Source organism: Streptomyces sp. NPDC020845, from assembly GCF_044334165.1.
GTDB lineage: Bacteria > Actinomycetota > Actinomycetes > Streptomycetales > Streptomycetaceae > Streptomyces.
The window spans coordinates 1-55,265 of record NZ_JBIRSJ010000021.1; the positions used below are offsets into that span (position 1 = coordinate 1).

Consider the following 55,265-nt stretch of genomic DNA (forward strand, 5'->3'; position numbering starts at 1 on the left):
CCCTGGAGGGCTCGCTCGCCACCATGAAATCGAAGCATCACCGCACGCCCGCCGCCAACGGCGGCCGCGGCGGCGCGTCCTGATTCCCGGCCCCCCCCCCCCCCCCCCCCCCCCCCCCCCCCCCCCCCCCCCCCAACCCCCCCCCCCCCCCCCCCCACGCCGCGTTCCGGGGCAGCACGAGACTGCGCAGCACGAGACTGCCGCGGCCGCCGGCGATCCGGCAGCGGGGCACCCGGACCGCCCGGAGCAGCCGGGCGAATCCGATCCCGAGCACTTACCCGACGGGCCCGAGCCCGCCCCGTTATCCGAGCAGCCCCCCACGCGGCCACCCGCACGGACGGGACATGATCCCCGGGGGCGCGAGCCGACGCCCTCGGACCAGGAGCTCACCCGGCGGCTCCAGGAGGCGTACCGCCTGGGCACCGCGAGCCCGACGGCCGGGGAAATCCTCTACCGCCGCCACCGCGACGCGGCGCTCGCCTACGCCCGCACCTGTTGCCGGGCCCTCCACGACGCCGAAGACCTGGTGTCCGAGGCGTTCATCCGTACGTTCCAGGCCGTCCGGTCGGGCGGGGGCCCGCGTGGCCCCTGGCGCCCGTATCTGCTGACCGTCATCCGCCACACCGCGATCGAGTGGAGCGCCGGTGCGCGTCAGGTGCTGCTCACCGCGGACTTCGAGTCGTGGCAGCAGCGGTCGACCGAGGCGGACCCCCAGCAGCGCCTGCTGGCGGACGAGGACCGCACACTTCTGATCCGCAGTTTCCAGGCCCTCCCCGCGCGGTGGCGGACCGTGCTGTGGCACACGCTGGTGGAGGACGCCTCCCCGCAGCGCGTGGCCGCGCTGATGGGCCTGTCCCCCAGCGGTCTCACCTCGCTGGCCTTCCGGGCCCGCGAGGGGCTGCGCGAGGCGTATCTGCGCGCTCATGTGCGATCCGCGGCGGCGGACGACGACCGCTGCCGCCACTTCGGCTCCATGATCGGCGCTTCGGTGCGGCGTGGCGCCGTACGTGGCCGTGCCCTCGCGCGCCATCTGGCCGAGTGTCGCTTCTGCGCGCACGCGTACACCGAGTTGCTTGCCCTCAACGCGGCCATGCCCGACGCCACCCGCGCCACGGATTCCACACCGACTACGGAGTGCGCGGAGTCTGCGGAGTCCGCAGGGGCTTCGGGGGCTTCGGGGTGCCGGGGCTGAGCGCCTGGACGATGAGCGCACACATGGAACTGCCGGCCGCGGATCGCGGCCGGCAGTTCCATGTGGTGGGGCTCATGCGGCCCCTGGCTCACAGTCCGTTGACGCGCGCCTCCCTCGCGATGCCGCCCACCGGCCGCAGGCCGGTCGGCGCTCCGCGGCCCCTGCGGGTGACCGCCCGGGAGTAGTGGCGCCGGATCCGGTCCATCTGCGCCATCAGGCGTCGGCCGCGCAGCGCCATCTCCAGCTCAAAGCGTATCCGCGGGTCCCGCAGGCCCGGCCCGAAGAGCTTCTCGATCTGCCGCAGCCGGTAACGCACGGTCTGCGGGTGCACTTTGAGCGCCTTGGCCGCCTCGGGCGCGCCACCGCCCTCGAGCCAGGCGAGCAGGGTCATCTGCAGCCGCTCGCTCTGCCGGGGGGTCAGCCCGGCCAGCGGCTTGAGCCAGCGCGAGGCCAAGGCCCGTACCAGCGACTCGTCCTGGAGCAGCAGCAGCGTGGAGAGGTGGTCGTCCACGAAGAGTATCCGGGCCTCGGGGCCGCTGCGCGCATGGGTCATGGTCAGCAGCCGGCGGGCCCACCGCACCGAGGAGGCCGCGTCGTTCAGCGGAACGACATGGCCGACGGCGGCGGTACGGCCCCGCAGCGCGGCCTCCAGCGCGCCACGCGCGGAGCCGGGCTCGGTGCCGGTGTCCCGGTCGGGATCCGGCTCGCCGGTCGCTCCCTCGGTCAGGGGAGTGTCCGGGCCGGTGCCGGTGCCGACGGCTGTGCCGGTGTCGGTGCCTGTGTCCGGGTCAGGGATCAGCAGGCAGAGCTCGTCTCCGACGGCGCCGATCAGGGTGTCGCCGAACACCGCGGCCAACTGCGGCGCTTCGCCCGGGGTGGGCAGGGCGATGGCCTGGATCGTTTCAGGCAGGGGCCAGCGGGCGGCCCGGGACAGCTCGGCCAGGCCACGCTCGGATACGGGTACCTCGCCGACCAGGGCGTCGAAGAGATCGCGCCTGGCCCGCTCGGGCGGTACCTCGGTCAGGGGGCCACGGCCCCGGGCGCCATCGGCCGCCACATGCTCGGTGGCCTCGTCACCTGGGGTCCGGTAGCCGAGTGCGGTCAGCAGAGCCTGTTCGACCGTCCATCGCACCTTGTCACGCTCAGTGTCCTCCAAGAGGTTGGCGAATCCCGGAATTCTGCGCCGAAGGGTCTCAATCACCTCTTCGGCCAGGGACGGGAGTTCATTGCGCAGGACGCGGGTCCGCTCGCCACGGGTGGGACGGGGGGACCAGATGCGGTTCGCGAGTTCGCCCATCATTACCTCGTTCTTGCCGGGGGGAGGCCTGGCCGTTGGGGGGTCGGTCAGGCCCGTGGAGGTTGCCTCCGTCGCCGGTCGTCCACTCCGGAAAAGGGAGTCGAGGGTCCTCCGATGAATCTTGGAGGAACCCCTCCCCTACCGGTCCCGGCGCTTTGCCGGGTCTTTGCCATCGAAATGACAGTGGAGCAGCCCAAGACGGTGTGGGCAGTGGTCGTCCACAAGAAGTTGTCACATTACGACAAATCTTATGGAGATCACGTGTAGTTCGGAGATGCTGCCGTACCCAAAGACGACTTGACGTACTCGTCACTCGCGCGATCAGGCGCGATCGGGAGGCTTTCGATGCCCATGCCCCAGCCGCCGACTCCCCCGATTCCGGGGCCGCGCCGCAGGGCTCGCCACGGCGGATCAACCATGCCACAAGGACCCGGAGGACCCGGCGGGCGACGAGCCGACCGACGCGCCCGCCCGGTCCGGGCCGGCATCGGCTGGCCGCGCCACTCCGCGCTGTACGCCTCTGTCGCGGCGGTCATACTCTCACTCATCGTGGCCGGCAACGCCGGTGCGTTCACGAAAACTTGGGCCTTCCTGGACTTCGGGGCCGGTGTCCTCGCACTGGTCTCGCTGAGCAGCGCCGTGCTGTGGGGCCTGGCGGCCACCGACCGGCTGATCCTCCACTCGAAGCACCGGCTGCTCGCCCAGGGCGTCCACCGCGCCGCCGCGGTGGCCGGCCTGCTCTTTCTCGCGCTCCATGTGTGGGTGAAGGTGGCAGAGAGTCACACGCCCGCCGCGGCCATCGTGATACCGTTCGCTGACGCAAATAAACCTGTGCTGATCGGACTTGGCACCTTGGCCGGATACCTGTTCATCATGGCGGCGGTGACGGGAGCGGTACGCAGCTCCTTCGCCTCCGCCGGCAAGTCCCGCTGGCGCTACCGCTGGTGGCGGGCGCTGCACGTGTCCGCCTACGTCGCGTGGTGCGCCGCGCTGATCCACGGCCTGAAGGCGGGTCGCGTGGCGAAGGAGTGGGCGACCGCCTCCTATGCCGTCGCGCTGGTCGCCGTGGCCATCACGCTGTGGATCCGGCTCGCCAGCCGCCGGGCCGAGCGCAGCGAGCGCGATGCCATCGTCACCGGCCAGATCCCCGTGGTCCCCAGTGCCCGGGGCGGCGGGCCGCGCAAGCCCACGACGGCCGGCGGGGCCTCCTCCCGTGACGGCGAACCCCTCGGCGCCTCGCGCGGGTGGGGCGCGTGATCTCGACCAAACCCAGACTGGCCTGTATCGATCCGCCTCGGCTGCTGGCCGGGTTGGACGAGACATACCGGCTCGACCGCGTCGGTCATCTGACCGTCCACGGCTCGATGCCCGCGCTGCGCGCGGACGAGCTCGTGGCCCTCGCGGAGAACATCGACCTGCGCGGACGAGGCGGCGCGGGTTTTCCGTTCGCCAAGAAGGTGACGGCCGTCATCGAGTCGGCCGGCCGCCGGGACGGCCGCTGCGCGGTGGTCGTCAACGGCAGTGAGGGCGAGCCCAGTTGCCTCAAGGACACCGCGCTGCTGCTGCACACCCCGCATCTGGTCATCGACGGGGCCGTGCTGGCCGCCACCGCGATGGGTGCCGACGATGTGGCCATCGCGGTCCACCGGCCGGATGTCGAGGAGTCGCTGAGCGCCGCCATCGCCGAACGTGGCCCGAGCGGGCCGCGGGTGCAGGTGAGCGTGACGGACGACCGCTTCGTGGCCGGCGAGGGCGGCGCGGTCATCAACGGCATCAGCGGCGCCCCGGCCATCCCCAACGGCCGCAAGATCCGCACCAGCGACAGCGGCCTGGCCGGGCTGCCGACCCTGCTGTCCAACACCGAGACATTCGCCCAGCTCGCGGTGGCCGCCCGGATGGGCGCCCTGCCGTTCCGCTCGGTGGGGCTGCCCACCGAGCCCGGCACCACCCTGCTGACGGTGGGCGGGAAGTTCGTCATGGAGACCCCGTTCGGGGTGCCGCTCAGCTACGTCCTGGAGCTGTGCGGCCTCACCCCGGGCCAGGGGGTCCTGGTGGGCGGCTACCACGGCAAGTGGCTGCTGCCCGACAGCCTGGCGTCGGTGAACATCTCCCGGGAGTCCATGGAGAAGTACAACGCCCGGCTCGGGGCCGGAGCGGTGCTGCCGATCCCGGAGAACACCTGCCCGGTCGGCGAGACCGCCCGGGTGGCACGCTGGCTGGCGGGCGAGACCGCCAACCAGTGCGGGCCCTGCTTCATCGGGCTGCCCGCACTGGCGGACGCCATCGGCCAGGTCGAACGGGGTGGTGGCCAGGCGGCGTTGGACACCGTGAGCGCGTACATCGAGTCGGTGAAGCGCCGTGGCGCCTGCAGCCACCCCGATGGCACGGCCGGCTTTGTGACCACCGCGCTGGAGGCGTTTCCGGACGAGTTCCGGGAACACGCACTGGGCCCCGGATGCGGCCGTCCCACGCTCGGGGTGCTGCCGCTGACCGACGGCGCCCCCTCCGGGCCGCTGGCCCTGCCCCCGGGCCCCTCCGCCGCCCGGCGAGACGAGCGGGACGAGTCGGAGCAGCTGCTCGTGGACTGGACGCTGTGCCAGGGCCATGGGCTGTGCGCGGACATCCTCCCCGAGGTGATCGAGCTCGGCATCGACGGCTACCCGAACCGGGCCAAGTACGGTGTGCCGCGCCAGCTGCGCGGGCAGGCCGTCCGCGCGGTACGGCGCTGCCCCGCGCTCGCGCTGCGCATGGAGGCGTAGCCCGGCTCCCATCCCTCACCCTCCCTCTTCTCTCTCATCTCGACGGCCGTCATGGAACGGCCGTCGATTCGTTTGGGCTCAGCGAACGCCGAACTTTTGCGTCTGATGACAAATTCCGAAGGCCATGAACGCCCGCCGAGACGCCCTCCGTATGCAAGTGACGTCGGCGCAAAACAGCCGCCGGACCGCAAGCTTGAAGGAGTGGGCATGAAGAAGCGGCAGATCGCGTTCGCGGGGGCCTCCGTCGCGATGGTCCTGATGACCGCGGCGTGCGGCGCCAGTGAGAACAAGTCCGCGGGCAGCGCCAACGTCCAGCCCATCGGCGGCACCCAGACCGTGGGCGTGGGCGCCACGTCGGGGGCGTCGGGCTATGGCACCAGCGCCGGCACGGGCGCCGGGAACGAGGCCGGGGGCGACAGCGGCGACGCCACCTCCGGCAAGGACGCGCTGACCGGCCCGGCCAAGCAGCTGTCCGTACGGGACGTCCCCAAGCTGGGCTCGGTCGTCACCGACAGCAAGGGCTGGACCCTGTACCGGTTCGACGAGGACACCTCCGGCGCCTCCCCCAAGTCCAACTGCAACGACGCCTGCGCCACCAAGTGGCCGCCGGTGCCCGCGAGCGACGCCACCGTCAGCACCGGGATCGCCGAGAAGGAACTCGGCTCGGTCACCCGCGCCGACGGCACCAAGCAGCTGACGCTGGGCGGCTGGCCGGTGTACCGCTTCGCCGGGGACACCAAGGCCGGGGACACCAAGGGCCACGGCGTGGGCGGCACCTGGAACGCGCTGGCGCCCGACGGCAAGCCGGCCGGGAAGAAGGCCGCCCAGGACAACAGCCTCCAGCTCGCGGTCACCAGCAACGCCAAGCTCGGCAAGATCGTGGTGGACGGCCAGGGCATGACCGTCTACCGGTTCGACAAGGACAGCGCCTGGCCGATGAAGACCGGCTGCCTGAACGCCTGCCTGGAGACCTGGAAGCCCGTCAAGCCGGTCGACACCAGCAAGGTCGCCGGGGTCGACCCCAAGAAGCTCACCACGTTCACCCGGCCCGACGGATCCAAGCAGCTGGCCTTCGACTGCTGGCTGCTGTACACGTTCACCGGGGACACCAAGCCCGGCGACACCAACGGACAGGGCAAGCAGGGGCTGTGGTTCGCGGTCACCGACAAGGCCAAGAAGGCCGGCGCGGCCGCCTCGGAGTGATACACAGACAAGCGGTCCGTACGAAGCAAGCGGTCCACCGAGCGGGGGGCCCGAGGCCATGAGCGCACCGGGCCACCCCGCCGGACCACCACCGGGAGGTTGACGTGTCACACGTACTGCGTGCCACCGCGCTCTGCGCGGTGCTGCTGGTGAGCGGCTGCGCCGGGAGCGAGGGGCAGAGCCACGCCGGCCACGCACAGAAGAAGACCTCCCCGTCAGCCGAGAATTCCGGTGCGAAATCCGTTGCGGATTCCGCCGGCCCCGCGTCGCTGACGAAGATCGCCGATGCCATCGGCTGCAAGGCGAACGTCGTCACGGACGCCGAGGAGCTGCGCCAGGCGGCGTGCAAGGCCGGTAAGTCCCAGTACACCGTGGTCACCTTCGCCACCGACAAGGGCAAGCGCGCCTGGCTGTCGGAGTCCAAGGACTACGGCGGCACCTACCTGGTGGGTTACCGCTGGTCGGTGACGGCCCCGTCGGAGGACTCCCTGAAGCCGCTGCGCGTCAAGCTCGGCGGCACCATCGAGACCGGCACGTTCCACGGGGGCATGGAACACGGGGGCACAGAGGACAAGGGCACGGAGCACGACGGCATGGACATGGAGCCCGGGAAGGGCCACGCCACCCACGCGCAACACCACTGACCCACAGTCAGGGTCTGCGGGTGTCTGCCCACTTGACCAGCTCGGGATCCGCGAGGCTCGCGACCCACAGATCCACCGGTGGGATTTCGTCGCCGTCGGCGGCGTCATCGGCGTCGGCGGCGTTGTGCAGGGGCCTGCGCGGGCCCACCGCGAGGACCCTCAGCCCGGCCCGGGACGCGGACACGAAGCCGCAGTGGGAGTCCTCGACCGCCAGCGCGTCGCCGGGGGCCGCACCGCACAGCCGGGCGGCCTCCAGATAGACGTCCGGATACGGCTTGGGGCGCACCTCCCCCTCCGGGACCAGCACATGGCCGAAGTACCGCAGCAGCCCCGCGCGGGACAGTCCGGCCTCGACCACATCGCGCGGGCAGTTGCTGGCGACGGCCAGCGGGGCGAACGCGGCGGTCTTGCGGACGAGTTCGGTGGCGCCTGGCATGGTGACCGGGTCGTCGGCCACCAGTTGGCGGAAACTCGCGAGGAGTTGTTCGGTCATCTGCTCGGCGAGCGCGGGGGCGCCCGCGTACTCGGCCAGCATGCGGCCGCACTCGGTGTAGTGGAGACCCTTGGTGGCCTGCGCGAACTCCGGGTCGGGGGCGCTGCCGTGGTGGCCGAGCACCACTTCGCGGGCCTTTTCCCAGTGGCGTTCGGAGTCCATGAGGGTGCCGTCGCAGTCGAAGACGATGGCGGCGGGGGTCCAAGCGAGAAGCGTGTTGGCTGTCATCTGCCTGCCGTTCCATGGGGGTGGACGATCGGCGCAGGGCGTGCCTGTACCTGCTGAAGAGCAGCGCAGTGGGGTTCCTGGCGGCTCAGGCGTGGGGTTCCTGGCGGCTCAGGCGCGGATGCGCCAACCGCTGCCGCCGACGCGCGAGCGCCTGATCGCGTGCGCGACGCGGGAAGCCGTACAGGCGGAGAGTCGCCTGCCCGAAAGATAACGATCACTACGGTAGTTTGATGACCCGCAGTAAGCAAGAAATTACTATGTGTCGGCGTTTTGTTCGTCGTGCTTGTGCTCGTCGATGCTTTGCTCGACGGCGTTGTGCTCGACTGCGTTGTGCTCGACGGCGTCCCGTTCGTCGCTCAGGGGTACTGAAGTACGCCGACCACGCTCCACTCCCCCGCCTGCCTCAGCCGGAAGACACAGGTCCTGCCGTGCGGGACGCACTCCACCCGGGCGGGCGGGGCGAATTCGGTGAACCGCAGGGCGCGGAGCCGGCAGCCGACGGGGCGGGTGTGAACACCCTCCGTCGCCAACGCCGCGGCCTGGCGGGCGGCTTCCAGCAGCACCAGGCCCGGCACATGGTCGCTCCAGTGGTCGAAGAAGAAGGGGTGGCGCAGGTCCGCCGGGTCCAGGCGCAGAATGCCCGCCTTCCGCACCACCAGAACGTCGCGCGCCGCCGGCACCGCCACTGACCGCGGCGACGGCCGGGCGAGAACACCGGCCCGCGGCGGCGAGGCCGCGTCCGACGCCGCCCGACGGGCCGTCTCATACGCCTGTGGGTCCAGGAAGCGCGCGGTGCCACCGGCCCGCGCGAAGGGCGTCCCGTCCACGAGAAGCCCGATGTCGAGCCGCAGCCCGGTGACGAACCGGCCGCAGGGCGTGGTGCGCACATCGGTCACCGCGGCGCGGCAGACCACATCCGTGGCCCCGTGTTCGGCCCGCGGCTCGGCGGCCGGATCGAGCGTGAAGGACAGGTCCCGGATCACGAAGTGCGCCCCCGCGGGGGTGGCGAAGTGGCGGGAGGGCAGATAGATGCCCAGCTGGCGCAGGGTTTCGGCGACCATCAGGGGGTGGTGGCGGCCGTCCGGGCCATGCGGAAACGTGGGATGGGAGCGTGGCCACTGCACCGCGGCCACGAACCGGTCGCCGCCCAGCGCGCGGACGTCGGTGAGCAGCACTTCGGCCACCGAGGCGCGGTGCACCGCCTCGCGCGCCACGGTGCGGGACCAGCTCAGCCGCCGCGCCACGAGCTCCCACGGCTCCGGGACGCCACACGCCTCACCAATGATCGCCATAAAATACTAGTAATGGTGGACCTGTGGGTCTTCACCTCCATGACATGCGACAAGTCCGCTAAGTTCACCCCGACAACGCACCGCACGCGACGGAACGAGGACGGACACCACGTGCAAGAGCGGGCCGAGCAGACACGCCGAACCCTCCTGGAAGCGGCGGCTTCCCTCTTCGACGAACGGGGCTACGCCGGCACCAGCATCAGCGATATCGCCGCCCGGTCCGGCCACACCAGCGGCGCCATCTACTTCCACTACGCGAGCAAGGAGAAACTCGCGCTCGCCGTCGTCGAGGGACACTTCGCCACCTGGCCACCGCTGATCGAGCAGTACGCCAACACCGCCTCCGACGCCGCCACCGGCACCCCGGCCCTGGAGCGGCTGGTGCGGCTGAGCTTCGCGGTGGCCCGCGCCTTCCGCGACGACATCGTCGTACGGGCGGGGGCGCGGCTGTGGACGGAGCGCACCCTGATCGCGGCGCCGCTCCCGCCGCCCTTCGTCGGCTGGATCGACGCCGTGACCGAGATGCTGGAGCGGGCGCACGCCGAGGGCGACCTCGCCCCGCATATCGACCCCGAGCGCGCCGCCCGGACCGTCGTCTGCGCCTTCTTCGGCGTGCACACCGTCTCCGAGGCCCTGGACCGGCGCAGGTCCATCGAGGACCATCTGGCCGATCTATGGGCGCTGCTGCTGCCCTCGCTTCAGACCCGCCCCATCGCCGCGGAGCTGTTCCCGATGGCCCGGCAGGGCTGAGAACGGGGCTGCCGACAGGCTTGAGGGCGGGTCTGAGAGCGGATCTGAAGGCGCGTGGCTACCAGATCTCGTCGACCCACTCGGGGTGGTCGATGAACGGGTTGCGGTTGTGCTGGTAGTCGTCGTATATCACCTGGTTGCGCCGCTGCTCAAAGGCGTCCGGCGGGTCCTCGGCGCTCCACTTGCGCAGCACGGACAGCCGCCCCAGATACGGCTGACTGCCGTTGCCCGCCTTGTCGTTGACCTCGAGGTCGGCGAAGCCGTCGCCGCCCTCGTAGCGCACCGCCATGTAGAAGATCATGCGGGCCACATCGCCCTTGACGGCGTCGCGGGGCTCGAAGGAGTCGGAGTCGGTGTAGTTGCCGGGTGCCTCGGACACCTGGGAACCGCCCTCGTCGAAGTCCTTGTTGCCGCGCGTGCTGTTGACCGACACGTCCTCGGGGCGCAGATGGTGCAGATCGGTGCCCGGACCGGTCGCGGTGCCGAAGTCGCCGTGTGACTTGGCCCAGACGTGTTCCCGGTTCCAGTCGTTGGCGTTGCCGCCGTTGGAACTCTTGCTCTGCGAGCGGCCGGTGTAGAGCAGGATGACGTTGGCGGAGTTGCGGGGGTCCTCGTCGGTGTTCTTGAGGGCGTCCCACACCTGGCTGTACGAAATCTTGCTGTTGGTGCTGATGATCTTGTGCAGGGCGTCCTTGAGCGGCTGCCCCGTCTTGCCGATCGCGTCCTTGTAGTACGTGTCGTCATAGCCGGCGGCCCGCGTCGAGTCGGCGAAGGTGGTGCCGGCGGTGGCGGGGGTCTGCGCGGTGGCGGTCACGGCCACCGCGCAGACCAGCAGGGCCAGGGATTTCCAGCGGGTCACACGGGTGATGTGCACAGGCGGTCCTCTCCCCGATTCACGTTCGATCGCCGAAAGCGTGTCAGAGAGCCGATCTCCCAAAGGTGAACGGCAGGGAGAGGTTTTGTGACAGGGTCATGACTAAAGCCGTGCGCAGCGAGCGCTCCCCCGAGGGGTTACAACGACGCGCCCCCGCATATCACCAGCGTCTGACCGGTGGTCGAGCCGCCCTCCGGGCCGAGCAGAAACGACGTCAGCCCGGCCACCTCCTCGGGCCGTACGAGCCTGCCCAGCGGCGGCACGACCGGAGGGGTCGCGCTGCGGCCGGGGTCCCGCAGCATCGGGGTGTCCGTGGGGCCGGGGGCCACCACGTTCACGGTGATCGCGCGGGGCGCCAGCTCCGCGGCCCAGGACCGGGCCATGGCCGCCAACGCCGCCTTGGTGGCCGCGTACTGGCTCTTGCCCGGCACGCCGGTCATGGTGCGGCTGCCCACCAGCACCACCCGTCCCCCGTCCGCGATCCGGTCCGCCAAGGCGTCGACCAGAACCTCGGCCGCCTGCACATGGACCCGCCACATCAGTTCGCCGTCGGCCGCCGAAAGACCACCCAGCCGGGCGGAGCGCTGAACACCCGCCGCGTGCACGATCGCGTCCACCCCGGCCACCGGGGCGAGCGCGTCCCGCACCACCTCCGGGCGCGCCAGATCGACCGGCAGCCAGCTCATCCGCTCGGCGGAAGGCGGCTCCGTACGGCTGATCCCGGTGATCCGCCACCCCTCGTCCAGCAACCGGGCGGCGATGGCGGCGCCGATACCGGAGCTGGCGCCGGTGACCACCGCGTGGCGTGGCTCAGACATCTGCCGCCCAATCCGGCGCCACCCGTACGTACTTGATGGCCCGGCGGTGGTAGGTGTACGCGATGTGCAGCGCGCCGTCCGGCGACTGGGTCACGGAGGGGTAGGACAGCTCGCGGTTGAGGCGGTCGCGCGAGTTGTTGGTGAGGCAGTGTCCGTCGCCGGTGTCGAGGTCCCTGCGGTGCGGCCAGGTGTCGCCGCCGTCGGACGACAGGGCGAGCGTCATCGGGGCGCGCGGCGCGCCCCAGAAGGCGGTCTTGCCGCCGTCGGCCACCTCGGCCACCTCGGGCGCGGCGGTGGCGGCCGGGGACTCGCCTGCCTGGCCGTCGTCGTCGATCTCGTCGTAGAGCGAGACCCGGCGCGCGGTGGCGTCCGCGGCGCTGCTGTGGTTGTAGACCAGCGCGAGCCGTCCGTCGGCGAGCGGGACGTACTGGATGGAGGAGTTGTTGTTCGGCAGCTCCGTGGCCACCGGCTCGCTCCAGGTCTCGCCGCCGTCGCGGGAGTGCGAACGGTGGATGGCGTCCGCCCACCGGCTGCGGAAGAGGGCGAGCAGGGTGCCGTCGGGCAGCGGGTGGATGTTCATGTGCACACATCCGGTGGACCCGGGCACCGGCCGCTCCCGCCAGGTCCGCCCCTGGTCGTCGCTGATCATCACCGCGCTGGTGTCGTGGTCCCCCACCCACGGGATGCCCGGGGTGGCCACGCAGTGGAACACCGGCAGCAGCCACCGGCCGTCGTCCAGGACGACCGGGGGCTGACGTACGAAGACACCGCCCGTCGCGGTGGCCGGGAACAGCGTGCGCGTCGGACCCCAGGTGGCGCCCCCGTCCGCCGACGTGCGCAGCCGTACCTCGGCGGTGTCCTGGTTGCCCGCCTGCTGGGCGGTGTGCAGCAGCCACAGCTCGCCGGTGGGCGCGGAGAAGAGCACGGGGTTCTGCTCCGAGCGCGTCAGGTCGTCGGAGAGCCGCACCGGGTCGGTCCAGGTGTCCGCGCCCGGGGCGAGCCGGGAGAACCATACGCAGATGTCGGCGACGCCCTCCTGCGTACCGCCGAACCACACGCACCCGAGGTCGCCCCCGGGCAGGACGGCCAGGTTGGCGGCGTGGTTCTGCACGGCGGGGGCCGGCAGGAACGCCTCGACGCGCGCCGGGTCGTCCGGGCGCTCGCGCACCCGCCCGTCGGTCCGCAGCTCCTCGGCGGCCTGCGCTGGGGTGGTGTCGTGGTCGGCGGTCATGCCGCGGGCTCCTTCGATGGTGCGGAGTGGGTGGGTGTCGGTGTCGGATGTCGGAGGCGAACCGAGCCTCGAAAAAGGGGAGAAGTCAGCGGTTGTACGCCGGCATCGGCCCCCGCAGCCGGGCCCCGACCTCGTCGCAGGCCGCGACCACATCGGCCGGCAGCGGACCCGCCTCGGCCGCCGCCACATTGGCCCGCAGATGCTCGACGCGCGAGCCGCCGAGCAACAGCGCGTCCACCCCGTCCCGGCCGAGCAGCCACCGCAGCGACAGCTCGACGAGCCCGAGGTCCGCGCCCTCGGCGATCCGGGCCAGGTCCTGGACGGCCTCGAAGAGGCGGGGGTCCCAGTAGCGCTGCCGGTACATCTCGGCCAGCCGGGAGTCGCCGAACCGCCCCGACTCGGGCGTCTCCTCGAAGACATGGCGCCCTGTCAGCAGCCCGCCACCGAGCGGGTTGTAGACCATGGTGCGCACCCCGCTGGTGGCCGCGTACTCCAGGTACTCCTCCTCCACCCGCCGGGCCAGCAGGTTGTACAGCTGCTGGGCGACCACCGGCCGCGGCGCGCCCACCCGCTCCGCGGTGTGGCCGACCTCCGCGATCTGCCAGGCCGCGTAGTTGGACACGCCCAGCGCCAGGACCTTGCCCTCGGCGACGAACTCGGCGACGGTGCCCAGCGTCTCCTCGAGCGGGGCCGACCGGTCGGGCTGGTGCAGATAGAAGAGGTCGACGTGGTCGGTGTTCAGGCGCCGGAGGCTGCCTTCGAGGGCCGCCCGCAGCCCGCGCGCGGACAGCGGGGAGTGGTCGCCGTGGTCGGGGTGCGGCATTCCGGCCTTGGTGGCCAGTACGATCCGGTCCCGGCGGCCGGGCAGCAGCTCGGCCAGGATCGTCTCGGTGACCCCGCCGGCATACGCGTTGGCGGTGTCCACACCGGTCACCCCGGCGTCGAGCGCCGCGTCCAGCATCGCGGCGGCACCGGCCCGGTCGACGGTGTCGCCGAAGGTCATGGTGCCCAGCACCAGGCGCGAGAGCGGCACCGGTACGCCGGGCAGCTCCACCGCGCCGGGCGAGGTCCGGGAGGGGGTGTCGGGGTGGGTCATCAGGGGGTGGCTCCTTCGGCCTGCGCCCCGGCGCGCCTGACCTGGCGCGCCGGGGTGTGACGGGCGTGACGGGCGTGACGGGACGGTGGGTCAGGACGGAGTGGCGGTCTCTGATGACGCCGCGGGCGCAGCGACGATCGCGGAGACCAGGGCGCGCGGTTTGCGCCCCCGCATCGTCGTCGGGTCGAGGGCGGCGCGGCGCAGCGCCCTGGTGTACGGCTCGGCGGGCCCGGCGAGGACCGTCTCCGTGGGGCCGGACTCGACGACCCGTCCGCTCCGCATCACCATGACCTCGGAGCTGATCTCGCGGACCACCCCGAGGTTGTGGGAGATGACGATGTAGGCGAGCTGCCGCTCGGCCTGCAGATCGCGCAGCAGCCTGAGCACCTGTGCCTGGACGGAGACGTCGAGCGCGGAGGTGGCCTCGTCGCAGACCAGCAGTTCGGGGTCGCTGGCCAGGGCACGGGCGATGCCGATGCGCTGCCGCTGCCCTCCGGAGAACTCGCCGGGGCGCCGGTGGAGCGCGCTGGAGGGCAGCCCGACCTGGTCGATCAGCTCCGCGGCCCGGCGGGCGCGCTCGGCCTTGGAGGTGACTCCGGCCAGCCGCAGCGGCTCGGCCACGGTCTCCTCGGCCGTCAGATGGGGGTCCAGGGAGCCGTACGGGTCCTGGAAGACCATCTGCACCCGGCGGCGCAGCGGGCGCAGCCGCCGCTCCGGGAGGGTGGCGATATCGGTGCCGTCGAGCAGGATGCGGCCCTCGGTGGGGCGCAGCAGCCGGACGAGGGAGCGGGCGATGGTGGACTTGCCGCAGCCGGATTCGCCGACGATGGCGAGCGATCCGCCGCGTTCGACGGTGAAGCCGACCCCGTCCACGGCGCGGAACTTCCCCCCGTGGACGGGGTATTCGACGACAAGGTCCTCGACGGCCAGCAGGGGTGTGGTCACAGCGCCTCCCGGTGTGCGGCGGCGGGGGCCTGGGGGGTGTTCTCGTCCCAGGGGCCCAGGGTGGGGACGGCGGCGAGCAGGCCGCGGGTATACGGCTCGGCGGGGTGGTCGACGATCCGCTCGACGGGGCCGGACTCCACGAACCGGCCGTCGCGCATGACGTGGATACGGTCGGACACCAGCCGGGCCACGCCCAGGTCGTGGGTGATCATCAGGATGCCGATGCCGGTGCGCTCCTGCAACTCCATGAGCAGGTCCAGGACGCCGGCCTGGACGGTGACGTCCAGGGCCGAGGTCGGTTCGTCGGCGACCAGCAGTTCGGGCTCGGCGGCCAGGGCTATGGCGATGAGGACACGTTGCAGCATGCCGCCGGAGAACTGGTGCGGATAGGCGCCCCAGCGGGTCTCGGGGTGCGGAATGCGCACCCGGCCGAGGAGTTCGAGGCCTCGGGTGCGCGCCTCGGCCTTGGACAGTTCGGGGTGGCGCAGCCGCAGCGCCTCGCCCAGCTGGTGGCCGATGGTGTGCACGGGGCTGAGCGCGGTCATCGGGTCCTGCGGGATGAGGGAGACACCGCGGCCGCGGATCCGCCGGATGGCCTTGGGGTCGGCGATGATGTCGCAGCCCAGCACACGGGCGGTGCCGGACAGTACGGCCAGCCCGTCGGGCAGCAGCCGCAGCAGGCCCATGGCGGTGGTGGACTTGCCGGAGCCGGACTCGCCGATGAGCGTGACCGTCTCGCCCGGGGCGATGGTGAAGCCGACCCCGTCGACGGCGCGGACCACGCCGCGGTCGGTGATCAGCTCGATCTGCAGGTCCTCGACCTCCAAGAGGGGGGCCGTCTCGCTGGTCTCGCTCATGAGGAGGCCTCCGTGGCGCGTCGGCGGGTACGGTCGCGCAGACCGTCGCCCAGCAGGTTGACCCCGACCACCAGGAGCACGATGACCAGGCCCGGCAGGGTCACCAGCCACCAGGAGGTGGTGATGTAGTCCTGGCCGTCGGAGATGATCCGCCCCCAGGTGGCGAACGGCCGCTGGGGTCCGGCGCCGAGGTAGCTCAGCGCGCTCTCCAGCAGCACCGCCTGGGCGAGCAGCAGGAGGACGACCAGGGACGCCTGGCGGACGATGTTGGGGATGACGTGGCGGGCCAGGATGGCGACCTGGCGCAGTCCGAGTACCCGGGCGGCGGCCACGTACGGCTTCTCCCGTTCGACCAGGACCAGCGACCGGGTGAGCCGGGCGACTTCGGGCCACTGGGCGACGGCGATCACGCAGGTGATGACGGTGACGGAGGGGCCGAAGAGGGCGACGACCAGCAGCAGCATCATCAGCAGCGGAAGCGACATCTGGGCCTCGAGCAGCCGGGAGACGACCGTGTCGACCCAGCGGCCGAAGTATCCGGCCGCGGCGCCGGCGACGATGCCGATGAGGCCGGAGACGACGACCGCCAGTACGCCGATGGCCAGCGACACCTGGCCGCCGTGCAGCACCCGGGAGAGCAGGTCGCGGCCGAGCTGGTCGGTGCCGAAGAGGTGGCCGTCGGTCAGCGGCGGCAGCCGGCGCGCGGACAGGTCCTGGTCGTCGGCTCCGGCCAGCGGCAGCAGCTGTGCGAGGGCCACGGGGACCACCACCAGCAGGGTGCACACGGCGCCGGCCCACAGTTTCAGGCGCGCGCTGCGGTGGCGCCGGGTGGCGGTGGCGCGGGCCACGTCCTTCGCGGTGACCGCGCTCGGGCGGGGCGGATGGGCCGTCTCGGCCGGGGCCGGGGGTTCGAGGGCGCCTTTCATCTCTCAGGCCGCCTTTCCCAGGCGTACCCGCGGGTCGAGCAGCGGGTAGGCCAGGTCGATGAGGAGTTGGACGAGGACCGCCAGGGCGGCGGTGACCAGGACGGTGGCCTGGATGAGCGGGTAGTCGCGGGTCTCCAGGGCGCGGACGACCAGGGAGCCGACACCGGGCCAGCCGAAGACCACCTCGACCACCACGACGCCGTTGAGCATGGCGGCGAACCGGGTGCCGAGCGCGGTCAGCACCGGGATGGCGGAGTTGCCCAGGGCGTAACGCCAGGTCAGCGCGCGCTCCGAGACACCGCGGGAGCGGGCGACGGTGATGTACGGGGAGGCGAGGGCGGCCACCATCTCGCGGCGGACCAGCCGGGAGATCAGCGCCATCTGGAGGATCGCCACGGTGACGGTCGGCAGGACCAGACCCCCCCAGGTGGTGAACCCGGAGGCGGGGAGCACCGGCACCAGCACGGCGAAGACGGTCAGCAGCATCACGCCGATCCAGAAGTCCGGCATGGACTGTCCGGCGATGGTGAGGACGTTGGCGCCCAGTTCGCGCTTGGTGTCGGCGCGGCGGGCCATCCATACGCCGAGCGGTACGGCGACGAGCGTGGTGAGCGCGATCGCGGCGGCGGAGAGGGTGATGGTGTACGGGACGCGGTCGAGCACCACGTCGAAGGCGGGGGCGTGGAAGGAGTAGCTGGTCCCGAGGTCGCCGGTGAACAGGTCGCGCAGGAAGACCCAGTACTGCGTCAGCAGGCTGTCGTCGAGGCCGAACTGTTCGCGGATCCGGGCCAGGTCCGCGCTGGTCGGGTTGGGGCCGGCCAGGGCCGCGGCGGGGTCGCCGGGGGCCATGCGCACCAGCACGAAGACGGTGGAGAGGGTGAGGAAGATGGTCAGGACGCTCTGGCCGAGGCGGCGGAGCAGATAGCGGATCATGGCTCAGCCCTCCAGGCGCACGGCGGCGAGGTCGTAGGAGTTGACCTGCAGGAGCCGCACGTCGTGTACGCGGGTGCGGCGGGCCAGCACCACATTGGGGATGAAGGCCCACAGGCAGGGTCGGGTGTCCCAGATCGCCTTCTGGACGTCGGCGAGCTTCTTGTTCCGGGTCTTCTCGTCGCTCTCGGAGGAGGCGTCGGCCAGCCGGGCCGCGATCTCGGGGAAGACATAGCCCTGGTAGGTGTCCCGGGTCTTCTCCTTCGCCGGGGTGCCTCCGTACATGCCCTGGAGGCTGGTGCTGGCGTAGCCGGTGGGGACGGAGTAGCCGTTGCCGAGGACGTCCCAGTCGCCGCGGCGGCCCTGCCGCCACTGCAGGATGTCGCCACCGGGCTGGAACTGCTGGAGGGAGGCGCGGACGCCGACGGCGCGCAACATCTCCAGTACGGCCTCCATCACCGAGGTGTCCGCGGGGAACTCGCCCGACTCCCAGATGATCTTCACCTTGAGGTCGCCGGCGCCGAGCGCGGCCAGCCGTTTACGGGCCTTGCCTGGGTCGTAGACATAGGACCCGGTGCGCACCGCGCCCCTGAGGGCCAGCGGTACCACGCCCTCGGCCTGCTGGGCGGAGCCGGTGAGCACATCGCGCACCAGGGCCTCGCCGTCGATGGCGTAGCTGAGCGCCTCGCGCACCCGGGGGTCGGCCAGCGGATGTCCCCGGGGCTTGCGGAAGTTGAAGAACAGCTGGTTGACCCGGGTGCCCGAGGTGCGGTCGAGCCGCACGCCCGGCAGACCGCGCAGCTGCTCCGCGGAGTCGGGGGTGATGGTGTCGATCACGTCCAGCTCGCCGCTGCGCACCGCGACGACACGGCTGGACTCCTCGGGGACGAAGCGCACCCGCACCTTCTCGATGGCGGGGCGCCGTCCCCAGTAGTTGCGGTTGGCGGCCAGGGAGTATTCGCCGGTGCCGGAGTTCGCCGAGGTGACGACGTACGGGCCCGAGCCCACCCCGCCGGACAGCTCCTCGGGGCGGTTCTTGGCGGCCGGGCTGATCAGGATGTTGGCCATCAGCTGGTCGAGGATCGGCACCGGGTGCTCGGTGCGCAGATAAAAGGTGCGCTCGTCCACCGGCTCGACGGTGGGCAGCTCGGGGAACAGGCCGATCAGAAAGGACCCGTTGACGCCCGCGTACATCTTCAGGGCGGTGGCCACGTCCTTGACCGTGACCGGGGTGCCGTCGGAGTACCGCACTCCGGCGCGCAGCCGGACCGTCCAGCGGGTGGGCTCGGTCATCTCGAAGCGGTCGGCGAGCACCAGCTCGGTGTTCAGGCCCTTGCCGATCCGGGTGAGACCCTGACGGACGGCGCGCTGCACCGTGACCGCCGCATCGAACTGGTTGAGCTTGTTGTCGAGGCTGACCAGGGAGCGGTTCAGCCCCAGGCTGATGGTGCCGGGGCCGGGGGCACCGGTGGGCCCCGCGCACCCGGCCAGGGGGCCGAGGGCGAGGCCGGCTGTGGCACTCGCGCCCAGGCGCAGCACGGTCCGCCGGCTGGGGTGCGGACCGGATGAGATACGGGTCATCGTCGACCTCTCGGCATTTCAGGGGAGCGACCGGCTCGCTCGATCCGCCCGGATCGCCGCCGGGCGGGTCGTAGACCGTCCGGCGGTGGGACCCGCGGCGTCGCGGGCCTCTCCTGCCGGACGGTCTTAGTGTCGCGGCGTCACCGTGGCACGGATGCGCGTTTCACGCAATACCCCTCGCACACTTCGCGCAGAGTGTGTCATCATCGAGACCGTCGGGGCGGCGCGTTGCCGCCGTCTTGCGCCGCCCCGCAGTTCCGCGCCGTTCTTCTGCGCTGTCCCTCGCTGTCCCTGGTCGCTCGAGGAGGTACCGGTGGAACCGATGCCCAGCAGGCGGTTGCTCGCCGTCGCGGACGACCTGTCCGGCGCGGCCGAGACGGCCGCCGGGCTTGAATCGCGCACAACGCGCAGTCGGGTGGTGCTCGTTGGGGGCTCGGCCGCCCCGCGCCACCCGGGCGAGGCGACCGTGCTGGACCTCGACTCGCGCCATCTGCCCGCGGCCGACGCGGCCGAGGCGGTCCGCGCCGCGCTGGCCCTGCCGCCCCCGGGCGACACCCTCGTACTGAAGAAGATCGACTCACTGCTGCGCGGCAATGTGGCCGCCGAGGTGGCCGCCCTCGCCGCGGACGGCGCGAGCGTGGTCGTCGCACCCGCACTGCCCGCCGCCGGGCGTGCGGTGCGCGCGGGCGTCGTCCACCTCGGCACCACCCCGCTGCACCACAGCGACGCCTGGCGCGCCGAGCCGGTGCCCCCGCCGGGCTCGGTGGCCGCCGCGCTCGGCCCGGCCCGCACCGCGCTCGTCCCGCTCACAGCCGTACGGGGCTCCCGGCACACCCTGCTGACCGCGCTGCGGGCGGCCCTGGCCGAGGGGCGGGTGGTCATCTGCGACGCGGAGACCGACGCCGACCTGGACGCGATCGTCGAGGCCGCGCTGGCCGGCGGGCCGGGCGGGCCGGGCACCCGGCTGGTCGGCTCCGGCGGCCTGGCCGCCGCCCTCGGCCGCCATCTGGCGGGCGGGGAGCCCGACGGCCAGCCCGAGACCGACGTGCCACCCCCGGCAACGTCGGTCGCGGCCGGCCCGCGCGCGGCGGCCGGCCCGGGGCGGCAGGTCCGTATCGAAGCCCTGCCCGGCACGGTCGAACACGCCCTCGCCCGGCCTGCGGCGACGGTCTCGGAGGCCCGGGAAGCCACCGTCCGGCAGCCCCGCGCGGAACATGAGCGCGAGGCGGCCGAGCCCCGGCCGCTGCTGGTCGTGGTCGGCACCGCCGAGCCCTCGGCCGCCGAGCAGATCCAGCGGCTGGCCGACGACGGAGCCACCGTCCTGCGCCTCCCCCTCGAAGCCCTGTGCGCGGACGACTCCGCCGCGCCGATAGCCCTCCCGCCGCTCCACGACGACGCGGTCACCGTCTTCACCCCCGCGCCCGGCCCGGCCCCGGCGGCCTTCTCGCCCCGGCGCCTGGTGCACGGCCTCGCCCGCACCGTCGCCGCCGCGCTCGCCCGCCACGACGGGCCCGTCGACCTCGTCCTGACCGGCGGGGAGACCGCCCGGCGGGTGCTGGACGCGCTCGGCGTCACCGAACTCCACCCCGTCGGCCAGGTGCACCACGGCGCCGTACACCTGCGTACCCCCGACGGGCGATCCGTCGTGACCCGCCCGGGCAGCTTCGGCGACGCCGACTCCCTGCGGCAGATCGTCCACGCGCTGCGCCCCCACCCGACTCAATCGGAAGGTCCGTCCATGAACCCATCCCCCAACCCCGCCTCCCCCGCCGACGGCCCGCTCCCCCTCATCGCGGTCACCATGGGCGACGGCGCGGGCATCGGGCCGGAGGTGGTCGTCCCCGCCCTGCTCGACCAGGACACGCTGCGGCGCTGCCGCCCGGTGGTCATCGGGGACGCGGCGCGGCTGCGCCAGGCCGCCCGGCTGCGGGGCCTCGACTGCGAGGTCGTCCCCGTCTCCGGGCCCGAGGAGGCCGAGTTCACCCCGGGGCGGATCAATGTGATCGATCTGGACCTGCTCCCCGCCGACCTGCCCTGGGGGCAGCTGTCCGCGGTGGCCGGGGACGCCGCCTACCAGTACATAGCGGTGGCCGCCGAACTGGCCATGAGCGGTGCGGTGCAGGGCATCTGCACCGCACCCCTGAACAAGGAGGCCCTGCACGCGGGCGGCCACATCTTCCCCGGCCACACCGAACTCCTCGCCCACCTCACCGGCGTCGACGAGGTGTCCATGATGCTGGCCACCCCGACCGTGAAGGTCATCCACGTCACCACGCACATCGGCCTGATCGACGCGGTCAACCGGATCGAACCCGGCCTCGTCGAGCGCACCGTACGCCGCGGCCACGAGGCGATGGTCCGCGCCGGCACCCCGAACCCCGTCATCGGCGTCTGCGGCATCAACCCGCACGCGGGCGAGAACGGACTGTTCGGCTACGGCGAGGAAGAGGAGAAGATCGTCCCCGCGCTGGTGGTGCTGCGCGCCGACGGCATCGACGCCCGCGGCCCGCTCCCCGCCGACACCGCCTTCTTCCTGGCCGGCCGCGGCGACTACGACCTGATCGTGGCCATGTACCACGACCAGGGCCACGGCCCGGTCAAGGTGCTCGGCCTGGAGGCCGGGGTCAATCTGACCGTCGGGCTGCCCGTCATCCGCACCTCCGTCGACCACGGCACCGCTTTCGACATCGCCGGTACCGGAAAGGCGGACGCCGGTAGCATGATCGAGGCCCTGCGGCAGGCGGCCGAGATGTCCTCGGCCCCCGCCCGGTGAAGCGAGACCGCCCGGTGACGCAGAACCAGCCGGTGGCGCAAGACCAGAAGGACGAGTGACGAGTTGACGATGCCAGCCCAGGGAGCCCGGGGCCGCCGCGACCAGATCGTCCACCTCGCCACCACCACGGGTCTGGCGAGTGTGGAGGAGCTGTCCCGCACCTTCGGGGTCACCGCCTCCACCATCCGCCGCGACCTCGCCCAACTGACCGCCGCCGGGCGGCTGGCCCGCACGTACGGCGGGGCGATGGCCCTGGTGGCGCACCCCGAAGCATCGCTGCGCCAGCGCACCGGCGAGGCATTCGAGGCCAAGCGGGCCATCGCCCGGTGGGCGGCGGAGCGGATCCGTACGGGCGAGACGGTCCTGCTCGACGCGGGCTCGACCGTCGGCGCCCTGGCCCATGAGCTGCGCGCCGCCGGGGATCTGACGGTGGCGACCACCGGACTCACCGCACTGCAGGAGCTCTCCGACGTGGACGGCGTACGGGTGGAGTGCCTTGGCGGCACGCTGCGCCCGCTGAGCCAGAGCTTCGTCGGACCGCTCGCCGAGGCCGCGTTGGAGCGGATGACCTTCGACCGGGTATTCCTCGGCGCCGACGGCGTGACGGCCCACGACGGCCTGTGCGAGGCGGACCTGCGGCAGACCCGCCTCAAGGAGCTGATGGCCCGCCGGGCCGACGCCGTCTACGTACTGGCCCACTCGGCGAAGATCGGCCGCCGCCCCTTCCACACCTGGGTCCAGCTGCCGCCGGGATGGACGCTGGTGACGGACCGCGCGGCCGACCCGGACGAGGTACGGGCGCTGCGGGCGGCCGGGGTCGAGGTCGTTCTCGTCGACGCGGAGTGAGACGCGGCCCCGTCGGGCCGTATGTTCACCACTGTGGCGCCTGACCGGCCGGGCCCTGGCGGGGCCGGCCGGTCAGGCGCGGCCGTGCCAGGAGGCCCAGAGCGCGGCGTACGCACCGCCGCGCCGCACCAGCTCCTCGTGCGGCCCGAGTTCGGTGATCCGCCCGTCCTCCATCACCGCCACCCGGTCCGCGTCATGCGCGGTGTGCAGCCGGTGGGCGATGGCCACGACGGTGCGCCCTTCGAGGACCGCGGCAAGCGACCGCTCGGTGTCCCGGGCCGCGCGCGGATCGAGCAGCGAGGTGGCCTCGTCCAGCACCAGCGTATGCGGATCGGCGAGGATCAGCCGGGCCAGGGAGAGTTGCTGCGCGCGGTCGGGCGGCAGCGCCGCGCCACCGGCTCCCACCCGGGCGTCGAGCCCCGTCAGCGCGGCCCACCCCCAGGCGCCGACCGCCCGCAGCGCCCGCTCCAGTTCGGCGTCGTCCGCCCCGGGCCGGGCGATGAGCAGGTTGTCGCGCACCGTGCCACGGAAGACATACGTCTCCTGGGTGACCAGGGCGACCTCGCCGCGCAGTTCGGCCGGTGAGAGATCCGTCAGCGCCATTCCCCCGACGGTGACCGCGCCGGTGCGCGGCGAGTGGATCCCGGCGAGCAGCTGGCCGAGGGTCGACTTGCCCGCGCCCGACGGGCCGACGACGGCCAGCCGCTCCCCGCGCTCGATCCTCAGATCGATGCCGCGCAATACGTCGCGGCCGTCGCGGTAGGCGTAACTCACCCCCCTGACCTCAAGCGCCCGGCGCCCCTTGAGATCCCCCCGGGCCGCCCGGCTCCGCCCGCCGGGCGCGGCTCCCGTGGCGCCGGACCCGTGGCCGACCCCCAGCAGCCTGGCCAGCGAGGCGGAGCCGGTCTGCAGATCGCCCAGCGAGTACAGCAGCGTGTCGACCGGCCCCAGCAGTTGCTGGACATAGAGCGTGGCCGCGGTGACCGACGCCAGCGAGACCAGGCCGTCGATGGTGAAGAACCCGCCGATGACCAGCGTGGCGGCCACCGGCAGCGCATACGCGGTGTCGATGATCGGCAGGAAGACCGTGAGCAGCCCCACCGTGTGCCGCTCGGCGGCGTAGGACCCGGCGATGTCCTGGTCCGTGCGGGCGGTGCGGCGCTCGGCGATACGCAGCGCCTCGACCGTACGGGCCCCCTCGACGGTCTCCGTCAGGCCCTCGGTGAGCTGGGAGTACGTGGCGCTCTGAGCAAGGAAGGCATCGCGGGCGCGGCCGAAGAACCACCGGGAGGCGGCCCACAGGACGGGAACGGCGATCAGACAGGGGAACGCGAGCAGCGGGCCGACCACGGCCATCGCCCCGAGGGTGACGAGGATCGTGACCAGCGCGGTGACGGCGGCGGGCACCGCGCCGCGCACCACGCGCGCCAGCACGTCCACATCGCGGGTGGTGCGGGTGACCAGATCCCCCGAGCCCGCCCGCTCGACGGTGGCGAGCGGCAGCGTCAGCACATCGTCGACGAACCGCTCGCGCAGCTCGGCCAGGACCTGCTCGCCCAGCCTGGCCGAGGCGTATCCGGCGGCGTGCGTCAGCAGCGCCTGGGCCACGATGAACGCGCAGATCAGCAGCGCGGTACGGGGGATGTCGGCGGCGCCACGCCCGGCGTCCTCGACCAGGCCGCCCAGCAGCCAGGGGCCCACCAGACCGCAGACCGCGGCCAGGCCGTACAGCGTCAGGGTGGCGGCCAGCTCGCGCGGGTGACGCCGGGCCAGCCGGCGGACATGGCCGCGGACCTCCTTCGCGGAGGCGACGGGCAGCGGGATACTCATGCCCCTCCCTCCCGCTCAGTCTTGGCGCGCTCCAACGCGCGAGCTTCCCTCGTCACCGCCCGCTCCTCCGTCACTGCGCGGCTCCTCAGTCCAGCCCGCACAGCGCACCAAGACACGCACCCCTCCCCCCGCTCAGTCCCGGCGCGCTCCAACGCGCGAGCTTCCCTCGTCACTGCTCGCTCCTCCGTCGCTGCGCGGCTCCTCAGTCCAGCCCGCACAGCGCACCAAGACACGCTCATACCGGGTCCTCCTCTCGGGCGACCACAGCCCGGTATCGGGGGTCGTCGAGGAGTTCGCCGTGTGTGCCCTGGGCGACGGCCTTCGCGCTCTCGACGTAGACGACGTGGTCCGCCCGGTCGAGCAGGATCGGGCTGGTGGTGAACACGACGGTGGTGCGGCCCGCGCGGTGGGCGCCGAGCCCGCGGGCGACGCGGGCCTCGGTGTGGGCGTCGACCGCGCTGGTGGGCTCGACCAGGACCAGCACCTCCGGGTCGGCCATCAGGGCCCGTACCAGCCGCAGCCGCTGCTGCTGGCCGCCGGAGAGGTCGCGCCCGGACGCGGCGATCACGGTGTTCAGACCCTCCGGCAGCGCCTCCACGATGTCGCGCGCCGAGGCGGCGTCCAGCGCCCGTTCCAGCGGCTCGCGGGAGCCGGGGCGGGGCCCGGCCGGGTCCAGTTCATAGCCCAGCGGGCCGGCGAAGAGCAGGTCGTCGTTGGTGGCGACGAGGATGCGCCGCCGCACCTCCTCCAGCGGCAGATCGGCGAGCGGCGCCGCCTGCCAGGTGACGGCGGAGTCGGTGTAGCGGCCCAGCCGGTCGGCGAGGGTGGCGGCGTCGGCCGGGGAGGCGCAGGCCACGGCGGTGAACCGGCCCGCTGCCACGGCGAGCCCGGAGTCGGGGTCGGCCAGGGGGCCACCGCTGGGCAGGCGGTCCCTCCCAGCGGTGTGCGGCCGTGGCAAACCGGTGCCGGAGGAGAGTTCGGGCGTGAGCGCGAGAAAGTCGGTGACGCGGCGGGCGGCGACATGGCCCCGGGTCAGCTGCCCGGCGGCGTCGGTGAGCCGGCGCAGCGGATCGACCAGGTAGACGGCGTAGCCGTAGAACGCGACGAGCTGACCGGCGCCGATCCGGCCGTCGTCCACATAGCGCGCCCCCAGCCAGACGACGACGCAGGTCAACAGGCCCGGGAGCAGCACCTTGACGGCGCCGAACAGGGCATCGACGCGGGCGAGCGCCACCCCCGCGCCGCGCAGCCGCTGGGAGTCGGCGCGGTAGCGCTCGGCGAAGACCGCCTCGCCGCCGATGCCGCGCAGTACGCGCAGGCCGCTGACGATGTCGACGGCCCGGCCGGTCAGTTCGGCCTGGTGCTCGCGCAGCCGCTCCTGGCGCCGGTGCAGCGGGCGGATCAGCAGCGCGACCGCCCAGACCATCAGCGGCACACCGGCCAGCACCACGCCGCCGAGCCGCCAGGAGGCGTCCAGCATGATCGCGGCGATGGCGGCGATGGCCACGACCGCGCCACTGCCACGGGCGGTGCCGGCCAGCGCCTCGCCGATCCGGTCGATGTCCGCCACACCGGCGTTGACGATCTCGCCCTTGGCCACGCGCTTGGGCAGGGTGGCGCCGAGCGTGGCGGTCTGGCGGGTGATGAGCTGCATGGTGCGGTACGAGGCGCCGAGCCGGGTGGTGAGGGTGCAGCGGTCGCGCAGAATGCCGGTGGTGGCCTGCACCACACCGAGCCCCAGCACCGCGCCGCCCCACAGCAGCAGCGTCCGCCGGTCCCGGTCGATGATCCCGGTGTCGATGGCGGCGCCGATCGCGGCCGGTACGAGCGCCTGGGCCAGCACACAGAGAATTCCCCACAAAACGCCGAGGAAAATGGAATGGCGGATATTACGGGCAAGCCATAACAGATAGGATGTGGGTGAGCGATGATCTGGCGTTCCGGATTCCGGATCAGGGAAGCGTCGCATGGCACGCCGATGCTAATGAGCCCGTTCCCCGCCCGCCGCTGAATTTCCCGGCATTTCGGCGGGGAGGGCCCGGGAGGCATGGCCGGGGGACGGTGGGGCACTCGCGTCGCGATGGGATGAGTGACCGTCGTAGAAATTCTGGAGGTCACCGTGTACTGGCAGGCCGATCCCCGGCACCTCTCCGCCGACGACCACGACCGCGACCCCGCGCCGCCGTCGCCGACCCCGTCGCCCGGCCCGGGCGGGCCGGAGCCGGGTCCCGGGCCCGGCCCCGAACCGGGGCCGACCCCCGGGCCGCCGCCCGACCCGGCGCCGGACCCCGTGCCCAGCCCGCCGCCCAGCCCGCCCCCGAGCCCGCCGCCCGGTCCGGTGCCGGGTCCACCGCCGCACCCGGTGCCCCAGCCGCCGGGCCCCGATCCGGTCCCGGACCCCTCCCCCGCCCCCGGACCGCTCACCCGCCAGGCGCGCCCCAGCGCGGCCTACGGCACGACCGGCCCGGCCATGGCCCGCTAGGACCACCCGCTAGGACTTGGTCCGCTTCGGGGCCGCTAGATGATCAAGTCCGATGTGTCCGGTCGCATGCGGTGGCCGACTGGATGGCGGGCGTCCCGGTTTCTCAGCGCTGCTGGCGGCCGTGCGCCACGGCAGTGGCATGCTCCTCGCTATGCATGAAGATCCGCAGGACAAGGCAACGCCGCGGTGGTGGGGGCGTATCGCGTGTACGTGGGCGGTCGCTTTCGCTGTGCTTCATTTCTACTGGGCGCTCGGCGGCGGCTGGGGCCTGAGTGTCTCGGCGGGGCCCTTGGCCGAGGAACGCCCCGGGTGGTTCGTGGTGGTGGGCTTGTGGGGTGTGGGAATGCTGTGCCTTGTCGGCGGCGTGCTGGGATGGCTTCTCGCCCGGCCACGGCCTCATGGCCTGGCCGGACGGGCGGTCAAGAGCCTGGGCTGGTGCGTCTGCGCTGTGCTGGTGGTGCGCGGCATCGCCGTCGAGGTGCTGCTGCTGAGTGACGCAGTGGGCCAGGAGATGGGAGTGAGTCCGGAACAGCGGCTGTGGACGCTGGCGCTCTGGAATCCCTGGTTCCTGGTCGGCGGTCTCGTCTTCGGGCTGGCCGCACGGCAGTTCGGAAGAGCGAGTGGCCCGAGTAGCGGTGCCGCCTGACGGCGCGCCGGGGAACACGAACAGGGCCTCCAAGATCGTGGTGTGAACGACGACCTGGACACCCTGCTGACCGCACTGTACGTGAAGATCGATGACGAACTGGAGGCCAACCGCTGGATGGGTCGGCCACCGAAGCTCACCGACGCCGAGCTGGTCACTCTCGCGGTCGCCCAGGCTCTGCTCGGCTTCCACTCCGAGACGCGCTGGCTGCGTTACGCGACTACACACCTGGCGTCGATGTTTCCCTATCCGCCGCAGCAATCCGGGTACAACAAGCGCCTCAAAGCGGAGCTGCCCCTGGTGAGACGGGCGGTACGGATGCTGGCGGCGGACACGGACTTCTGGTTCGACACCCACTGGATCGCCGACTCCACGCCGGTACCGTGCGGGATGTCCCGCCCGACGGTGAAGCGGTCGGACCTTGCCGGCTGGGCCGGATACGGGTACTGCGCCTCCCACTCCCGGTTCTTCTGGGGCCTGCGCCTGTACCTGGTGTGTACCCCGACCGGGATGCCCGTGCTGTGGGCGCTGGCGAACCCGAAACTCGACGGGCGCGAGGTATTGCAGGCCATGTTGGACGTCGACGTCGACCTGGTGGCCGATCGCCCGGGACTCCTGCTCATCGCGGACAAGGGTTTCGCCTCCAAGGAGTTCGAGAACGACCTGGCGATGCGCGGGATCGACCTGCTGCGGCCCTCGTTCAAACGCGAGAAGAAGCGCAAGGGCGAGCGGCTACTCAAGTCGGTGCGGCAACTGATCGAGTCCGTCAACGACACCCTCAAGGGCCAGCTCGGCCTGGAACAGCACGGCGGCCGGACCTTCGAGGGCGTGGCTGTCCGCGTCGCTCGGCGTGTCCTCGCGCTGACCGCGACCGTCCGGCGGAACCACAAGACCGGCCAACCGGTCATGCGATCCCTGATCGCATTCGATCACTGAACACATCGGACTTGATCGTCTAGGACTTGGTCCGCTTCGGGGCCGCTAAGACCTGCTCCGCTTGGGCGCCGCCGCCTTGGCGGCCCGCTTGGCCTCCTGCTTGAAGGCGCGGACCTTGTCCAGCGACTCCGGCCCCGTGATGTCGGCGACCGAGCGGTACGAACCCTCCTCGCCATAAGCGCCCGCCGCCTCGCGCCACCCCTCGGGCCGTACGCCGTACTGCTTGCCGAGCAGCGCCAGGAAGATCTGCGACTTCTGCTTGCCGAAGCCGGGCAGCGCGTTCAGCCGGTCGAGCAGCTCCTTGCCGGTGGCGACGTCCCGCCACAGGGCGGCGGCGTCGCCGTCGTAGTTGTCGACCAGGTACTGGCACAGCTGCTGCACCCGCTTGGCCATGGACCCCGGGTAACGGTGCACAGCAGGCTTGGCCGACAGCACCTCGACGAACCGCTCCGGGTCGCAGGCGGCGATCTCCTGCGCGTCCAGGTCGTCGCCGCCCATGCGCTGCACGATGGTGTACGGCCCGGAGAAGGCCCACTCCATGGGCACCTGCTGGTCGAGCAGCATGCCGGTCAGCGCGGCCAGCGGGCTGCGCCCGAGCAGTTCATCGGCCTCTGGCCGCTGGGCGAGGCGAAGGGTGACATCCATCCCGTCCGGTTACCCCCCGCGACCGGGCCGAAGCAGCCCGACCCGCTCGGGTTCCCCCACACGGGGACGCAACAGGGGCAATTCAGCCGAATTGCGAGGTATTCGGGACCGTGCGAATCTGGTGGCGACCCTGAATTCGATCAACCAGAGCCAGAGGGAGACCGAGCGCAGCGGGACATTAGCGCATCTATGTGCCGCGGGCAGGATGTGACATCGGACCACGGAGACGAGTGACCATGTCAGCAACCGCGACTCGCCACCGGCGCCATGACGACACTCCCGACACCGACGGTGACTTCGCTCGCCTTTCCCGGCTTCCGTCGGGGCCGGAGCGCGACGCCCTGCGTGAGGCGATCATCTGTGCGTGGCTGCCCGTGGCAAAACGCCTGGCGCTGCGTTTCCGCAATAAGGGCGAGAATATGGAAGACCTCACCCAGGTCGCCTCGCTCGCCCTGGTGAAGGCGGTCGACCGCTACGATCCCGATCTCGGCCACGCTTTTCCCTCCTATGCGATCCCGGTCATCACCGGTGAACTCAAGCGGCACTTCCGCGACTATCTGTGGACACTGCATGTGCCCCGTAATATCCAGGAAGTCCGCTCCCGCACCCGCTCGGCGCGCGACGCCCTCGAACAGGAACTCGGCGGCCGCACCCCCACCATCACCGAGATCTCCACCCGCACCGGTATGCCCAAGGAAGACGTGAAGGCGGGCCTGGAGGCCAGCGCCTCCTGCACCCCGCTGTCCCTCAACGCCGCGGTCCAGGGCGCCGAGGAGCGGCTGCTCGCGGAGACGGTGGGCGCGGACGACGCGGCGATCGAACGGGTCGTCAACCGGGAGGCGCTGCGGGCGCTGATCACCCACCTTTCGGAACAGGACCGCTACGTGCTGTATCTGCGGTTCTTCGTCGGCCTCTCGCAGAGCCAGATCGGCGAAATCCTCGGCTTCTCGCAGATGCACATATCCCGCAGGCTCTCCCGGCTCTACAGCGAATTGAGGCAGGGCCTGCTGGCCCATGCCTGACCCCGCCGGGCGGGCCCGCCCGGACGCGCAGGAGGTGGCCGATGGTCTCGGAGACGGCCCGTATCGCCGCGGACGGCACGCTGCTGGTGGGCGATCTGGTGGTGCCCGACGGGACCCGCGGCGTGGTGGCCTTCGCCCATGGCAGCGGCAGCTCCCGGCACAGCCCGCGCAACCGCTCGGTGGCCGAGGTGCTGCAGCAGGCGCGCCTGGGGACGCTGCTGTTCGACCTGCTGACCATGGACGAGGAGCGGGTGGACGCGATCACCGCCGAGCACCGCTTCGACATCCCCCTGCTGGGCCGGCGCCTGGTGGCGGCGGTGGACTGGCTCGGCGGGCATCCGGCGACCGCCGCCCTGCCGGTCGGGCTGTTCGGCGCCAGCACGGGCGCGGCGGCGGCGCTGGTGGCCGCGGCGGAGCGGCCGGAGCGGGTGCGGGCGGTGGTCTCGCGCGGTGGCCGCCCCGATCTGGCGGGTGGGGTGCTGTCCCGGGTCCGCGCCCCGGTGCTGCTGGTGGTGGGCGGCGAGGACCACGAGGTGCTGCGGCTCAATGAGCAGGCGGCCGCCATGCTGGCGGCGCCCCACTCCGTGCATGTGGTGCCCGGCGCGACCCATCTGTTCGAGGAGCCGGGGACGCTGGCCCAGGCGGCCGCGGCGGCCCGCGACTGGTTCCTGGACATGACCGCGGCCCCCGCGGGAGGCCCGGGCGGCTCCCGCCGATCCCCCCGGCGGCCTTGAACCACCGCTCCCCCAAGTCGGGTTCGGCCGCGGTGTCCGCCGCCGCGCATCCGGCGGGGGGTCGCACGGAAGCACTCCTGGAGCGCTCGGGGGTTGCTGAGGGGCGCTGAGGGGGCGTCAGGTGCCCAGTACCGCCCGCAGGTCGTAGCGCACCGGCTCTTCCAGCTGGGCGTAGGTGCAGCCGCGTGGCTCGCGGTCGGGCCGCCAGCGGCGGAACCTGGCCGTATGGCGGAAGCGGTCGCCCTGCATATGGTCGTACGCCACCTCGCACACCCGCTCCGGCCGCAGCGGCATCCACGACAGGTCCTTGACGCCGGTCCAGCGGCTGGGCGCGCCGGGCATCCGGCCGCGCGTCTGCGCCTCCTCGCTGGCCCAGTCGGCCCAGGGGTGTCCTGCGAGGGTGTCCATCCGCAGCGGTTCCAGCTCGGCCATGAGCTCCTGCCGGCGCCGCATCGAGAAGGCGCCGCACACGCCGACGTGCTGGAGCCGGCCGGCGGCGTCGTACAAGCCCAGCAGCAGCGAGCCGACGACCGGGCCTGACTTGTGCTGCCGCATCCCCGCCACCACGCAGTCCGCGGTCCGCTCGTGTTTGACCTTCACCATGACCCGCTCCCCCGGCCGGTAGCCGAGGTCGGGGTGTTTGGCGATGACGCCGTCCAGACCCGCGCCCTCGAACTGCTGGAACCACTGCTCGGCGAGGCCCTGGTCATCGGTCCAGGGCGCGGTGTGGACGGGGTCCGCGGCCTCGCGCAGCGCCTCGGTCAGCGCGTCCCGCCGCTGCCGCAGCGGCGTGTCCATCAGGGACTCGTCCCCCAGTGCGAGCAGGTCGAAGGCCACGAAGCTCGCCGGGGTCACCTCGGCGAGATGGCGCACCCGCGAATCGGCGGGGTGGATGCGCTCCAGGAGCGCGTCGAAGTCCAGACGGCTCCCGCGTACGATCACGATCTCGCCGTCGAGAACGCAGCGCGGCGGCAGATTCGCCCCGAGCGCGCCGACCAGTTCCGGGAAGTAGCGGGTCAGCGGTTTGCCCGAGCGGCTGACCAGCTCGATCTCGTCCCGGTCGCGGAAGACGAGCGCCCGGAAGCCGTCCCATTTCGCCTCGTACCACATGCCCGGCGGGATGGCGGCCGCGGACTTGGCCAGCATCGGCTCCACCGGCGGCATCACCGGAAGGTCCATGCCCCGATTCTCCGTCCCTCCCCGGCCCGGCGCCCGCCGGGAGGTGGCCTGTGCCCCGCGGGCCTAGCGTTGAATCCATGGCAGAGACGGCGGAGCTCACGGTCGGCGAGCGCACGGTACGGCTGACCAACCCCGGCAAGGTCTATTTTCCGCAGCGGGGCTTCACCAAGCTGGACGTCGCCCGCTACTACCTGGCCGTCGGCGACGGCGTCCTGCGGGCACTGCGGGACCGGCCGACGACGCTGGAGCGCTACCCGGACGGCGTAGAGGGCGAGTCGTTCTTCCAGAAGCGGGCGCCGAAGAACCTGCCCGAGTGGATTCCGACCGGGCGGATCTCCTTCCCCAGCGGGCGCCATGCGGACGAGATCTGCCCCACCGAGCCCGCGGCCGTCGTCTGGGCGGCGAATCTGGGGTGTCTGACCTTCCACCCGTGGCCGGTCCGGCGGCTGGACACCGACCACCCCGACGAGCTGCGGATCGATCTGGACCCGCAGCCGGGGACCGACTACGAGGACGCGGTGTGGGCGGCCGGCCAGCTGCGGCCGGTGCTGGAGGAGCTGGGGCTGCGGGGGTGGCCGAAGACCTCGGGCGGCCGCGGGCTGCATGTGTTCGTGCCCATCGAGCCGGAGTGGACCTTCACCCAGGTGCGCCGGGCCGCCATCGCCATCGCGCGTGAGCTGGAGCGGCGCGCGCCGCGGCGGATCACCACGGCGTGGTGGAAGGAGGAGCGCGGCGAGAAGGTGTTCGTGGACTACAACCAGACGGCCCGCGACCGGACCATCGCCAGCGCCTACTCCGTACGCCCCCGGCCGCACGCCCCGGTCTCGGCGCCGCTGCGCTGGGAGGAGGTGCCCGACGCCAGGCCGCGGGACTTCGATCTGGCCACCATGCCGGTGCGGTTCCGGGAGCTGGGCGATGTGCACGCCGATATGGACGGGCAGGTCTGCCGTCTGGAGGCCGCCCTGGAGCTGGCCGACCGTGACGAGCGCGAGCACGGCCTGGGCGATCTGCCGTATCCGCCCGAGCATCCGAAGGTGAAGAGCGAGCCCAAGCGGGTGCAGCCCAGCCGCGCCAAGAAGTGAAACCGCCGGCGTCGCCGCCAACGCTGCGAGTGGTACGTCACTGACCAGCGCTTCCCCCGTGCGGCGAACGCTCGCGCAGCCGCGCCAGGAGCAGCGCCACATCGTCGTCCGGCGCCCCGTGCAGGGCGGCAAGCACCTGGTCGCAGGTCCGCTCCAGCGGGCCCTGCTGGCGGCTCAGCAGCTCCAGCAGGGTGCGCAGGCCCACGTCGATGGACTGGTGGCGCTTCTCGACCAGACCGTCGGTGAACAGGGCGAGCAGGGTGCCCGGCGACAGCTCGCACTCGACCGAGGCGAACGGCACGCCGCCCACGCCCAGCGGCGCGCCGCTGGGCATGTCGAGGAGTTCGGCCCGCCCGCCGGGGCGCACCAGCACCGGTGGCAGATGGCCGGCGGTGGACAGCAGACAGCGGCCGCTGCGCGGGGCGCAGACCGCGTACAGGCAGGTGGCGATCGAGTCGCCCAGGGTGATGGTGATGTCGTCGAGGTGGCGCAGCAGTTCCGCGGGCGACAGGTCGAGCTGGGCGAAGGCCCGGGTGGCGGTGCGCAGCTGGCCCATGATCGCCGCGGCGTGGATGCCCTTGCCCATCACATCGCCGACCACCAGGGCCACCTTGCCGTCCTTGAGCGAGAGCACATCGAACCAGTCGCCGCCGGCCGCGCTGACCGCGGGCAGATACCGGGAGGCGATCTCCAGGCCGTCCAGGTCGCGCGGCTGCTGGGACAGCAGGCTGCGCTGCAGGGTGAGTGCCGCGTCGCGCTCCCGGGCGTACAGGCGGGCGTTGTCGATGCACAGCGCGGCGCGGGTGGCCAGTTCGCAGGCGAGGGTGAGGTCCTGCTCGTCGAAGGGCCGGGCGTTGATCGTACGGTGCAGGCTGAGGGTGCCGAGCACGCTGCCGCGGGCGATCAGCGGGGCCGCCAGATAGGAGTGGACGCCCTCCTTGCGCAGTACGGCGGCGGACGCCTCGTCCCGCGCGATGCGCCGCAGGTCCCCGTCGGTCACCTGGGGCAGGAAGATCGGCTGGGCGTCGCGGACACAGCGCGTGATCATACGGCTCGGGTCGTACCGGGCGATCTCGCCGACCGGGTCCGCCGCGTGCACGGCGTCGGTGGGGTAGCCCGCCGCCACGGCCAGCGCCCGGAAGCGGGCCCAGCCGTCGGTGCCCACCCGGGCCATGGGCTCGCGGTGCACCACGGCGTCCAGCACATCCACGGCGGCGAGGTCGGCCAGCCGGGGCACGGTCACATCGGCCAGTTCCTGGGCGGTCTGCCGCAGGTCCAAGGTGGTGCCGATACGGACTCCGGCCGCGGCGATCAGGGTCAGCCGCTCGCGGGCCTCGGCGACCTCGCTGGCCTCCCGGTGGCGCCGGGACACATCGAACACCGAGACCGCGATGCCCAGGACCCGCCCGCTGGGGTCCTCCAGCCGGTAGTACGACTCCGACCAGGCGTGCTCATGGTCCGGGTCGGCCGGGGTCCGGCCGACGGTCTGCTTGTCGAGCAGCGGCTGCCCGGTCTCCAGGACGTGCAGCATCGCGCCCTCGATGGCCGAGGCGTCAAGACCCGGCAGCACGTCCATCAGGCTCCGGCCCCGCAGGTCGCACTCGGACAGGCCGTTCATCTCCAGCAGGGCCGGGTTGGCGAGGATCCACCGCAGGTCCGTGTCGAATACGGCGAGACCCACGGGCGACTGCTCGACCAGGAAGCCGGAGACGGCCAGGTCGGTCTCCAGCTGCCGTACGGTGCCCTCGTCGGCCGCGAGCCCGAGCGCGTAGGCGTCGCCGTGGGAGTCGCGCAGGCCCATGGTGCGGAACTCCACCCGCAGGGCGGTGCCGTCCTTGTGCCGGACCGGAAAGACGCCCGCCCACATCTTGCCCGCCTGCACCCGCTGGAACAGCTCCACCGCGGACCGCCGGTTCTCGCGGTCGACCAGCAGCCGAGCGGCGTTCTGGCCCAGGGCCTCGGAGGCGCGGTAGCCGAGCAGCTGCTCGGCCTCCGGGCTCCACAGGGCGACGCGGCCGTCGCTGTCCAGCACCACGGCGGCGACCCGTAGCAGATCGAGCAGGCCTCCCGGGGCGGCGAGATCGTTGAGCTCCGCCTCGCCGTCCCCTCGCGGGCGGTCTCGCGCTTTCGGCGGGCGGTCTTGCGAAGTCATCCGGGTACCTCATTCCCCGCTGCCCGTACGCAGGGGCGGGCCGACGCGGCACCAGCGGTCGGCCGGGCGGGCGTGCCCTTCTTCTGTCATACCTCTCCAGGCCCGGCCCCGCACACCCAGGTCATCGGCGGGCACGGCCGCGACACGCCAGGGACGGTCAGATGGTGAAGGGCCGCTGCCGGGCGAAGGCGGGCAGCGGCGGGCCGGCCTGGAACAGATTGGGGGTCTGGTCCGGGGGCATCCGCTTGGTGACCTCCCGGTGCAGCCTGCGGTAGCTGCCCTCGAAGGCACCGTCCCGCCAGACGTCCAGGAGGGTGCCCGTGAACAGGCCGTTGACCATCCCGTCCGCGGAGGTCTGGTTGTCCTGGCAGCCGGAGATCTGCAGCACGGTGGCGTCGATCTCGGCGAGGTCCTTGGCGGTGCGGGTGTTCTGGATCCCGTCGTAGAAGGCGCGGTCCCGCTTGTAGACGACGGACTGCACCGGAAGCGGCATCACCCTGATCCGCTTGGCGACCTCGTCCGGCTGGTCGGTGCTGAACCGCCGGTCGAGCTCGCGGTGGCTGAGCAGCTCGGGCAGGACCTTGGCCACCGTGCCGCTGTGGCAGCTGTCGGAGAGCATCCAGATCCGCACCCCCTTGGCGAACTTCCCGAACAGGTCGAAGAGCTCGTCGTCGACCAACTGCCGGTCGTACAGCACCCAGGTCTCGTCCAGCCGGTCGCCGGTCTCGTCGTGGTTGAGGTCCGGCACCTGGCCGCCGTGGCCCGAGTAGGTGAGGAAGAGAAAGTCGCCGCCGGTGAGCCGGCCGGCCGCGGTCTCCAGGGCCGCGGAGACCGCATCGGCCGTGGCGGCGGAGGTGAGCAGCGGGTCGGTGACGGTGAAGCCCGCGGCCCCGGCGAGCCGCGCCATATCGCTCGCGTCCTGCTCACAGGCGTTGAGGTCGCCGCTCCAGCCGTCGTAGCGCGCGGGGTCGACCTGGTTGAGGCCGATGTGGACCGAGAGGCCGGTTGCCATGGAGGGCTCCTTCCGAGGGGTGGAGGTGACGACGCACCTCCGCCGACTCAGCGATGATGGGGCCACTCGTCCCGCCACGCCCTGTTTCACTGGGCCGTCCGGGCTCCCAGGGCGCGCAGCACGGTGTCGGCGGTGCGCTCCAGATAGTCGGCGTCGGGGCGCACACCGCGGATGGACACATGCCAGTAGACCAGCGCCCCGAGCAGATCGAGCGCCAGCTCGCGGTCCGTGTCCGGGGGCAGCTCGCCGCGCCGCACCGCCCGGTCGAGCACGTCGGTCACGCGCGAGCGGCGCGGTTCACCGATGGACCTGGCCAGCGCCTGGGCCAGATCGGGGTCACGGTTGGCCTCGGCGATGAGGTCCGGGAAGATCCGCGAGAACCGCGGATGGGTGAGCCAGTCGGCCACCGCGCCGAGCATGGCCAGCACATCGCCGCGCAGCGAGCCGGTGTCGGGCGCCTCGGCGAGTTCGACGCTCAGCTCGGAGGTGACCGCGATGATCATGTGCTGCTTGGAGGGCCAGCGGCGGTACAGAGCGCTCTTGCCGACCCCCGCCCGTTTGGCCACCGCCTCCATCGAGAGCCGTCCGTAGCCGTGCTCGGCGAGCTCGTCGAGCACGGCCTCGGCGATGGCCGCGGTCTTGTCGGCGCGCAGGGCTGCGGCGCCGCTCGGGGTGCGTCGGGTCGGCTCAGGCATGCGCAGACGGTAGCAGATGGACGGAACGGTACCGTCCCGTTTACGCTCGACCCGAAGGACGGAACGGTACCGTCCCGTCCAATCTCGTTTCCGAGAGTTTCCGAGGGACGCTCGCCCATGAACACGACCCACCAGACCGACCAGACCCACCGCACCCCCCGCCCCCGTACGGCCGTCGAGGTGTTCGACCGGGCCAAGGAGCTGCTGCTCGCCCACGACATGCTCGGGTTCGCCGACCTGTGGGCCGCCGACGGCACCATGGAGTTCCCGTTCGCGCCGCCCGGCCGGCCCAGTCGGCTGGAGGGCCGGGAGGCGGTGCGGGAGTATCTGCGCGACTACACCGACCTGCTGGATGCGCGCGCGGTGACCCACGACGTCAGGCACCGCACCGAAGACCCGAACACCCTGATCGTCGAGTGGGCGGTGGAGGGGATCGCCGTCCGCACCGGCCGCCCGTACCGCATGGCGTACGTCGCCTTCATCACGGTCGAGGACGGCGAGATCACCGCCTACCGCGACTACTGGAACCCGCTCGCCGCCGGCCAGGTGCTGGGCATCCTCGACGAGCTGACCGCCGCGTACGCGGAAGGCCGGGCCGATGGCTGACCGCACCGACCCCACCGACCCCACCGTTTTGGTCACTGGCGCGACCGGGAACACCGGCTCCCGGCTGCTGCCGCTGCTCGTCGCCCACGGCGCTCGGATCAGGGCCGCCGCCCGCCGCCCGGATCAGGGGGCACGGCCGTACGAGACCGTACGGTTCGACTGGCGCGACCCGGCCACCCACGCCGCGGCGCTGGACGGGGTGACCCATCTCTACCTCATCGCCCCGGTGGCGGAGGCCGAGCCGTTGGCGCTGGTCGAACCGTTCCTGGCCGATGCGGTCCGCCGCGGCGTACGGCGCGTGGTGCTGCTCAGCTCCTCCGCGGTCACCCCCCAGATGCCGGGTCTCGGGGCGCTGCACCGGCTCGTCCAAGAGACCGCGCCCGAGTGGGCGGTGCTGCGGCCCTCGTGGTTCATGCAGAACTTCACCGGCGACCACCCGGTGGCCCAGGGGATCCGTACGCGCGGTGAGATCGTCACCGCCACCGGGGAGGCCGGGGTCGGCTTCGTCGACGCGGGCGACATCGCCGCCGTCGCCGCCCGCGCCCTCCTGGACGAACGGCCGCACGACACCGCGCACACCATCACCGGGCCCGAGGCGATCGGCTACGGCGACGCGGCGCGCATCATCGCCGAGGTGTCCGGCCGGGCCGTCCGCCATGTCCCGGTGGACACCGCGACCCTGGCCGGGCGGCTGGCCGACGCGGGATACCCGAAGGAGTTCGCCACCATGCTCGCCGGGCTCGACGAGGCAGTTCGGCGCGGCGCGGAGGACCGTACGACCGACACGGTGCGCCGGGTCACCGGGCGCGCTCCCCGCTCCTTCCGCGACTTCGCCGTCGAGCACCGGGCGGAGTGGGCCTGAGCGGGGCCGGCGTCGTGGCACGGCTCAGCGGAAGAGGGCGTACGGGGCGCGGCCTAGGGGTCTGGGGGGCGCACTGTCCCGCAGCGCGGCCCACAGCACCCGGCTGTCGGTGAGCGGGCCGCCCGGCCTGACCAGCCAGATGTGGCCCTGCCGTACGCATCCGGGCCGGGGGCAGCGCAGCACCCGGCCCGGCCCGGCGGCGGCCACGGCGCGGCGGCGGCCGTGGCCGGAGCCCCGCAGCCACGCCTTCCACTCCTGGGCCGAGCCGGGCGGTACGAGGAAGGAGAGCACATGGCTGGCGGTGGCCAGCATCACCGGGCCGACCACCGCCTCGTGCCGCCGCAGCGTCTGGACCACGGCCATCCCGGTGCCCTCGGACATCCGGACCAGGTCGAAGAGCCGGCCCACCGGAAGGTCGGCGAGGCCGTTTCCGCTGGCCCACTGCACACGCACCCGGCCGGGCTCCTCGCCGGCCGACGACAGCAGCCAGTCGGCCGCGGCGGTCTCCACGGTGCCTCGCCCACGCATGTCGCCTCCGGTCTCCCCTGTTGACTCGTCCGCTCCGGTCGCGCCGCCCCACCCTCGGCCCGGCCGTCTGTGCGCCCTAGCGGGCCCTAACGCGTCCGCCCGAGCGCCAGCGTGAACCACACCTTCTTGCCCGGGCCGTCCCCGTCCGGCGGTTCGGTGCCCCAGTCGTTCGCCAGGCCGTCGACGATGGCCAGCCCCCGCCCGGACTCCTCCGTCTCGGCCGCCGTACGGAAGACCGGCCGGACCGGCGAGCCGTCGGCCACCTCGATGCGCAGTTCGTCCCCCGCGGGCTCCACGCCCACGGTGACGGTGACGGTGTCGGCGGGGCCGCTGCTGCCATGCTCCACCGCGTTGGCGAACAGCTCGTTGGTGGCCAGCACCGCGCTCTCCACGGCATGGTCGAGCTGCCAGTACTTCAGGAAGGCGGTGAGCATCCGGCGGACGGCGAAGGCCCGGTCGGTCCGGGCCGGGAACTCGGCCCGGAAGAAGCGGCGGGTCGCCAAGGAGATCACCGGCCCCTCCCCGCCGGCCGAGCCCATCGCGCCTGTCCTGCCTGTCGGTTCTGTCCGGCCTGCGGTGTCTGTCGGGTCCGGCGGGCCTGTCGCGCCGATAACGCGCGCGGTGGGGGTGGTTGATGCCCCGGTAAGCGGGTAAGCGCATGCTGCGTCCCCCGGCCGGGTTCCCCACCGCGGCATCCGCGCCGGGGGCGAGGGGTGCGCGCCCCTCGGCCCGCCCGCCGGGGCCGGCCGCCACGGGCGGCTGCGGCCCGGTCGCGGTGGCTGCCGGGTTGCGGCATGGTTTCCTCCTTCGAAGACAGCGGGACTACGTCGGTCACCGTTCACGTAGACAAACGGTTGGACGGTCCGGTCGGCGAGGGGGCACGGGGGTTGTTCGGTTGTACAGGCGTAGTGGTTCGGGTCGCACGCCGGTCGGACTGTACGGTCCGGGCGTGGTGAGCGTGAGTGAGGACCGCCGGCGGGAGCCCTGCCCGGCCGCGCGGTCCGGCGTGGACGGCAAGCGGATTGTGGTCACGGGGGGCACACGGGGCCTGGGCGAGCAGATCGTGCGCCTGTTGCTGGCCGACGGCGCCTCGGTTGCCACCTGTGCGCGGTCCGCGCCCGATCTGGCGGCCCTGGCGAAGTCGCTGCCCGACGACCAGGAGCGGGACGCGCTGTTCACCCAGGCGCTCGATGTCGTCGAGCCGGGTCTGCTGGAGGAGTTCGTCGAGGGCGCGGCGGAACGTTTCGACGGTCTGGACGGCGTGGTGGCCTGCGTCGGCGGCGCCCGCGGTGGCGGCCTCGAGGAGGCCGACGCCCACGACTGGGCCGCCACCTGGGAGTTGAACGTCGGCCATACCGCCCGGCTGGTGCGGGCCGCCGTGCCGTATCTGCGCGGGGCGCGCGGCACCGGGGGTGGATCGGTCGTGGTGATCGCCTCCATCTCCGGCTGGAAGCCGGGGCCGCAGGCCCAGTACGGCGCGGCGAAGGCCGCCCAGATCCATCTCGCGGCCTCGCTGGCCCGTGAACTCGGGCCCGACGGGATCCGGGTGAACGCCGTCTCCCCCGGGTCGATGCTCATCCCCGGCAAGCGCTGGGACCGGATGCGCGTCACGCAGCCGGAGGCGTTCGCCAGGTTCGCGACGGAGTTTCCGAACGGCGAACTGGTCGCGCCGCAGGAGGTGGCGCGGGTCGTCGCGTTCCTTCTCTCGGACGCGTCCAGCGGTGTCTCCGGGGCCCATGTCCCGGTCGACCGGGCCCAGAACGCGCCCAGCGCGGAGGGCTATTAGACCCTTTGGCGGATCCCTCTGGCGGATCCCTCTGGCGGATCCCTCTGGCGGATCCCTCTGGCGGATCCCTCTGGCGGATCCCTCTGGCGGATCCCTCTGGCGGATCCCTCTGGTGGGTCCCTTTGATGGATCCCTTTGGCAGCCGCCATTGGCCTCGCCCGGGCCCTGCACACCCCCGGCGGTGCGGGGTCCGGGTGAGGCCCCCTTCCGGGCCGCATGGCGGTGGAGCCCGGAAGGAGCCAGGGAGAAGCGCCGTGGCGCGGCTCAGGCCGCGGCGCCGAGCAGGGTCCGGGAGCGGAGTTCGAAGTCGCGGACCATGGGCTCGCCGCGGTGCGGCCGCAGCCGGGTGCGGAAGTCGCGCAGGGCCTGCACCGAGCGCTCGCTGTGCACCCCGCTGAGCGCGCTGAGCGCCGCGTCCGCGGTGCCGATCGCCTCGTCGAGCCGGTTCTGCTGGAGATGGGCGGTGGCCAGGACCGAGCGGCTGATGGCCTGGCGGCGGCGCCGGTCGCCGTTGGCCCGCACCGACTCGTCGGCGGCGCGCTCGGCCTGCGCCGCGCTGCCCAGGTCGCGGAAGCACAGCGCGGCCTCGGCCGCCAGATAGTGGTGGTCGAGGAAGCGGACCCACTCCGACTCCTCCTCGGCGCCCCGGCTCGCGTCCAGCGCGGCGTCCGCCGAGCGCAGCGCGCGGGCGGCCTCGCGGGGCTCGTCGAGGGCCGCGTAGCCGCGGGCCGCCATGGCGTGCAGCCGCATCAGGCCCAGCGGGCTGCCCGCGTTCTTCGCCGTGGCCACGCCCACCCGGGCGAGCTCGACACCGGCCTGGGGCTGGCCGAGGTTGGTGGCCAGATGGGACAGGCCGGCCAGGATCTGGCCGCCGAGGACCTTGTCGCCGCCTTCGGCGCACAGCCGCAGCGCCTGGGTCATATAGCGCTGGGCCAGGCCGTATTCGGCGTTGTCGTAGCTGCTCCAGCCGGCCATCGCGGCCAGCTTGGCCGCGGCGGTGAACAGTTCGCGCCGCTCGCCCACGGGCACGCCGCGGCGCTGGAGCATGGGGACGACCTCGGTCGACAGGTACAGGACGATGCTGGCGCGGACCTGGCCGCCGCCGAATCGGTTGTCCATCTCGTCGAACATGCTGATCGCGGCACGGACCTGCTCGATCCGGCCGGCGTCGGCTGCCGCGGCCGGATCGCCGGCGGCCGGATTGCCGGCGGCTGGACCGGTGCCCTGGTTCTCGACCAGCCACAGCAGCCATTCGCGCTGCGGGGTCACCAGCGCGCCGGCGACGAAGGGGACCGCGCCCAGCAGGCTGCGGCGGGATATGTCGGTGGAGCCGAGTTCGGCGAGCGTGTGCAAGGTTTCCGCCACGTCCTCCCGGTAGGCCAGCGCCCTGGCGACGACCGGGCGCTGTCGGTCGGCGATGAAGCCGAGCTCGGCGGGGGCCACCGGCCGGCCGAGCCGGTGGGAGAGCACGGCCGCGATCAGTTCCGGCGTCGTACCGCGCGGCTGGCCGCCCTGGAGCCAGCGGGTGACGGACGCCTTGTCGTAGTTGGAGGAGTGTCCCTGATGGCGCCCCAGCTCATTGACACGCAGGGCCAATGAGGCGTATGAGCAGCCGGATTCCTTGAGGGCCGCGGCCAGGGCCTGGTTGGTGGCCGAGCCCCGGGGCCGGGTTCCCGGCGCGGCGCTGTTGGTCACCGCGGCCACCTCCGGCCCCTGACGGTGCCGCGCGCCGCCGAGCTGCCGAGTGCCCGTAACGCCTTAGCGGAGAAAGGTGGTTGAGGGCACCAGCCGTGATGCGTGAGATGGGTCACGTGCCCCACTATGCGCGTCGACAGTCTCAGCTCGCAAGCTTCGTCCTGATAATTTCAGAACGATCCGCATCGCTCTGTCCGGTGCTCCGAGGTCATGGCACACTGCACCCACATGACGGTGATTCCGGGAGGCAGGACGTGAGTGAGGCACGGCCGGGGAGCGCCGCCCCCACCGTCTTACGCATGGTCCTGGGCAAGCGCCTACGCCATCTGCGGGAGCGGGCACAGGTGTCTTTCGAGGAGGCCGCCCGGGCCGTCGAGGTGACCCCGCTGACGGTCCGCCGGATGGAGAAGGCCGAGGTCGGCCTGAAGATCCCGTACGTCAAGGAGCTGCTGCGGACCTACGGCGTCCCGTCCCCGGAGATCGACGACTTCCTGGTCCTGACCCGGGAGGCCAACCAGCCCGGCTGGTGGCACCAGTTCCGCGATGTCGTACCGGAGTGGTTCAGCGCGTATGTGAGCCTGGAGAGCGAGGCCACCGTCATCCGCGCCTACGAACCGCACTACGTCCCCGGACTGCTGCAGACCGAGGACTACGCCCGCGCGGTGCTGCGCGCGGGTTTCCCCAACGACGCGGACGACGAGATCGAGCGCCGGATCGCCCTGCGCGTCAAGCGCCAGGGCCTGCTCTCCAAACCGGACGCCCCGGCCATCTGGGCCATCTTGGAGGAGACCGCGCTGCGCCGCCCGGTCGGCGGGGCCGAGGTGATGCGCCGGCAGATCGACCATCTCATCGAGGCCCTGGCGATGCCCAAAATCCGGCTGCAGATCATGCGGTTCGCGGCGGGGCCGCACCCCGGGGCCTTCGGTCCCCTGCACTACTTCCGCTTCGGATTCACCGAACTGCCCGACGTCGTCTACACGGAAAGCGTCACCGGCGCGGTCTACGTGGACCAGCCGGGCGAAGTCGTCACCTGTCTCGAGGTGTTGGACCGGATGGCCGTCCAGGCCGAGCCGGTCGGCGAGACGATTCCCATCCTGGCCGAACTGCGTAAGGAGCTCTGACATGACAGACCCGGTCTACAGCGGAATGCCGGCCATGGACCTCGGTACGGAGGGCTGGGAGAAGCCCTGGAGCGGCACCAACGGCGGCACCTGCATCGAGGCCAAGAGGCTGCCGGACGGGCGCGTCGCGCTCCGCCAGTCCACGGACCCGGCCGGACCTGCACTGATCTACTCCCGGGCCGAGGTCGCCTCGTTCCTCGAGGCCGCGAAGGCCGGCCGGGCCGACTTCCTCATCGCCTGAACGGTCCCCGCCACCCCGCAACGCCACCCCGGCAGGCCACCCGCGAGGCCGCCCCGTAGCCGTCCCGGAAACCACTACGCCCGCACAACCGCACAACCCGGCCCCGGACTCCCCTCGAACGACCGGGCCACGCACACTGAATGCCCCGTGCGAGATCGACTGACGGCTGCATGAGATGACCGGGGTGGCGGGGATGGACCTTCACGAGGCTGCGCGGCACCGCGTTCTGATCGTGGAGGGCTGTGCCGGCGCCACCCGGGCCGGGCTGCTGACCTGGCTGTCCCACCGTCACGGGTTCGCCGTCGAGCGCTCGCCCGCCGAGCTGCCCGCGCTCGACCCGGCGCGCCCGTACCGCGAGTTGCTGCGGCTCGCCGGACCGCTCGCGGTGGACTCCGGGTTCGTCGGCGAGCTCGTCTACGGGCCGCTGCGCCGGGGACACTCCCGGGTGACATGGATCGAGGCCTTCGACTTTGCCGAGACGGTGGCCGAGCGCGGCGGCGCCTTCGTCCATCTGGCGGCGCCACCGGCCGCGTTCACGGAGCGGTTGACCGGGCGGGGCGCCACGGCGGCCGCGGCCATGGCGGAGACCGAGGCCGCGGCCGCCGCCTATGAGCGCGCCTTCACCACCCTCGCCCAGCACGCCCCGGTGCTCACCGTGCGCCCCTGAGCGACCCCGGGGAAGTACGAGCAGGCCCCCGCGCCGCCTGGCACGGCACCTCGCTGCGTTGCCGGAGTCGCCCGAGTAGGCCCTTCCCCAAGCTCTCGGCTTCGCTCGAGCAGGGGATACCCCATCCGAGGGCGATCCTCCGCCTTGCGATGCTCCCCCAGCTACCGCTGGGAGGTGCCCCCTGCACCAGACGACGCGGAAACCCACCCCTACTTCCCCGGCGCCGCTTGGCGCGGTGAAGTACCCTGCCTCGGCGGTAAGTTGGAGCTCCGAGCACGGCCTCACGCATGGCAGGAGAATCCCCAGATGACTCACGGCTCGTCCACCCCCGGTCGGCAGGCCGCCTTAGGCAAGATCGACACGTCCGTGCCGCATTCGGCCCGCATCTGGAACTACTGGATGGGCGGCAAGGACAACTACGAGGTCGACCGGGTGGCCGGCGACCAGTACCGCGAGGTCGCGCCGACCATCGAGGTGATGGCCCGCGCGTCCCGGGCGTATCTGATCCGCACGGTGACGCATGTGGCCGGGGAGGCCGGGATCCGCCAGTTCCTGGACATCGGCACCGGGCTGCCGACGTACGACAACACCCACCAGGTCGCCCAGCGCATCGCCCCCGAGGCCCGGATCGTCTATGTCGACAACGACCCCCTGGTGCTCAGGCACGCCCAGGCCCTGCTCACCAGCACCCCCGAGGGCGTCACCGACTACATCGACGCCGATCTGCACGAGCCGGACAGAATCCTGGAGGCCGCGAGCAAGACGCTGGACTTCAGCCGCCCCGTCGCGCTGATGCTGATGGGCATCCTGGGCCATATTCAGGACTACGACGAGGCCCGGTCGATTGCCCGGCGGCTCCAGGACGCGCTCCCCGCCGGCAGCTACTTCGTGCACTACGACAGCACGGACACCGACCAGGCGCTCAAGCAGGCCCAGCAGGGCTACGACGACACCGGCGCGGTCCCGTACGTCCTGCGCAGCCCCGAGCAGATCGCGCGCTTCTACGACGGTCTGGAGGTGATCGAGCCGGGCATCGTGTCCTGTCCGCTGTGGCGCCCCGAGTCCGCCGACGCGTCCATCGACGCGCCCCTCGAGAAGACGGACGTCTACGGGGGCGTCGCGCACAAACCCTGACGCCCCCGGCGCCCGCTGCTACCCGCCGCTAGCGGATCTGCACACCGGACAGGGTGCGGGCGATGACCAGCCGCTGGATCTCGCTCGTGCCCTCGAAGATGGTGAAGATCGCCGCATCGCGGTGCATCCGCTCCACCGGGTATTCACGGGTGAATCCGTTGCCCCCGAGGATCTGCACCGCCTGGGCCGTCACCGCCTTCGCCGTCTCCCCGGCGAAGAGCTTGGACATCGACCCCTCGGCGGCGGTGAAGGGCTTGCCCGCGGTGGCCATCCAGGAGGCGCGCCACACCAGCAGCCGCGCCGCGTCGATCCGTGTGCGCATATCGGCGAGCTGGAAGGCGATGCCCTGGTTGTCGATGATGGGCCGGCCGAACTGCACCCGGGTCTTGGCGTATTCGAGCGCGACCTCGTACGCCGCGCGGGCCACGCCGACCGCCTGGGCGCCGACCGCCGGGCGCGAGGCCTCGAAGGTCGCCATGGCGGCGTTCTTGCCGCGCTCGGTGCCGGTACGGGCGCGCTCGCGGGCGCGGGCGAGGCGTTCGTCGAGCTTCTCCTTGCCGCCGAGCAGACAGTGGCCGGGGACGCGGACGTCCTCCAGGACCACCTCGGCGGTGTGCGAGGCGCGGATGCCGTGCTTCTTGAACTTCTGCCCCTGGGAGAGGCCGGGTGTGCCCGGGGGCACCACGAAGGAGGCGTGGCCGCGCGCGCCCAGCTCCGGGTCGACGGAGGCGATGACGACGTGGACGCCCGCGATGCCGCCGTTGGTGACCCAGGTCTTGGTGCCGTTGATGACCCATTCGTCCTTGGCCTCGTCGTAGACGGCCCGGGTGCGCATCGCGGCGACGTCCGATCCGGCGTCCGGCTCGGAGGAGCAGAACGCGGCGACCTTCACGTCGTTCGCGTCGCCGTACATGGGCGGGATCCAGGTGCCGACCTGTTCCTCGGTGCCGTTGGCGAGGACGGCGACGGCGGCCAGGGAGGTGCCGACGATGGAGAGCGCGATACCGGCGTCGCCCCAGAAGAGCTCTTCCATCGTCATCGGGATGCCGAGGCCGGTGGGGTCGAAGTACTGCTGGGCGTAGAAGTCCAGCGAGTACAGTCCGATCTTGGCGGCCTCCTGGATGATCGGCCAGGGGGTCTCCTCCCGCTCGTCCCATTCCGCGGCGGCCGGGCGCATCACATCGACCGCAAATCCGTGAATCCAGTCGCGGACCGCCTTCTGGTCGTCGTCGAGCTCGAACGAGAATTCCGGCATTACCCCTCCACCTGGCTATTACCGTCGGTAACAAGAGTCTGTTACTCACGAGTAGACGATGTCAACTCCCGCGGCCGATCCACCCCCTCACCGGGGCCAGGGGTGTTACGTTTCGCAGGCGTTAAGGAAGCACCAGGGGGCGGGAGGCGACTTCATGGACACGGGCACCAGCCAGCGCGACGATCAGCAGCAGGCTGCCCAGCGGCGGCGCAAGGAACTGCTGGAGGCGGCGGACCGAGTGGTACTGCGGGACGGACCCGACGCCTCGATGAACGCCATCGCGGCGGAGGCGGGCATCACCAAACCCATCCTGTACCGCCACTTCGGCGACAAGAGCGGGCTCTACCGCGCCCTCGCCAAGCGCCACACCGACGCGCTGCTCGCCTCGCTGCGCGCTGCCCTGGACGCCCCCAACGACCGCCGGGAGCGCGTCGAGGCCACCCTGGACACCTATCTGGCGGCGATAGAGGCGCGCCCCCAGGTCTACCGCTTCCTGATGCACCCCGCCGAGGACGCTCCCCAGGCCGAGCAGGGCTTCGATGTCGGCCGCCACTCGGCCCCGGTGCTGCGCCGCCTCGGCGAGGAGCTGGCCAAGGTGATCGCCGACCGGCTCGAACTCGGCCCCGGCGGCACGGAGCTCGCCCGCGTCTGGGGACACGGGATCGTCGGCATGATGCACGCGGCGGGCGACTGGTGGCTGCGCGAGCGGCCCTGTTCCCGCGCCGAGCTGGTGCGACACCTCACCGATCTGCTGTGGGGGCGGCTGACCACGATGGACGACCGCGTCGGCGCGCCCGGCTTCTGAGCGGGGGGCGCCGGGGCCGCGGGTCCGGACGGGACTCGACAGGTCCGGACAGGGCTCGACGGGGCGCCGGACCGGGCTGGTCCTACGCGACGGGGCCAGGGGCCTGGGGCGCATCCGCGGCCCAGGGCGCCCGCCGCGCCGCGCGCAGCGCACGGCGGCGGCGCAGCCCGGTGAGCCGGTCGGTGAACAGGAGCCCGTCGAGATGGTCGCACTCGTGCTGCAGACAGCGCGCGAAGAAGCCCGTACCCTCCACCCGCACCGGTTCCCCGGTCACCGTCACGCCCTCCACGACCGCGTGGTCGTGGCGTACGGTGCCCGCCTCAATGCCTGGCAGCGACAGACAGCCCTCCGGCCCTCGTACCGTCACCCCGTCGGCCTCGACCAGCCGCGGATTGACCACATGCCCCAGATGCCGGCGGTCCTCGTCGTCCGGGCAGTCGTAGACGAACACCCGCAGGCCGACCCCGACCTGGTTGGCGGCGAGCCCGACGCCCTGCGCCGCGTACATCGTCGCGTACATGTCCTCGACCAGCCGGGCGAGGGCCGCGTCGAAGGCGGTGACCTCCTCGCAGGGGGTGGCCAGCACCGGATCGCCGAGCAACCGCATCGGCCGCACCAGTCCGCGACTGCCGGGGATCGCGCCGTTTCGCATGGCAACAAAGCCTACGTGCCCGGCGCGGGGCGCACGCTCCGACCGCGGGCCGACTCGTCCAGCCCCTGTCTCCCCGATCCCTGCGGCGACCCGCCCAGCCACCGCTGGGGTGTGTGCGATCGCGAGGCGAGGGCCGCCGCCGCAACCCCCGGCCGGTGGCTGGGAAGGGGCGGGCCCCGGCCCACGTGCGTGGTCCCCGACAAGCCGACGCGGGGCACCTGCCGGCGGTATCCGGGGCGCGGGCCAGGCGTCACGGGCCCGCAGAGATCGGGGAGACGGTCCCGCGTTACGCGGGTGAGATTCGGGAGAGCGCCCGGATCTCGATAGGCTGATCCCCGACCGTGGCCTCCCGGCTGGCGATTCGGCGCGGAGGGGAACGTACCACCGGCGCCTCAGGGGGCAAGAGCGGCGCCGGTATGCGAGGAGGACGAAGACGATGGCAGGCAACTCGGAGCCGCTGTCGCCGCGGGCCAAGCTGGCCGTGACGGCGGGCAAGGCCGCGGCAGCGGTGTCGCGGGCGGCGGGCCGCGGCAGTGGATCGGTGATCGGCGGCAAGGTGGCCCTGCGGCTCGACCCCGAGCTGCTGGGCAGGCTGGCGCGGCACCTGGACGTGATCCTGGTGTCGGCGACCAACGGCAAGACCACGACCACCCGGCTCATCGCCGAGGCGCTGCGAGCGGCCGGACCGGTCGTCTCCAACGCGCTCGGCGCCAATATGCCCGCCGGTATCACCTCGGCCCTCGCCGGCGGCTCCGACGCCCGCTACGGCGTGATCGAGGTCGACGAGAAGTACCTCGCCGGTGTGGCGCGCGATACGGAGCCCAAGGCCATCGCGCTGCTCAACCTCTCGCGCGACCAGCTCGACCGGGCCGCCGAGACGCGCATGCTGGCAGAGAAGTGGCGTGAGGGACTGAGCGGCACCAAGGCCGTGGTGATCGCCAACGCGGACGATCCGCTGATCGTCTGGGCCGCCTCCTCCTCGCCCAATGTGGTCTGGGTCGCGGCGGGCCAGGAGTGGAAGGACGACGCCTGGTCCTGCCCGTCCTGCGGCGGTGTGCTGCAGCGCCCCGGCGACGACTGGGTCTGCGCCGACTGCGGCTTCCGCCGCCCCGTCCCCACCTGGGCGCTCAACGGCGACTACGTGCTGGACCCGCACGGCTCGGCCTGGCCGATCCACCTCCAGCTCCCCGGCCGCGCCAACAAGGCCAACGCCGCCACCTCGGCGGCCGTCGCGGCGACCTTCGGGGTGCCGCCGCAGGTGGCGCTGGAGCGGATGTACCAGGTCCAGGCGGTCGCCGGACGGTACGACGTGGTCACCTTCCAGGAGCGCCAGCTGCGGCTGCTGCTGGCCAAGAACCCCGCCGGCTGGCTGGAGACCTTCTCCCTGATCGACCCGCCGCCCACCCCGGTGATCCTGTCGGTGAACGCCCGCGGCGCGGACGGCACCGACACCTCCTGGCTGTGGGACGTGGACTACACCCGGCTCGCCGGGCATCCGATCTGTGTGATCGGCGACCGCAAGCTGGACCTGGCGGTGCGGCTGGAGGTCGCCGGGCTGGACTTCCGGGTCTGCCAGACCGTGGACGAGGCCGTACAGATCGCCCCGCCCGGCCGGATCGAGGCGATCGCCAACTACACCGCGTTCCAGGACCTGCGCCGCCGCGTGGGCAACTGAGTCCGCACGACCGAGTCCGCACGAGCGAAAAGGGCATACGGAATTGCGACGGATGAACCAGAACAGCCTGCGTCTGGTGTGGGTCTACCCGGACCTGCTGAGCACGTACGGAGACCAGGGGAACGCGCTGGTGGTGGAGCGCCGGGCGCGCCAGCGCGGGCTGGACGTCTCCCGCCTCGACGTCCGCTCTGACCAGCAGATCCCGACCTCCGGTGACATCTATCTGGTCGGCGGCGGCGAGGACCGGCCGCAGCGGCTGGCGGCCGAGCGGCTGCGCCGCGACGGCGGGCTGAACCGCGCGGTGTCCAATGGCGCCATCGTGTTCTCGGTGTGCGCGGGCTACCAGATCCTGGGGCACGAGTTCATCAACGACCTGGGACAGCGCGAGCCGGGCCTGGGGCTGCTCGATGTGGTCAGCACCCGCGGCGAGGGCGAGCGCTGCGTCGGCGATGTGCTGGGCGATATCGACGACCGGCTGGGGCTGCCGCCGCTGACCGGCTTCGAGAACCACCAGGGCGTCACCCACCTCGGCCCGAGCGCGCGCCCCTTCGCGCGCGTCCGGTTCGGCAACGGCAACGGCACGGGCGACGGCACCGAGGGCGCGTACAACGACACCGTCTTCGGCACCTACATGCACGGCCCGGTGATGGCGCGCAACCCGCATATCGCGGACCTGCTGCTCAAGCTGGCGCTGGATGTGAACGCGCTGCCGCCGGTGAACGACCAGTGGTACGAGGCGCTGCGCAACGAGCGGATCGCGGCGGCCACCCAGGCCACCGCGTAACCGAGCCCCAGCCGCCCCGGGGTCGCCGGGCGTTAGCCGCCCCCGGGGTCGCACCAGCCGCCCGCATGGCGGACAGGCCACGGACCCGCCACCCCCCTCGCTTGTAGGGTGGCGGGGTCCCGCCGGACACCGCGGTCCGGCCGTCAGCCCACACTGCAGAGGTATCAGGGCCATGCGCATTGGTGTGCTCACATCCGGCGGCGACTGCCCCGGCCTGAACGCTGTGATCAGGTCCATCGTGCACCGCGCGGTCGTCGACCACGGCGACGAGGTGATCGGCTTCCAGGACGGCTGGAAGGGCCTGCTGGAGTGCGACTACCGGAAGCTCGACCTGGACGCCGTGGGCGGCATCCTGGCGCTCGGGGGCACCATCCTCGGCTCCACCCGGGTGCAGCCCACGCGGCTGCGCGAGGGCGTGGAGCGCGCCAAGGGGCATGTCGCCGAGCTCGGCCTGGACGCGATCATCCCGATCGGCGGCGAGGGCACGCTCAAGGCGGCCCGGCTGCTGTCGGACTCCGGGCTGCCGATCGTCGGCGTCCCCAAGACGATCGACAACGACATCGCGTCCACCGATGTGACCTTCGGCTTCGATACGGCGGTCGGGGTGGCCACCGAGGCCCTGGACCGGCTGAAGACCACCGCCGAATCGCATCAGCGGGTGCTGATCGTCGAGGTCATGGGGCGGCACACCGGCTGGATCGCGCTGCACTCCGGTATGGCCGCGGGCGCCCACGCGATCGTGGTGCCGGAGCGCCCCTTCCACATCGACGAGCTGACCAAGGTCGTCGGGGCGCGCTTCGAGGCGGGCAAGAAGTTCGCCATCGTGGTCGTGGCCGAGGGCGCCAAGCCGCACGAGGGCACCATGGCCTTCGAGGCGGGCGGCACGGACGTCTACGGCCATGAGCGGTTCGCCGGGGTGGCCCGGCAGCTCGCCGTCGAGCTGGAGCGGCGCCTGGAGAAGGAGGCGCGGCCGGTGATCCTGGGCCATGTCCAGCGGGGCGGCACGCCGACGGCGTACGACCGGGTGCTGGCCACCCGGTTCGGCTGGCACGCGGTCGAGGCCGTGCACCGCGGCGACTTCGGACAGATGACGGCGCTGCGCGGCACGGACATCACGCTGGTGCCGCTCGCCGAGGCCGTCGAACACCTCAAAACGGTACCCGCGGAGCGGTACGCCGAGGCCGAGTGCGTACTCTGAGTACCGCGTCAGCCGAGAACTGGGGTTGACGCCGGGACCATCAATTGCGCCACCACCACGGCGAGCGACCACGTCCGCGAAAGCGGCGCCGGTTCAGGCGCAAAGAGGCGCTGACCAGGAGATCAACACATGGATCACGGCGGGCACGGCATGCCCATGGATCTGCCGCCGTTCACGCTGGCGCGAGGGCTGGAGTTCGGCGGGGACACGTTCTTCCTGGTCGGCTGTGCGGTGGCGCTCGCCCTGTACGGCTGGGGCGTGGCGCGGCTGATGCGGCGCGGCGACCGCTGGCCTGTGGGCCGGACCGTTCCGTTCGTGCTGGGCGTTCTCACCATCGCGCTGGTGATGTGCACCAAGCTCAATGACTACGGCATGGTCATGTTCAGCGTGCACATGGTCCAGCACATGGTCATCAGCATGGTCTCCCCGATCCTGCTGCTGCTCGGTGCCCCGGTGACGCTGACCCTGCGGGCCCTGCCGACGGCGGCGCGCGGCCGCAAGGGGGCCAGGGAGCTGCTGGTCGCGCTGTTGCACAGCCGCTATATGCGGATCGTCAGCCACCCGGCGTTCACGATCCCGATGTTCATCGCGAGCCTCTACGCGCTCTACTTCACCCCGCTCTTCGACTTCCTCATGGAGAGCAAGGCCGGGCATATCGCGATGATGTCCCACTTCCTGCTGGTGGGCCTGTTCTTCTTCTGGCCCATCATGGGCGTGGACCCGGGCCCGCACCGGCCGGGCTATGTGATGCGGATGCTGGAGCTCTTCGCGGGCATGCCCTTCCACGCCTTCTTCGGGATCGCCCTGATGATGGCGAGCGAGCCCATGATCGGCACGTACGAGCACCCGCCCGCCTCACTCGGCATCGACGCGCTGTCCGACCAGACGGCGGCGGGCGGTATCGCCTGGGCCTTCAGCGAGATCCCCTCGGTGATCGTCCTGGTGGCGCTGCTCGCCCAGTGGTACAAGTCCGACCAGCGCCAGGCACGGCGCGCGGACCGTGTGGCGGACCGGGACGGCGACCAGGAGCTCGCGGCGTACAACGCCTATCTGGCCTCGCTCCAGACCCGCGGCCGCTGACCACTTCTCGCCACCCGGCCATCCCACCGCCCTCACCGCCGACGCCGTCCAGCGTCTAGCGGTGAGGGCGGTTCCGTACGACCATGTCCTCCTGGCCGTTGGGGCTGACACCCCAGTCGCAAGGAGGTTGCGGGGAATGCCCGGATCTGCGAAGGCGATGACAGCGTGCACGGTGGGGGGCCTGGTCCTGGTGACCGCGTACTCGGTGGCCCTCGGCAGCAATGGATGGCTCTGGTTCGGCTGGGTGGTGCTCGGCCTGCTCACCGTCGGGGTGGTCGTGGCCCGGGCCTGAGCCGGCGCCACAGGGACCGCCACCGCGACCGGCGCCGGGAGCGCCGCGCGGGCGGCTGGTCCGATCCATCCGGCCGGTCCGCCGCATCCAGCCGGTCCAATGCCTTCGACTGATCCGAGGCGTCCGGCTGGGGCGCGGAGCGGGCCGGGAAGTCCGGTGCCAGCAGGCCCGTCTCGGTCTCCAGGGTGTCCGAATCGCCCCCGCGCGGCGTGAACTCGGCGGGCAGCGACACCAGGTGGCGGGAGATCCATGAGGCCGTCCAGCTCAGCTCGGTCTCCGGGACCGCGAGCCGCAGATCGGGCAGGCGCAGCAGCAGGGTGTCGATGCCGGTGTCGGTGATGGCGCGGCCGATGTCCTGGCCGGGGCATTCATGCGGCCCGCCGCTGAAGGAGAGATGCGAGCGGTTGCCGTACATGGGTGCCGCGATGTCGGGGCGGACGGCGGGGTCGACGTTTCCGGCGGCCAGGCCGAGCAGCAGCATGTCCCCGGCCCTGATCTGCCGTCCGCCCAGCTCCGTATCGCCGGTCGCCCAGCGGCCGGGGATCACGGCGAGCGGCGGTTCGTTCCACAGCACATGCTCGATGGCGTCCGGCAGCGTCATATGGCCGCCGGCCAGGGTGGCGCGGAAGCGCGGGTCGGTGAGCACCATCCGCAGCGTGTTGGTCATCAGGTTGGTGGTGGTCTCGTTGCCGGTGAGCAGCACCAGCCGCAGATGCTGGACGACCTCCTCCTCGGTCAGCCCGGAGGGGTGCTCAAGCAGCCAGGAGGCCAGGTCCGAGCCGGGTTCGGCGCGTTTGCGCGCCACCAGGTTCTCCAGGGCCTCGGTGACGTACGCGTCGCTGTTGAGGGCCGTCTCCGTGCCCTGCATCAGGTCCCGGGTGGCCTCGACCAGACGCGGGCCGTACTCGTCGGGCATGCCGAGCAGATGGGTGAGCACCAGCATGGGCAGCTGCTCGGTGAATCCGGTCACCAGCTCGGCGTGCCCGTCGGCGGCGAACTCGTCGACCAACTGATGGGTGAACCGGGTGACCGCGCGGCGCATCCCGCGCCGGTCGAAGCGGTTCATGCTCTCGGTGAGCGCCGCGCGCAGCCGCTCGTGCTCGGCGCCGTCGGCGAAGGTGCACATGGGCTGCCAGCCGACCACCGGCAGCAGCGGCGAGTCTGGGGCGACCCGGCCCTCGCGCCAGTCGCCCCAGTGACGGGAGTCGCGGGAGAAGCGGGAGGGGGTACGGGCCACTTCCAGGTTCTCCCGGTAGCCCAGCAGCAGCCACGCGGGCAGATCGCCGGCCAGCCGTACGGGGGCCACCGCGCCGTGCTCGGCGCGCAGCCACTCATAGAAGCCCTTCGGGTCGGCTTCGTGCTCGGGCCCGAAGAGATCCCCCGCGGTGCCGGAGCGAATGGCGGCGTGGGCGGGGCATCCGGGGGGAGGCGCGGCGCCGAGGTGGTCCGTGCCGGGGTGGTCAGGGGGAGGGGTCACGGGGTCTCCGGGGTCACGGTGGTGAGGGAGTGCAGATAGCGCACAAGGGTCAGCAGGGTGTCGCGGCTGGACCCGCGGTCCCGGGCGTCGCAGTCGACCATGGGAACGGAGTCGGGCAGGTCCATCGCGGCGCGCAGCTCGGACATGGGGTGGACGGGGGCGTGCGGGAAGGCGTTGATCGCGACGACGAAGGGCACGGCGCGCTCCTCCAGCCGCCCGACGGCGTCGAAGCTGACCTCCAGGCGCCGGGTGTCGAT

The 55,265-nt window shown here is 72.3% G+C and carries 53 protein-coding genes (1 of these 53 running past the window's edge); 27 read left to right on the forward strand and 26 right to left on the reverse strand.

Going from position 1 to position 55,265, the window contains the following annotated elements; translation table 11 throughout:
- Window positions 1-445 precede the first annotated feature (445 nt).
- Window positions 446-1,192 (forward strand): RNA polymerase sigma factor, encoded by a 747-nt coding sequence (locus ACH4U7_RS43145; RefSeq protein ID WP_398533408.1) that lies wholly within the window; start codon window positions 446-448, stop codon window positions 1,190-1,192.
- An 88-nt stretch (window positions 1,193-1,280) separates the two neighbouring features.
- Here the strand turns inward: ACH4U7_RS43145 and ACH4U7_RS43150 are convergent, their stop codons facing one another.
- Complete coding sequence (locus ACH4U7_RS43150; protein ID WP_398533250.1) at window positions 1,281-2,492, reverse strand: PucR family transcriptional regulator; 1,212 nt, start codon at window positions 2,490-2,492, stop codon at window positions 1,281-1,283.
- Window positions 2,493-3,038: 546 nt separating this feature from the next.
- On the opposite strand from ACH4U7_RS43150, the gene ACH4U7_RS43155 reads away from it, so the two are divergent.
- The 4 genes from ACH4U7_RS43155 (at window position 3,039) to ACH4U7_RS43170 (ending at window position 7,095) form a co-directional block, all read left to right on the forward strand.
- Complete coding sequence (locus ACH4U7_RS43155; RefSeq protein WP_398533251.1) at window positions 3,039-3,746, forward strand: hypothetical protein; 708 nt, start codon at window positions 3,039-3,041, stop codon at window positions 3,744-3,746.
- On the forward strand, window positions 3,734-5,248 hold the full coding sequence (locus ACH4U7_RS43160) for an NADH-ubiquinone oxidoreductase-F iron-sulfur binding region domain-containing protein (RefSeq protein ID WP_358642252.1): 1,515 nt from the start codon (window positions 3,734-3,736) through the stop codon (window positions 5,246-5,248). The genes ACH4U7_RS43155 and ACH4U7_RS43160 overlap by 13 nt, the downstream gene beginning before the upstream one ends.
- Before the next feature lie 207 nt (window positions 5,249-5,455).
- Window positions 5,456-6,451: an SCO0930 family lipoprotein gene (locus tag ACH4U7_RS43165; RefSeq protein WP_398533252.1), complete on the forward strand. Its 996-nt coding sequence runs from the start codon at window positions 5,456-5,458 to the stop codon at window positions 6,449-6,451.
- A gap of 104 nt (window positions 6,452-6,555) precedes the next feature.
- On the forward strand, window positions 6,556-7,095 hold the full coding sequence (locus ACH4U7_RS43170) for a hypothetical protein (protein ID WP_398533253.1): 540 nt from the start codon (window positions 6,556-6,558) through the stop codon (window positions 7,093-7,095).
- Window positions 7,096-7,102: 7 nt separating this feature from the next.
- Here the strand turns inward: ACH4U7_RS43170 and ACH4U7_RS43175 are convergent, their stop codons facing one another.
- Window positions 7,103-7,816: an HAD family hydrolase gene (locus tag ACH4U7_RS43175; RefSeq protein ID WP_398533254.1), complete on the reverse strand. Its 714-nt coding sequence runs from the start codon at window positions 7,814-7,816 to the stop codon at window positions 7,103-7,105.
- Between the two features lie 356 nt (window positions 7,817-8,172).
- Window positions 8,173-9,108, reverse strand: a complete 936-nt coding sequence (locus ACH4U7_RS43180; RefSeq protein WP_398533255.1) for a ScbA/BarX family gamma-butyrolactone biosynthesis protein — start codon at window positions 9,106-9,108, stop codon at window positions 8,173-8,175.
- 111 nt (window positions 9,109-9,219) lie between these two features.
- Here ACH4U7_RS43180 and ACH4U7_RS43185 point away from each other — a divergent pair, with 111 nt between their 5' ends.
- Window positions 9,220-9,858: a ScbR family autoregulator-binding transcription factor gene (locus tag ACH4U7_RS43185; protein ID WP_398533409.1), complete on the forward strand. Its 639-nt coding sequence runs from the start codon at window positions 9,220-9,222 to the stop codon at window positions 9,856-9,858.
- A 58-nt stretch (window positions 9,859-9,916) separates the two neighbouring features.
- On the opposite strand, the gene ACH4U7_RS43190 is transcribed toward ACH4U7_RS43185, so the two are convergent.
- From ACH4U7_RS43190 to ACH4U7_RS43230, 9 genes are all read right to left on the reverse strand, one after another.
- Window positions 9,917-10,732, reverse strand: coding sequence for an endonuclease I family protein (locus ACH4U7_RS43190; RefSeq protein WP_398533256.1), 816 nt, complete (start codon window positions 10,730-10,732; stop codon window positions 9,917-9,919).
- Window positions 10,733-10,869: 137 nt separating this feature from the next.
- Window positions 10,870-11,550, reverse strand: a complete 681-nt coding sequence (locus ACH4U7_RS43195) for an SDR family NAD(P)-dependent oxidoreductase (protein WP_398533257.1) — start codon at window positions 11,548-11,550, stop codon at window positions 10,870-10,872.
- Window positions 11,543-12,781, reverse strand: coding sequence for an exo-alpha-sialidase (locus ACH4U7_RS43200; protein ID WP_398533258.1), 1,239 nt, complete (start codon window positions 12,779-12,781; stop codon window positions 11,543-11,545). The genes ACH4U7_RS43195 and ACH4U7_RS43200 overlap by 8 nt, the downstream gene beginning before the upstream one ends.
- A gap of 85 nt (window positions 12,782-12,866) precedes the next feature.
- Window positions 12,867-13,877, reverse strand: coding sequence for an aldo/keto reductase (locus tag ACH4U7_RS43205; RefSeq protein WP_385616076.1), 1,011 nt, complete (start codon window positions 13,875-13,877; stop codon window positions 12,867-12,869).
- A 90-nt stretch (window positions 13,878-13,967) separates the two neighbouring features.
- Window positions 13,968-14,822 (reverse strand): ATP-binding cassette domain-containing protein, encoded by an 855-nt coding sequence (locus ACH4U7_RS43210; RefSeq protein WP_398533259.1) that lies wholly within the window; start codon window positions 14,820-14,822, stop codon window positions 13,968-13,970.
- Complete coding sequence (locus tag ACH4U7_RS43215; protein WP_398533260.1) at window positions 14,819-15,679, reverse strand: ABC transporter ATP-binding protein; 861 nt, start codon at window positions 15,677-15,679, stop codon at window positions 14,819-14,821. Before ACH4U7_RS43215 ends, ACH4U7_RS43210 begins: the two co-directional genes overlap by 4 nt.
- Window positions 15,676-16,605: an ABC transporter permease gene (locus tag ACH4U7_RS43220; RefSeq protein WP_398533261.1), complete on the reverse strand. Its 930-nt coding sequence runs from the start codon at window positions 16,603-16,605 to the stop codon at window positions 15,676-15,678. Before ACH4U7_RS43220 ends, ACH4U7_RS43215 begins: the two co-directional genes overlap by 4 nt.
- A 3-nt stretch (window positions 16,606-16,608) precedes the next feature.
- Window positions 16,609-17,538 carry an ABC transporter permease gene (locus ACH4U7_RS43225; RefSeq protein ID WP_398533262.1) on the reverse strand — a complete coding sequence of 310 codons (930 nt, stop codon included), beginning with the start codon at window positions 17,536-17,538 and terminating at the stop codon, window positions 16,609-16,611.
- A gap of 3 nt (window positions 17,539-17,541) precedes the next feature.
- Window positions 17,542-19,116, reverse strand: a complete 1,575-nt coding sequence (locus ACH4U7_RS43230; RefSeq protein WP_398533263.1) for an ABC transporter substrate-binding protein — start codon at window positions 19,114-19,116, stop codon at window positions 17,542-17,544.
- Between the two features lie 322 nt (window positions 19,117-19,438).
- Here ACH4U7_RS43230 and pdxA point away from each other — a divergent pair, with 322 nt between their 5' ends.
- Together pdxA and ACH4U7_RS43240 are read left to right on the forward strand one after the other, a co-directional pair.
- Window positions 19,439-21,889 carry a 4-hydroxythreonine-4-phosphate dehydrogenase PdxA gene (gene pdxA / locus ACH4U7_RS43235; protein WP_398533410.1) on the forward strand — a complete coding sequence of 817 codons (2,451 nt, stop codon included), beginning with the start codon at window positions 19,439-19,441 and terminating at the stop codon, window positions 21,887-21,889.
- A gap of 69 nt (window positions 21,890-21,958) precedes the next feature.
- Window positions 21,959-22,735: a DeoR/GlpR family DNA-binding transcription regulator gene (locus ACH4U7_RS43240; RefSeq protein WP_398533264.1), complete on the forward strand. Its 777-nt coding sequence runs from the start codon at window positions 21,959-21,961 to the stop codon at window positions 22,733-22,735.
- Between the two features lie 72 nt (window positions 22,736-22,807).
- On the opposite strand, the gene ACH4U7_RS43245 is transcribed toward ACH4U7_RS43240, so the two are convergent.
- Both ACH4U7_RS43245 and ACH4U7_RS43250 read right to left on the reverse strand, forming a co-directional pair.
- Complete coding sequence (locus tag ACH4U7_RS43245) at window positions 22,808-24,565, reverse strand: ABC transporter ATP-binding protein (RefSeq protein ID WP_398533265.1); 1,758 nt, start codon at window positions 24,563-24,565, stop codon at window positions 22,808-22,810.
- 235 nt (window positions 24,566-24,800) lie between these two features.
- Window positions 24,801-26,534: an ABC transporter ATP-binding protein gene (locus ACH4U7_RS43250; protein ID WP_398533266.1), complete on the reverse strand. Its 1,734-nt coding sequence runs from the start codon at window positions 26,532-26,534 to the stop codon at window positions 24,801-24,803.
- A gap of 120 nt (window positions 26,535-26,654) precedes the next feature.
- Here ACH4U7_RS43250 and ACH4U7_RS43255 point away from each other — a divergent pair, with 120 nt between their 5' ends.
- The 3 genes from ACH4U7_RS43255 to ACH4U7_RS43265 all read left to right on the forward strand — a co-directional run bounded on the left by ACH4U7_RS43255 (window position 26,655) and on the right by ACH4U7_RS43265 (window position 28,629).
- The gene (locus ACH4U7_RS43255) at window positions 26,655-27,047 is read left to right on the forward strand and encodes a hypothetical protein (RefSeq protein WP_398533267.1); all 393 of its coding nucleotides are present in this window, start codon (window positions 26,655-26,657) and stop codon (window positions 27,045-27,047) included.
- A 151-nt stretch (window positions 27,048-27,198) separates the two neighbouring features.
- Window positions 27,199-27,693: a DUF3995 domain-containing protein gene (locus tag ACH4U7_RS43260; protein WP_398533268.1), complete on the forward strand. Its 495-nt coding sequence runs from the start codon at window positions 27,199-27,201 to the stop codon at window positions 27,691-27,693.
- 42 nt (window positions 27,694-27,735) lie between these two features.
- Window positions 27,736-28,629 carry an IS982 family transposase gene (locus ACH4U7_RS43265; protein WP_398533269.1) on the forward strand — a complete coding sequence of 298 codons (894 nt, stop codon included), beginning with the start codon at window positions 27,736-27,738 and terminating at the stop codon, window positions 28,627-28,629.
- A gap of 45 nt (window positions 28,630-28,674) precedes the next feature.
- On the opposite strand, the gene ACH4U7_RS43270 is transcribed toward ACH4U7_RS43265, so the two are convergent.
- On the reverse strand, window positions 28,675-29,274 hold the full coding sequence (locus tag ACH4U7_RS43270; protein ID WP_398533270.1) for an HhH-GPD-type base excision DNA repair protein: 600 nt from the start codon (window positions 29,272-29,274) through the stop codon (window positions 28,675-28,677).
- Between the two features lie 236 nt (window positions 29,275-29,510).
- Here ACH4U7_RS43270 and ACH4U7_RS43275 point away from each other — a divergent pair, with 236 nt between their 5' ends.
- Complete coding sequence (locus ACH4U7_RS43275) at window positions 29,511-30,296, forward strand: SigB/SigF/SigG family RNA polymerase sigma factor (protein WP_089508149.1); 786 nt, start codon at window positions 29,511-29,513, stop codon at window positions 30,294-30,296.
- A 41-nt stretch (window positions 30,297-30,337) separates the two neighbouring features.
- Window positions 30,338-31,030, forward strand: a complete 693-nt coding sequence (locus ACH4U7_RS43280; RefSeq protein ID WP_398533271.1) for a dienelactone hydrolase family protein — start codon at window positions 30,338-30,340, stop codon at window positions 31,028-31,030.
- A gap of 117 nt (window positions 31,031-31,147) precedes the next feature.
- Here the strand turns inward: ACH4U7_RS43280 and ACH4U7_RS43285 are convergent, their stop codons facing one another.
- Window positions 31,148-32,209 carry an ATP-dependent DNA ligase gene (locus ACH4U7_RS43285; RefSeq protein WP_398533272.1) on the reverse strand — a complete coding sequence of 354 codons (1,062 nt, stop codon included), beginning with the start codon at window positions 32,207-32,209 and terminating at the stop codon, window positions 31,148-31,150.
- A gap of 77 nt (window positions 32,210-32,286) precedes the next feature.
- On the opposite strand from ACH4U7_RS43285, the gene ligD reads away from it, so the two are divergent.
- Entirely contained in the window at window positions 32,287-33,291 is a 1,005-nt protein-coding gene (ligD, locus tag ACH4U7_RS43290) for a non-homologous end-joining DNA ligase (protein WP_398533273.1), read from the forward strand.
- A 37-nt stretch (window positions 33,292-33,328) separates the two neighbouring features.
- On the opposite strand, the gene ACH4U7_RS43295 is transcribed toward ligD, so the two are convergent.
- The 3 genes from ACH4U7_RS43295 to ACH4U7_RS43305 all read right to left on the reverse strand — a co-directional run bounded on the left by ACH4U7_RS43295 (window position 33,329) and on the right by ACH4U7_RS43305 (window position 37,150).
- Window positions 33,329-35,443, reverse strand: coding sequence for a SpoIIE family protein phosphatase (locus ACH4U7_RS43295; protein ID WP_398533274.1), 2,115 nt, complete (start codon window positions 35,441-35,443; stop codon window positions 33,329-33,331).
- A 157-nt stretch (window positions 35,444-35,600) separates the two neighbouring features.
- The gene (locus tag ACH4U7_RS43300; protein WP_398533275.1) at window positions 35,601-36,455 is read right to left on the reverse strand and encodes a caspase family protein; all 855 of its coding nucleotides are present in this window, start codon (window positions 36,453-36,455) and stop codon (window positions 35,601-35,603) included.
- An 86-nt stretch (window positions 36,456-36,541) separates the two neighbouring features.
- Window positions 36,542-37,150, reverse strand: a complete 609-nt coding sequence (locus ACH4U7_RS43305; protein WP_398533276.1) for a TetR/AcrR family transcriptional regulator — start codon at window positions 37,148-37,150, stop codon at window positions 36,542-36,544.
- Between the two features lie 117 nt (window positions 37,151-37,267).
- Between ACH4U7_RS43305 and ACH4U7_RS43310 the strand changes: the two genes are divergently transcribed.
- Window positions 37,268-37,756 (forward strand): nuclear transport factor 2 family protein, encoded by a 489-nt coding sequence (locus ACH4U7_RS43310; protein ID WP_398533277.1) that lies wholly within the window; start codon window positions 37,268-37,270, stop codon window positions 37,754-37,756.
- A complete protein-coding gene (locus ACH4U7_RS43315) occupies window positions 37,749-38,618 on the forward strand; it encodes an NAD(P)H-binding protein (RefSeq protein WP_398533278.1) in 870 nt (289 codons plus the stop codon). Before ACH4U7_RS43310 ends, ACH4U7_RS43315 begins: the two co-directional genes overlap by 8 nt.
- Before the next feature lie 24 nt (window positions 38,619-38,642).
- Here ACH4U7_RS43315 and ACH4U7_RS43320 read toward each other — a convergent pair whose 3' ends face one another.
- Window positions 38,643-39,146 carry a hypothetical protein gene (locus tag ACH4U7_RS43320; RefSeq protein ID WP_398533279.1) on the reverse strand — a complete coding sequence of 168 codons (504 nt, stop codon included), beginning with the start codon at window positions 39,144-39,146 and terminating at the stop codon, window positions 38,643-38,645.
- A gap of 86 nt (window positions 39,147-39,232) precedes the next feature.
- Window positions 39,233-39,658 carry an ATP-binding protein gene (locus ACH4U7_RS43325; protein ID WP_385616166.1) on the reverse strand — a complete coding sequence of 142 codons (426 nt, stop codon included), beginning with the start codon at window positions 39,656-39,658 and terminating at the stop codon, window positions 39,233-39,235.
- A gap of 446 nt (window positions 39,659-40,104) precedes the next feature.
- On the opposite strand from ACH4U7_RS43325, the gene ACH4U7_RS43330 reads away from it, so the two are divergent.
- A complete protein-coding gene (locus tag ACH4U7_RS43330; protein ID WP_398533411.1) occupies window positions 40,105-40,932 on the forward strand; it encodes an SDR family NAD(P)-dependent oxidoreductase in 828 nt (275 codons plus the stop codon).
- Between the two features lie 264 nt (window positions 40,933-41,196).
- On the opposite strand, the gene ACH4U7_RS43335 is transcribed toward ACH4U7_RS43330, so the two are convergent.
- Window positions 41,197-42,636 (reverse strand): hypothetical protein, encoded by a 1,440-nt coding sequence (locus ACH4U7_RS43335; RefSeq protein WP_398533280.1) that lies wholly within the window; start codon window positions 42,634-42,636, stop codon window positions 41,197-41,199.
- 290 nt (window positions 42,637-42,926) lie between these two features.
- Between ACH4U7_RS43335 and ACH4U7_RS43340 the strand changes: the two genes are divergently transcribed.
- The 4 genes from ACH4U7_RS43340 (at window position 42,927) to ACH4U7_RS43355 (ending at window position 45,790) form a co-directional block, all read left to right on the forward strand.
- A complete protein-coding gene (locus ACH4U7_RS43340) occupies window positions 42,927-43,748 on the forward strand; it encodes a helix-turn-helix domain-containing protein (protein ID WP_398533412.1) in 822 nt (273 codons plus the stop codon).
- A 1-nt stretch (window position 43,749) separates the two neighbouring features.
- Window positions 43,750-43,989, forward strand: coding sequence for a DUF397 domain-containing protein (locus tag ACH4U7_RS43345; RefSeq protein ID WP_385616172.1), 240 nt, complete (start codon window positions 43,750-43,752; stop codon window positions 43,987-43,989).
- 193 nt (window positions 43,990-44,182) lie between these two features.
- Complete coding sequence (locus ACH4U7_RS43350) at window positions 44,183-44,656, forward strand: hypothetical protein (RefSeq protein WP_398533281.1); 474 nt, start codon at window positions 44,183-44,185, stop codon at window positions 44,654-44,656.
- A 306-nt stretch (window positions 44,657-44,962) separates the two neighbouring features.
- Window positions 44,963-45,790, forward strand: a complete 828-nt coding sequence (locus ACH4U7_RS43355) for an SAM-dependent methyltransferase (protein WP_398533282.1) — start codon at window positions 44,963-44,965, stop codon at window positions 45,788-45,790.
- A gap of 28 nt (window positions 45,791-45,818) precedes the next feature.
- On the opposite strand, the gene ACH4U7_RS43360 is transcribed toward ACH4U7_RS43355, so the two are convergent.
- Entirely contained in the window at window positions 45,819-47,045 is a 1,227-nt protein-coding gene (locus ACH4U7_RS43360; protein WP_089511694.1) for an acyl-CoA dehydrogenase family protein, read from the reverse strand.
- A gap of 154 nt (window positions 47,046-47,199) precedes the next feature.
- On the opposite strand from ACH4U7_RS43360, the gene ACH4U7_RS43365 reads away from it, so the two are divergent.
- Entirely contained in the window at window positions 47,200-47,850 is a 651-nt protein-coding gene (locus ACH4U7_RS43365; protein WP_385616183.1) for a TetR family transcriptional regulator, read from the forward strand.
- Window positions 47,851-47,932: 82 nt separating this feature from the next.
- On the opposite strand, the gene def is transcribed toward ACH4U7_RS43365, so the two are convergent.
- On the reverse strand, window positions 47,933-48,502 hold the full coding sequence (def, locus tag ACH4U7_RS43370) for a peptide deformylase (protein ID WP_398533283.1): 570 nt from the start codon (window positions 48,500-48,502) through the stop codon (window positions 47,933-47,935).
- Between the two features lie 436 nt (window positions 48,503-48,938).
- Here def and ACH4U7_RS43375 point away from each other — a divergent pair, with 436 nt between their 5' ends.
- From ACH4U7_RS43375 to ACH4U7_RS43395, 5 genes are all read left to right on the forward strand, one after another.
- Window positions 48,939-50,177 carry a MurT ligase domain-containing protein gene (locus tag ACH4U7_RS43375; protein WP_385616188.1) on the forward strand — a complete coding sequence of 413 codons (1,239 nt, stop codon included), beginning with the start codon at window positions 48,939-48,941 and terminating at the stop codon, window positions 50,175-50,177.
- A gap of 52 nt (window positions 50,178-50,229) precedes the next feature.
- Window positions 50,230-50,961, forward strand: coding sequence for a type 1 glutamine amidotransferase (locus ACH4U7_RS43380; RefSeq protein ID WP_398533284.1), 732 nt, complete (start codon window positions 50,230-50,232; stop codon window positions 50,959-50,961).
- Window positions 50,962-51,133: 172 nt separating this feature from the next.
- Complete coding sequence (locus ACH4U7_RS43385; RefSeq protein WP_385616192.1) at window positions 51,134-52,159, forward strand: 6-phosphofructokinase; 1,026 nt, start codon at window positions 51,134-51,136, stop codon at window positions 52,157-52,159.
- Between the two features lie 129 nt (window positions 52,160-52,288).
- Window positions 52,289-53,239, forward strand: a complete 951-nt coding sequence (locus ACH4U7_RS43390) for a cytochrome c oxidase assembly protein (RefSeq protein ID WP_398533285.1) — start codon at window positions 52,289-52,291, stop codon at window positions 53,237-53,239.
- Window positions 53,240-53,375: 136 nt separating this feature from the next.
- Window positions 53,376-53,531: a hypothetical protein gene (locus tag ACH4U7_RS43395; protein ID WP_043488071.1), complete on the forward strand. Its 156-nt coding sequence runs from the start codon at window positions 53,376-53,378 to the stop codon at window positions 53,529-53,531.
- On the opposite strand, the gene ACH4U7_RS43400 is transcribed toward ACH4U7_RS43395, so the two are convergent.
- Together ACH4U7_RS43400 and ACH4U7_RS43405 are read right to left on the reverse strand one after the other, a co-directional pair.
- Complete coding sequence (locus ACH4U7_RS43400) at window positions 53,500-55,008, reverse strand: cytochrome P450 (protein WP_398533286.1); 1,509 nt, start codon at window positions 55,006-55,008, stop codon at window positions 53,500-53,502. The two genes, ACH4U7_RS43395 and ACH4U7_RS43400, sit on opposite strands and share 32 nt — an antisense overlap.
- Window positions 55,005-55,265, reverse strand: partial view of a GTP-binding protein gene (locus ACH4U7_RS43405; RefSeq protein ID WP_398533287.1) — the final stretch only. Its footprint extends 417 nt past the window's final position; the window shows 261 of its 678 coding nt (coding positions 418-678); its start codon lies beyond the right edge, outside the window; the stop codon is at window positions 55,005-55,007. Before ACH4U7_RS43405 ends, ACH4U7_RS43400 begins: the two co-directional genes overlap by 4 nt.

Coding starts and splice junctions, on each gene's coding strand:
- ACH4U7_RS43240 (WP_398533264.1), top strand. CDS start 21,959: ATGCCAGCCCAGGGAGCCCGGGGCCGCCGCGACCAGATCGTCCACCTC.
- ACH4U7_RS43375 (WP_385616188.1), top strand. CDS start 48,939: ATGGCAGGCAACTCGGAGCCGCTGTCGCCGCGGGCCAAGCTGGCCGTG.
- ACH4U7_RS43355 (WP_398533282.1), top strand. CDS start 44,963: ATGACTCACGGCTCGTCCACCCCCGGTCGGCAGGCCGCCTTAGGCAAG.
- ACH4U7_RS43270 (WP_398533270.1), bottom strand. CDS start 29,274: ATGGATGTCACCCTTCGCCTCGCCCAGCGGCCAGAGGCCGATGAACTG.
- ACH4U7_RS43380 (WP_398533284.1), top strand. CDS start 50,230: ATGAACCAGAACAGCCTGCGTCTGGTGTGGGTCTACCCGGACCTGCTG.
- ACH4U7_RS43340 (WP_398533412.1), top strand. CDS start 42,927: ATGGTCCTGGGCAAGCGCCTACGCCATCTGCGGGAGCGGGCACAGGTG.
- ACH4U7_RS43150 (WP_398533250.1), bottom strand. CDS start 2,492: ATGATGGGCGAACTCGCGAACCGCATCTGGTCCCCCCGTCCCACCCGT.
- ACH4U7_RS43320 (WP_398533279.1), bottom strand. CDS start 39,146: ATGCGTGGGCGAGGCACCGTGGAGACCGCCGCGGCCGACTGGCTGCTG.
- ACH4U7_RS43280 (WP_398533271.1), top strand. CDS start 30,338: ATGGTCTCGGAGACGGCCCGTATCGCCGCGGACGGCACGCTGCTGGTG.
- ACH4U7_RS43245 (WP_398533265.1), bottom strand. CDS start 24,565: ATGAGTATCCCGCTGCCCGTCGCCTCCGCGAAGGAGGTCCGCGGCCAT.
- pdxA (WP_398533410.1), top strand. CDS start 19,439: ATGCCCAGCAGGCGGTTGCTCGCCGTCGCGGACGACCTGTCCGGCGCG.
- ACH4U7_RS43360 (WP_089511694.1), bottom strand. CDS start 47,045: ATGCCGGAATTCTCGTTCGAGCTCGACGACGACCAGAAGGCGGTCCGC.
- ACH4U7_RS43395 (WP_043488071.1), top strand. CDS start 53,376: ATGCCCGGATCTGCGAAGGCGATGACAGCGTGCACGGTGGGGGGCCTG.
- ACH4U7_RS43230 (WP_398533263.1), bottom strand. CDS start 19,116: ATGACCCGTATCTCATCCGGTCCGCACCCCAGCCGGCGGACCGTGCTG.
- ACH4U7_RS43260 (WP_398533268.1), top strand. CDS start 27,199: ATGCATGAAGATCCGCAGGACAAGGCAACGCCGCGGTGGTGGGGGCGT.
- ACH4U7_RS43365 (WP_385616183.1), top strand. CDS start 47,200: ATGGACACGGGCACCAGCCAGCGCGACGATCAGCAGCAGGCTGCCCAG.
- ACH4U7_RS43350 (WP_398533281.1), top strand. CDS start 44,183: ATGGACCTTCACGAGGCTGCGCGGCACCGCGTTCTGATCGTGGAGGGC.
- ACH4U7_RS43305 (WP_398533276.1), bottom strand. CDS start 37,150: ATGCCTGAGCCGACCCGACGCACCCCGAGCGGCGCCGCAGCCCTGCGC.
- ACH4U7_RS43215 (WP_398533260.1), bottom strand. CDS start 15,679: ATGAGCGAGACCAGCGAGACGGCCCCCCTCTTGGAGGTCGAGGACCTG.
- def (WP_398533283.1), bottom strand. CDS start 48,502: ATGCGAAACGGCGCGATCCCCGGCAGTCGCGGACTGGTGCGGCCGATG.
- ACH4U7_RS43200 (WP_398533258.1), bottom strand. CDS start 12,781: ATGACCGCCGACCACGACACCACCCCAGCGCAGGCCGCCGAGGAGCTG.
- ACH4U7_RS43275 (WP_089508149.1), top strand. CDS start 29,511: ATGTCAGCAACCGCGACTCGCCACCGGCGCCATGACGACACTCCCGAC.
- ACH4U7_RS43195 (WP_398533257.1), bottom strand. CDS start 11,550: ATGTCTGAGCCACGCCACGCGGTGGTCACCGGCGCCAGCTCCGGTATC.
- ACH4U7_RS43205 (WP_385616076.1), bottom strand. CDS start 13,877: ATGACCCACCCCGACACCCCCTCCCGGACCTCGCCCGGCGCGGTGGAG.
- ACH4U7_RS43250 (WP_398533266.1), bottom strand. CDS start 26,534: ATGCGACGCTTCCCTGATCCGGAATCCGGAACGCCAGATCATCGCTCA.
- ACH4U7_RS43220 (WP_398533261.1), bottom strand. CDS start 16,605: ATGAAAGGCGCCCTCGAACCCCCGGCCCCGGCCGAGACGGCCCATCCG.
- ligD (WP_398533273.1), top strand. CDS start 32,287: ATGGCAGAGACGGCGGAGCTCACGGTCGGCGAGCGCACGGTACGGCTG.
- ACH4U7_RS43315 (WP_398533278.1), top strand. CDS start 37,749: ATGGCTGACCGCACCGACCCCACCGACCCCACCGTTTTGGTCACTGGC.
- ACH4U7_RS43310 (WP_398533277.1), top strand. CDS start 37,268: ATGAACACGACCCACCAGACCGACCAGACCCACCGCACCCCCCGCCCC.
- ACH4U7_RS43175 (WP_398533254.1), bottom strand. CDS start 7,816: ATGACAGCCAACACGCTTCTCGCTTGGACCCCCGCCGCCATCGTCTTC.
- ACH4U7_RS43295 (WP_398533274.1), bottom strand. CDS start 35,443: ATGACTTCGCAAGACCGCCCGCCGAAAGCGCGAGACCGCCCGCGAGGG.
- ACH4U7_RS43390 (WP_398533285.1), top strand. CDS start 52,289: ATGGATCACGGCGGGCACGGCATGCCCATGGATCTGCCGCCGTTCACG.
- ACH4U7_RS43180 (WP_398533255.1), bottom strand. CDS start 9,108: ATGGCGATCATTGGTGAGGCGTGTGGCGTCCCGGAGCCGTGGGAGCTC.
- ACH4U7_RS43225 (WP_398533262.1), bottom strand. CDS start 17,538: ATGATCCGCTATCTGCTCCGCCGCCTCGGCCAGAGCGTCCTGACCATC.
- ACH4U7_RS43165 (WP_398533252.1), top strand. CDS start 5,456: ATGAAGAAGCGGCAGATCGCGTTCGCGGGGGCCTCCGTCGCGATGGTC.
- ACH4U7_RS43385 (WP_385616192.1), top strand. CDS start 51,134: ATGCGCATTGGTGTGCTCACATCCGGCGGCGACTGCCCCGGCCTGAAC.
- ACH4U7_RS43300 (WP_398533275.1), bottom strand. CDS start 36,455: ATGGCAACCGGCCTCTCGGTCCACATCGGCCTCAACCAGGTCGACCCC.
- ACH4U7_RS43345 (WP_385616172.1), top strand. CDS start 43,750: ATGACAGACCCGGTCTACAGCGGAATGCCGGCCATGGACCTCGGTACG.
- ACH4U7_RS43285 (WP_398533272.1), bottom strand. CDS start 32,209: ATGGACCTTCCGGTGATGCCGCCGGTGGAGCCGATGCTGGCCAAGTCC.